This is a genomic window from Pseudomonas sp. EA_5y_Pfl2_R50 (assembly GCF_963970475.1).
In the GTDB taxonomy this organism is placed as follows: Bacteria; Pseudomonadota; Gammaproteobacteria; order Pseudomonadales; family Pseudomonadaceae; genus Aquipseudomonas.
The window spans coordinates 1-55,163 of the sequence record NZ_CAXAPT010000006.1; the positions used below are offsets into that span (position 1 = coordinate 1).

The following is a 55,163-nucleotide window of genomic DNA, read 5'->3' on the forward strand; positions in this document are numbered from 1 at the left end:
TTCTTTTCGGTCACTTGATTGACTGCTTGGATTTTGAATTCTTCGGGATAACGCGGGTTGCTCATGGCACCTCCTGATTGGCCTCATTTTAAGGCATGGAGGTGTCTACGAAACCCGGGGCGATTCACTTTGGTGAGGTTGCAGCGCAAAAATTCAGATCAATTGCAGAGCCTTTTTCCACCATGAGTTCACAACCGTGCGGTTTACCAGTTCTCGCTCCGTCACCATGTGTGGCACATCTTGTAACCTAATCCACAGCTGATTATTCCAGTGCAACAAACTCAACGTCATGTCCGGCCAACTGAGCAGGCTGAGGTGTGGGCGTTCGCTTGTGTTGGGGTGTTGGGCGTCGCGCAGGGTGGGGATGACTTGATGGGTGAGCCATTCGCGCAGGGCTCGGTATTCGGGGCAGTAGTGGTAGACGAGGAGGGCGTAGATGCCTGATTCGCTGATCAGCAGGGTGTTTTCGATCTGGTTGTGGATCAGGGTTTTGCGGGTTTGGTATTGGTCGGGGTCGAGTTTTCGCAGGATGCGTTCGTTTAGGTAGATGTGGAGCAATCGCCCGAGGTCGCGGGCGGAGAACCAGGGTTGGTTCTGGATGAGAAGGGCGTGGAGGGGGAGTTTGTGGCGGGTGAAGATGCTAGGTGTCAGGTAGTTTTCGTCCATGGTTCAGTTCTCGAATTCAAGTGAAGAAAACTGCTTCTGTTCGTCGCCAAACGAAAAGGGTGGCAGCTATGCGCGGGTTGGCGAACCGGTGAATTCGAAACCGGCAGACCCTGAGGTCTCCCACGCAAAGCCGCCATAACTCGTTGAGAGAAAAAACCTCTCTGTGAGTTTAGTTGCATTGCGTCAAATTCGATCCAGGTCGCCAAACCCGGTGCTGAACATTCAGCATCGGGTGAGCTTAGAAACCTGGGCTTTTCGGCGCAATCGGACGGCGGTGGTGCAGTGTGTAGGACGTTGCCGGGATTTTTGCAGGGCTGCGCATCAAAAGATTGAGCCCGCGCTAATTCCTACACATGAAGCTGAAGGTCGTGCCGACCTTCAATCGCTAGCAGGCTAGCTCCCACAGGGAATTGCGGTGTTATTCCGCAGGCGGCGTCAGCTTGGCTTCCATCTCGGCGACTTTGGCTTCGAGGCTTTCGAGGCGAGCGCGAGTGCGGGCCAGCACCACCATCTGACTATCAAACTCTTCACGGCTGACCAGATCGAGTTTGCTGAAGGCGCTCTGCAGCAGCATCTTGAACTGGCTTTCGATTTCGGCTTTCGGCAGCGGGGTGTCGCCGCTGAACAGGCGGGAGGCGGTGCCGCTCAGGGCGTCGAGGAAGTCTTTGGGCGCGAGCATGGTAGATGTCCTGGAAACAATGGCCGGCAGTGTATCACGCAGTGTCTATAGTCAATCCCGTGGTCAGGGATGCACGCTTTTCGCGCAGCCGGACGGACGGTGACGCACCGTTGTTGTGCGTATCCACCGAGCCTTTTGCGCGCGATGGCTTGCAGCAGCGGCCAAGGGATTGAAATCAGGGGATTTTGGCGAGATGGCAAGGTTTCTGCTTAGTCACCTTCGACCCATGCACTGATGCAGTCGCTGTGACGAATGCAGTGCGGCAGACGGAGCGGGGAGTTTCGTCAGCAGCGGTTAGCTGGCGTCAGTCGGGCAGGTAAGGCCGACGATGCGTTACAAAGCCAGGCACTGCGCTTAGACTTGAGTCGGGTTTGTTTTCCTGGGGCAAGTCCACCAATTCGGGAGAGAGTTTCATGAAGCTAGTCACTGCCATCATCAAGCCGTTCAAGTTGGACGACGTGCGCGAGTCGCTGTCCGAAATCGGCGTGCAGGGCATTACCGTTACTGAAGTCAAAGGCTTCGGCCGGCAGAAGGGTCACACCGAGCTGTATCGCGGCGCGGAATATGTGGTCGATTTTCTGCCCAAGGTGAAAATCGACGTGGCCATCGACGACAAGGATCTGGATCGGGTGATCGAGGCGATCACCAAGGCGGCCAACACCGGCAAGATCGGTGACGGCAAGATCTTCGTGGTCAATCTGGAACAGGCGATTCGCATCCGTACCGGCGAAACCGATACCGACGCGATCTAAGCGCCGCCACAAACCCCAACGCCCCAGGAGAAAACAATATGACTCTGCGTAAATTCGCAGGGCTAGGAGCCCTGTTGTCCATCGTAATGCCAAGCCTTGCAATGGCGGCAGACGAAGTGGCGGCCCCAGTCCTCAATTCCGGCGACACTGCCTGGATGCTCACCTCGACAGCCCTCGTGCTGTTCATGACCATCCCGGGCCTGGCGCTGTTCTACGGCGGCATGGTTCGCTCGAAAAACATTCTTTCCGTGATGATGCAGTGCTTCGCCATTACCGGTCTGATCAGCATCCTGTGGGTCATTTATGGCTACAGCATTGCGTTCGACACCACCGGCATGGAGCAGGGCGTCGTCAACTTCAACTCGTTCTTCGGCGGCATGGGCAAGGCGTTCCTCGCCGGTGTCACGCCTTCGAGCCTGACAGGTCCCGCGGCGCTGTTCCCTGAGGCGGTGTTCATCACCTTCCAGATGACCTTCGCGATCATCACTCCGGCGCTGATCGTCGGTGCGTTCGCCGAGCGGATGAAGTTCTCCGCGATGCTGATCTTCATGGCTATCTGGTTCACCCTGGTTTACGCGCCAATCGCGCACATGGTCTGGTCCGGCAACGGTGGCCTGATGTGGGACTGGGGCGTACTCGACTTTGCGGGCGGCACCGTGGTGCACATCAACGCCGGTGTGGCCGGTCTGATTGCCTGCCTGGTACTGGGCAAGCGCAAAGGCTTCCCGACCACCCCGATGGCTCCGCACAACCTCGGTTACACCCTGATGGGCGCGGCAATGCTGTGGGTTGGCTGGTTTGGCTTCAACGCCGGCTCCGCTGCAGCAGCCAACGGCACCGCCGGCATGGCGATGCTGGTGACTCAGATCGCTACCGCTGCTGCCGCGCTGGGCTGGATGTTTGCCGAGTGGGTCACCCACGGCAAGCCAAGCGCTCTGGGCATCGCCTCGGGTGTGGTGGCCGGTCTGGTCGCGATTACTCCGGCTGCCGGCACCGTGGGCCCGATGGGCGCCCTGGTGATTGGTCTGGCGGCGGGCGTAGTGTGCTTCTTCTGCGCCACCACCCTGAAACGCAAACTCGGTTATGACGATTCCCTGGATGCCTTCGGCGTGCACGGTATCGGCGGTATCCTCGGCGCGATCCTTACCGGTGTCTTTGCTGCGCCGGCTCTGGGTGGCTTCGGCACCGTCACCGACATCGGTGCGCAAGTCTGGATTCAGATCAAGGGCGTTGGCTTCACGGTGATCTACACCGCGATCGTCACCTTCATCATCCTCAAGGTACTGGACGCCGTAATGGGTCTGCGTGTAACCGAGGAAGAAGAGTCGGTCGGTCTCGATCTGGCGCAACACAACGAACGCGGCTACAACCTGTAAGTACGCGCACTCAAAAACTTGCCCGGCTCGCCGGGCATTTTTTTGTCTGGAATTTGTCATTGAAAGCACAGCTGAAAGGTTTTTTCCTACGGCTTTGGTCGTGTTTACGCCGAACGTTTTTCTGCGGCCAAAGGCTTACACCATTGCAGGAATATTAGGCCCTTTGTTTTTTCCCAGAGCGCGCTAGAATGCGCCCCGAACGTGCGGAGAACTGTATGTGGCAACAGACTCTGATAACCCTGCGGGCCAGGCCCCGGGGCTTTCATCTGGTAACGGACGAGTTACTCGCCGGGCTGCCTGAACTCAGGAAGTGCCGGGTCGGTCTGTTGCATCTGTGGCTGCAGCATACCTCGGCGTCGTTGACCATCAACGAGAACGCCGATCCGGCGGTACGTCGCGACTTCGAACGATTTTTCAATCGTCTGATCCCACAAGGAACAGACGGCTATGAGCATAACGACGAAGGCCTGGACGACCTCCCGGCGCACTTCAAGGCCAGCGTGCTTGGCTGCCAGATCAGTCTGCCGGTTTCGGCAGGTCGCCTGGCAGTGGGAACCTGGCAGGGCGTTTATCTGGGCGAGCACCGTGATCATGGCGGTGCCCGTAAAGTCCTCGCCACCTTGCACGGTGAAGGGGCATAAACCGTTGGTCACCAATGGTTACTGATTTTTTTCCGGCGACTTTCGACAGTCGCCAAAGCTGGTCTATAACTAATCTGCTTTTCGCAAGTCATGAGGTAGAACATGAGCGACGATGATCTGGAAAACGACGACCTCGAAGTAGGCGACGAAGACGAGGCCGAGGAAGGTCTGGAAGCAGCAGCGGAAGACGTTGCTGAAGACGATGGCGGTGACGATACGCCGGCGCCGGCTGCCAAAGGCAAAGCCAAGGCTGCGGTGTCGGTGGACGAATTGCCGAGCATCGAAGCCAAGAACAAGGAGCGCGACGCCCTGGCCAAGGCCATGGAAGAATTCCTTGCACGCGGCGGCAAGGTGCAGGAAGTGGAGGCCAATGTGGTCGCCGATCCGCCCAAGAAGCCGGACAACAAGTACGGCAGTCGCCCTATCTGAGGCGTGCCGCTCGCTTGCTGAAAAAGCCCGCCGTCGCTGCGGGCTTTTTCATGCCTGAAATAATCCCGTCGAAGTGGACGCAATTTCCCTGTGGGAGCGGGCTTGCTCGCGAATGCGGTGTGTCATTCAATTGATAGTTCGACTGGCACGACCTCTTCGCGAGCAAGCCCGCTCCCACAGGGGGTAATCGATCAGTTCGAGATTGAATTCCAGTGCGCAAGCACCGCCGGCAAATCAGTCAGGCTGCGGATTTCGGCATCGGGCAGACGATCCGCCTCCCAGACCTTGCCCGCCGGGTTGAACCAGATCGCGCGCATGCCCGCCTGCTGCGCCCCGGCGATGTCATCGCCCGGATGATCACCTATGTGCACGGCGGTTTGCGCAGTAGCGCCGCCACGCTGTAACGCTTCATGAAACAACCGGGCATCCGGTTTGGCGATGCCGATATCTTCCGCGCACAACGCAAACTTGAAGTAATCCGCCAGCCCCAGCCGACGCACATCGGCATTGCCATTGGTGACCACGCCAAGCGCGTAATGGTTGGCAAGAATCTCCAGCACTGGCTCGACTTCGGGGAACACCTCGATCTGATGCCGCGCATGCAAAAACACTTCAAAACCCTTGTCTGCCAGGTCGGTTGCTTCGCCATGGGCGTATCCCGCGTCTTCCATCGCATGAAACAACACTCGCCGACGCAGGGCGCTGATCCGATGCTTGAGCTGCGGCTCGTTGGCCAGCACTCGCTCGCGGATTGCCCACAAATGCTCCACCGGCACCGCGCCCAGGTTCGGCGCGTGCTCGCTCAGCCATTCGCGCAATACCGCTTCGGCGCTGACGATCACCGGGGCGGTGTCCCACAGCGTGTCGTCGAGGTCGAAGGTGATCAAATGGATGCTCATGAATCGTCGCCTTTCATGCGTTTGGCCCGTGGATGGGCGCTGTCGTAGACCGCCGCCAGGTGCTGGAAGTCCAGATGGGTGTAGATCTGCGTGGTCTTGATGTCCGAGTGGCCAAGCAGCTCCTGCACCGCGCGCAGGTCCTGCGAGGATTCCAGCAGGTGGCTGGCGAATGAGTGCCGCAGCATGTGCGGGTGCAGGTTCTGCCCCAGTTCACGCTCGCCGGCCAGTTTGACCCGCACCTGAATCGCTCGCGGGCCGAGGCGTCGGCCTTGCTGACTGACGAATACGGCGTCATCTGCAGGATGGGTCATGGTCCGCAGCGGCAGCCATTGTTCGAGGGCTTCGCGGGCCTTTTTACCCACCGGCAGCAGTCGTGTTTTGCTGCCCTTGCCGAGCACTTGAACCATGCCGTCCGCCAGATCGAGCTGATCGAGATTGAGCCCGGTCAGTTCGGAAAGGCGCAGGCCGGAGGAATAGAACAACTCCAGAATCGCCTGATCCCGACGTGCGAGAAAATCGTCCTCGACCGCACCTTCCAGCAGTTGCAATGCGCGGTCAGTGTCGAGGGTTTTCGGCAGGCGACGCTCACCTTTCGGCGGCGCAAGACCGGTTGCCGGATCATGGTCGCAAAGGCCTTCGCGATTCAGGTAGTGATAAAGCCCGCGTACCGCCGAGAGCAGTCGGGCGAGGCTGCGCGAGGACTGACCTTGCGCATGCAAGCGGGCGATCAGGCTGCGCAGACGCTGAATGTCCAGCGCCGTCCAGCTGTCGATGTTCTGCTTGATGCACCAGCCGAGGACTTTATCGAGGTCGCGGCGGTAGGCCGATAGCGTGTGCGGCGACACCTGTCGCTCACTGCGCAGGTGTTCGCAGTAAGCGTCCAGTTGTCGTTCCATGTTCAGCGTACCGAGCGCAGGGAGCTGTTGACCCGTGGCAGCACGCGGCCCATGACTTCGGCGATGTAGCTGAGGAACAGCGTGCCGACCGAACTCTTGTAGTGCTGCGGATCACGGCTGGCGATGGCCAGAATGCCGTGGATGCCCTGATGGCTGACCGCGACGACGGCGGTGGAGCCGATCTGCTTGCGCTGTTCTTCGCCGAACAGGAAGTCCAGTTCGTGTTCGCGCAGGCTGCCGCTGACGCTTTTGCCTTCGGTGAGCAAGCCACCGATGGCGACTTGGGCGTCGGCGTGGGTGACCCAGCGACCGACCGGTGCCGGGTTGTCGCCGAGCAGGATCAGGCTGACAAAAGGCACCTGAAAATCCTGGCGCAGGCTGTCTTCGACGCTGATCACCACGTCTTCGAGACTGCTGGCGTCCATCAGCGAAAGAATGAGGCGGCGGGTCTTGTCGAACAGGCGGTCATTGTCCCGGGCGACGTCCATCAACTGCGAGAGGCGGTGACGCATCTCGATGTTGCGGTCGCGCAGGATGGTCATCTGCCGCTCGACCAAGGACACCGTGTCACCGCGTCGGTGGGGGATGCGCATGGCGGGCAGCAGTTCTTCGTGCTCGACGAAGAAGTCCGGATGAGCCTCCAGGTATGCGGCAACCGCTGCCGCCTCCAGGCTCTCGGACGCTGATTCGTCGGACTGTCGGGCGGGTACCTGAGGCTTATCGGTCATGGTTTCTGCTCACTCAAAGACGTACTTGTCCTTCATATACACGCACTGCCGGGCCGGTCATCAACACCGGTTGGCCAGGGCCCGCCCATTCAATGGACAGACGCCCGCCGGGCAGGTCGATCAATAGTGGCGAATCCATCCACCCCTGGCTGATCGCAGCGACAGCCGCTGCACACGCGCCGGTGCCGCAGGCCTGGGTTTCCCCGGCGCCACGTTCCCACACGCGCAACTGCGCGCGATTGCGGTCAATGACCTGGAGAAACCCGACGTTCACACGCGCCGGGAAGCGCGGATGATGCTCGATTTTCGGCCCCAGCTCATGCACCGGTGCGCTGTTGATGTCCTGCACGCGCAATACGGCGTGCGGGTTGCCCATCGACACGGCGGCCAGTTCGACCGTGGTGCCGTCGACTTCCAGCTGATAGCTGGTGGCCTGCGCTGGCGCGTCGAACGGAATGTCCGCCGGCACCAGGCGCGGAGCGCCCATGTTCACGCCGATCTGGCCGTCGTTACGCACGTCCAGCTCGATGATGCCGCCCTTGGTCTCGACGCGAATCTGCCGTTTCGCGGTCAGGCGCTTGTCCAGTACGAAGCGGGCGAAGCAGCGCGCACCGTTGCCGCACTGCTCAACCTCCGAGCCGTCGGAGTTGAAGATCCGGTAACGGAAGTCCACGTCCGGATTACTCGGCGCTTCAACGATCAGCAACTGGTCGAAACCGATGCCGGTATGGCGGTCGCCCCATTGCTTGGCGTGCTTGGGCTGAATATGCGCGTGCTGGCTGACCAGGTCGAGGACCATGAAGTCATTGCCCAGTCCGTGCATTTTGGTAAAACGCAGCAGCATGGGTTACTCCGGCAGCAGGCTTTCGCCGGCAAACAGCTCGGCCACGGTTTCGCGGCGACGCACTTCAAAAACCTGGTCACCGTCTACCAGCACTTCAGCGGCGCGGCCACGGGTGTTGTAGTTGGAACTCATCACAAATCCGTAGGCCCCGGCCGAATGCACGGCCAGCAGATCGCCTTCTTCCAGCGCGAGCTCACGATCCTTGGCGAGGAAATCGCCGGTTTCGCAGATCGGGCCGACGATGTCGTATAGGCGCGCAGCGCTGTCACGCGGTTTGACCGCGGTGACGTCCATCCACGCCTGATACAGCGCCGGGCGGATCAGGTCGTTCATTGCCGCGTCGACGATGGCAAAATCTTTGTGCTCGGTGTGCTTGAGGTACTCGACCTGAGTCAGCAATACGCCCGCGTTGGCAACGATGAAACGGCCCGGCTCGAACACCAGTGCCAGATCACGACCATTGAGACGCTCGCGCACGGCTTTGATGTAGTCGGCAGCCAATGGTGGCTCTTCATCGCGATAACGCACGCCCAGGCCACCACCGAGATCGATGTGGCGCAGGTGAATGCCGCAATCGCCGAGACGATCAACCAGATCCAGCAGACGGTCGAGGGCATCCAGGAACGGCGGCAGGGTGGTCAGTTGCGAGCCGATGTGGCAGTCGACACCGACCACTTCCAGGTTCGGCAGATGCGCGGCGCGCACGTACACGTCTTCGGCGTCGGCGATGGCGATGCCGAACTTGTTCTCTTTGAGACCGGTGGAAATGTACGGATGGGTACCGGCATCGACGTCCGGGTTCACGCGCAGCGACACCGGCGCACGAACACCCAGCTCGGCGGCGACCACTTGCAGGCGCTCGAGCTCGTCGGTGGATTCGACGTTGAAGCAATGCACGCCGACTTCCAGCGCGCGACGCATGTCGTCACGGGTCTTGCCGACACCGGAGAAGACGATCTTGTCGGCGCTGCCGCCAGCGGCGAGCACGCGTTCCAGCTCGCCACGGGAGACGATGTCGAAACCGGCGCCGAGACGGGCCAGGACATTCAGTACGCCGAGGTTGGAATTGGCCTTGACCGCAAAGCAGACCAGATGTGGCATGCCGGCCAGCGCATCGGCGTAGGCCAGATACTGGGCTTCGATATGCGCGCGCGAGTAAACATAGGTGGGCGTGCCGAAGCGGTCGGCGATGGCGGACAGCGCCACACCTTCCGCGAACAGCTCCCCGCCACGGTAGTTAAAAGCGTCCATGGCGATCCCTTAGTAGACGTCGTGCTTGTGTGCTTTTGAGGCAGGCTGCTTCTGCGAAGACTGGGCTTGCTCGGCCGGGTCCTGATCGTCATCCGGCAGGTACAGCGGGCCTTTTTGACCACAGGCCGAAACGAGGCAGGCAACCGCGACGAGCGCAGCAAGGGAAGAGATCAGGCGCTTCATGGCGAAATCCTTGAAAATGCGTTAATTGCGCCGGAGTATACCGGCCACCCGGCAGCTTGCCTATGCGAGGGGGCTCCCGTCCGGCGGGGCTCACTGTATGCGCGAAAACCCTTGTGGGAGCGAGCTTGCTCGCGAAAGCGGTGTGTCAGGCAACAATAATGTTGAATGTGCCGGCCATTCGCGAGCAGGCTCGCTCCCACCGGGTTGGGTGTTCGATGCCCTCACCGGTGCTTGGTCGTTAATCTTTGCAATCGGTCGGAAGCGTCCGTATCTTTCGGCGCTTGAGCCTGATCAGAACAATTTTTGAGGTTGCCGCAATGAGTTTGTCCGAAGCCCGTTTCCACGATCTGGTCGATGAAACCCAGGAAAAACTGGAAGACATCTTTGACGAAAGCGATCTGGATATCGATATGGAGAATTCGGCCGGTGTCCTCACCGTCAAGTTCGAAAACGGCTCGCAGCTGATCTTCAGCCGTCAGGAACCATTGCGTCAGCTATGGCTGGCGGCGGTGTCCGGTGGTTTCCACTTCGATTATGACGAAGAAAGCGAGCGCTGGATGTGTGACAAGAGCGAAGAGCAGTTGGGCGAAATGCTCGAGCGCATCGTCAAGCAGCAGGCCGGCGCCGATTTCGATTTCGAAGGTCTGTGATTCCGTGACTGACACCGCTCCCGTTCGTCCACCGAAGCCGCTTTACAGCAACATCAGCCCGGCCGTGCCTTCGCCGTGCAGCGGCGTGTGCCGACTGGATGAGCAGAAGGTTTGCCTGGGCTGCTTTCGCCATGTCGAAGATATTCGCGAATGGCGCTCGGCAGATGACGAGCGGCGGCGAGTGATTTGCGCACAGGCATCGCAGCGCAAACAGTGCGGCGGGGCGTGACTTGTATATTTTTTGAGCTGTGATAGTGTCCGAACACGCCTCAACCCATCGAGGCCTGGTGAAAACCCCGTCTTTTTTGGCGGGGTTTTGCTTTTTTTGTGTGCAGAAGAAAGGAGTCTGCCCGGATCATGACCGCACCTTCCATCACCCTTACCCGTCTGGACGTGCAACGTCTGGAGCGCCTGATCGACAACCTGAACGACAAAGACCAGGCTGCGCCGGGCGTGATTGCGCTGCAAACCGAGCTGGACCGCGCCGACACCGTGGTCGGCCACGATGAAGTGCCCGCCGATGTCGTGACCATGAATTCCCGCGTGCATTGCCGCGAAGAAGGCAGTGGCAAGGATTACCACCTGACGCTGGTGTATCCGAAGGATGCCAATGCCGATGAAGGCAAGATCTCGATCCTCGCACCGGTCGGCAGTGCACTGCTGGGGCTGAAAGTCGGTCAGCACATCGACTGGCCGGCGCCGGGTGGCAAGACCCTCAAACTGACCTTGCTCGAAGTCGAATCACAGCCAGCCAATGGCGGTGATTTCCGCGAGTAACCCCGCCTCAGACCTGTTCGAGCGCCTCGTTCAGGGCGCGCTCCAGGTCCGCCTTGTAGCGCAGATACAGGTTGCTTGAACTCTGCCCGTCACCGAGCAGCCCCGAGAGGTCGAGGTCGGTGATGTAGCAGCGATAGCGTTCGCTGTCGCGGCGCTGCTCGACAATCTCCCGGGCGACCACGCTGAACAGCTGGTCGCCATGTTCCAGCTCGCTGAATTCCCGTTGATTGCAATACAAGGTGACCTGCACTTCGCCCGGTGCGGCTTTGCCGACGATTGCCTGCACGTCGTAGAACGGCTTGTTCACCGGCGTCTGCGGCGCTGGCCGCGCTTCGACCCGGCGTGCGCGCCCCGGTCCCGAAGGCAATACCTGGTAATACAAGGTTTCGAGGCGCACATCCGGGCTGGCCTCCATCGGCAGCACGGCTTCGCGGCGAAACAGGATTGACTGCAGAAAACGTTGCAACGGCACCAGCAAACTCTGCTCGTCGTGGTACGGCAAATGTTGCTGCCACAGCGCGTTGAACTCATCCAGCACGTACAGCTCGGCCTGCTGCTCGGTGATCCGGTAGAACGCTTGAATGCATTGCGGCTGGCCCATTGGCAGGATCAGCGCGAGGTCGTGATCTTCCAGCGCCATCGGGTCCAGGTGCAGCGGACTGTAGCGCGGCTGCTCCTCGCCAAGGTAATCGAGCAGGGCTGGCAGGGTGGCAAGTGCGACGTGGTTGACCTGTCCCGGCACCAGTTCCAGCACGTGATAGTGCTGTTGCACCTGAATCAGGTAGCGATGGTTCAGTTCGCTGAGCAACAGATTCTGCGCGGTGTCGACGATTTCCTCGACGCGGCGGGCAATGAATTGCGCGCGGTTGTGGCAGAAACAACGCACCTTCAACGACGGCTGCAATGGCCCGAGTGGCAAGGTGTTCAGGTAATCGCGCAGGCAGTCGAGCAAGGCGTGCGGCCCGTCGAAGCGATTGACCAGCACTTCGTTCCAGCTGTTGAGCGTGACCTGATCCAGGGTCAGCACGAGGTTTTCGCGCACGCCGGCATAGCTCAGCGAATCAGTGCGCTCGGTGGTCATCAGGATATTCAGGTCGCGGTGATGCTTGAGCGGATCAATGCCGACGTTGACCAGAATCAGCACTTCACTCGGCACGGCGGCGCGCAGCAACGGCTCTTCGGCCACGGTGGGCAGGGGCAGGGCGATGCACTGCTGCAGGCTGCCGAGCAGGTTGAACAGTTCGAATTCGCTCAGGTCGCTGGTGCCGGGATGCAGGGCCAGGCGCGTGCTGCTGTCGATCACGCCGTTGCGGTGGCACCAGGTCAGCAGTTCGAGCAACTCGCGGCTGCGCTTGATCGGCGCGAAGTGCTCCCACTCCAGCGCGGTCAGACTGCCGTTGTACAGGCCCCATTGGGTTTGCCCGGGTTCCTTCTTGTTGCGCGACTGCACCAGTGTCAGGGTGTCTTCGGCCAGATCCGGGGCGATGCCGGGATTGATGAACTCGACCTTGTCGGCCTTGCGCTCGAACGCAGCGTAGAGACGACGGCCGAGTACGTTGAGATCGCGCTTGTTGATCAGGCTGACGGTTTGCTCGGTACGGGCGAACTGGGTCAGGAAGCGGTAGCTGTAATTCAGCTCGCTGACCAGCGCGCGGCGTTCGGCGCTGACCTGGCGCACCTTCCACTGGCTACGGCTGTCGAGCAGGGCGAGTTGCCGCTGATCCCAATGCCATTCGCTGGCCAGTCGTTCCAGCAGCGAACGTTGCCAGCCTTGGGTGCGGCTGTTGCCGGTGAGCTTGCGGTTGACCTTCAGGTAGAGCGCACGGCGCACCAGTTCCAGGCGCTCCGGCTCATGGCGCGCAGTCAGATATTCCTCGATGCGCCGGTACACGACCATGTACGGGTCCAGCTCATCGAGATCAAGCTGATTGGCGAACACAGCTTTCTTGAAACGCAGGCTCAGACACTGCACCTGTGGGTGTTCGCTGGCATAGACCTCGGTCAGCAGCAGTTTGAGTACTGATTTGTACGGTGACTCGATGCCCTTGAACAGCTGCCACAAACCGGCGCCGATGAACTCTCCCGGCGGAATAGTCGCCAGGTGCCCGAGGTCGAGGGTTTCGTCGGCGCGGATGAAGCGCTTGGACAGCAGGGTATGGGTGTACTGGTCGTAGGCGGTTTCTTCATACACCGGCACCAGCCACCAGATCGGCGTGCGCCCGGCGAGCCAGATCGCAGTGCGGTAAAACTCGTCCAGCAGCAGGTAGTGCTGAGTGGTGCCGCAGTTTTCCGAACTCAGTTGGGTGTCGCGTTCGCCTTTGACGAAGCGCACCGGGTCGATCAGAAAGAAATGCGCTTCGGCGCCCTGGCTGGCCGCCCAGGTTTCGAGCAACTGACATTTTTTGCTCAGTTCGGCGAGTTCGCTTTCACTCAGGTCCGGTGCGTGGCAGACCCACACGTCCATGTCGCTCTGATCGGCCTGCGCCAGCGTGCCGAGACTGCCCATCAGGAACAGGCCGTGAATCGGTCGCGGCGGGTTGCTGCCGTGGCGCGGCTTGTAGGAAAACGAACGGGTCAGGCGCTGGGCTTCGGCAAGCGCATCGGCGTCCGGTTCGTAATTGGACACACCGGCCGGCGTGCTGCCCGAGACATATCCCGGCAGCAGCGGATGATTGACGTGAAAGAACAGCGGCAGCAGCGTCAGCACCCCCTGCTGACGCGGCGACAAACCTTCCAGCGCACGGCCCAGGCGTCCTTCGTTGAGTTTGAGAAAACGCGCGCGCAACTGGTTGAGCACCTTGCGGTCGATTCCCTCGTCCAGGTCGGGGCGGATTTCGTGGGTGCGCGTCATGTCAGCTCAAACCGGCTCGCAGGCTCGGACGTAGAGGGTCTCGGAATGTCAGGCAGTTTAGCCTTAGCGCGGCGGGACGTTTAAGCTGAATTTGTTTTTTGACGTCAGATTTCTATCGCGGATGAGCAAGCGGGCCCGCGGAAATCCCGTGGCAGGAGTTCCCGTGGGCGAAGTCAGGGGGGGATCAGGCGGTTTCCTGCTCTCTCAGAATGGTCAGCACGGTTTGCACATTTTGTGCGGCATCGCGACCCAGGCTGGTCAGATAACCGCCATCAGGCTGGTCGGTGAGTTCTTTTTCAAAGAGGCGTTTGGCGGCGGCAATGTGTTTCGGGGCAGCGGTCTGATGAATTTTCAGGCCTTCCTGGGAACTGTCCAGGTTGAAGAGTGCGAGGACTTCCAGTTCGGCAACCAACTCAGGGGTAAGCGACATAAGGACTCCAGACTTTCTAGGAATTGGACGACAGCGTCCCTAAGGTGAACCCGCTTTTGCGGCATGTCCAGTGCTCAGATCAGGGATTTTGTCTTGAGGCGGATTCCAGTGTAGTCGGGGCTCAGGCGCAGGCCGAATGGATGGGTGACAAATTGTGTGGGGGCGGGCTTGCTCGCGAAAGCGATGTGTCATTCACCAATAAGTTGACTGATAAAACGCCTTCGCGAGCAAGTCGAATCGTCGCACCGTCGCTCCCACAGGGCGGAATGCGGTTTACTGCTTTTCTGGCGGCAGCTCAGGCAATGCACGCAGCGCCGCTTCGTACCATTGAGTATTGAATGCGCGATCTTCATCGAGCATCGCGTCAATTTCGTAGGCCAGTACGTGGGCCATCAGGTTGAGGATCTCTTCGCGTTCGACACCTACCAGCGTCAGTTTGTTGAAGGTCGCTTTGGCCGCTGGCGGGTTGTCGCTTTCGATCTGGTTCTCGATGGCTTCGATCAACGTAGCCTCGGTGAATTCTTCTTCGTCGTTGTCGATGTCTGTCGGCTCGCTCATGGCAGGCTCCTCAAGTAAAGGCGCCAGTTTAACCGCATTCAGGTGCGTGATGCTGCTGGCGGGAACCGCCCGGGGGATCTATAAACAGGCACTGCCCACCCCGCACGGCCTGGAGGCTATGTGATGCTCAAGCTTTACGGATTCTCAGTCAGCAACTACTACAACATGGTCAAACTGGCCCTGCTGGAAAAAGGCCTGCCCTTCGAGGAGGTCACCTTTTATCCGGCGCAGACCCCGGAGTCGCTGGCCATCAGCCCGCGCGGCAAGGTCCCGGTGCTGGGCGTCGACGGCGGTTTCATCAACGAAACGGCGGTGATCCTCGAGTTCCTCGAACAGACTCAGAAGGGCACACCGCTGCTGCCGAGCGACCCGTTCGAGCGCGCCCAAGTGTTGGCGCTGGCCAAGGAAATCGAGCTGTATATCGAGCTGCCGGGCCGTGCCTGCTATGGCGAAGCATTTTTCGGCATGACTTTGCCGGAGGCAATCAAGGAAAAAACCAAAACTGAATTGCAGCTGGGTTTTGCGGCGCTGGGCCGGCATGGCAAATTCGCCCCTTACGTGGCGGGCGACAGTCTGAGCATTGCGGATTTGTACTTCCTCTACAGCGTGCCGCTGGCCTGTGCGGTCGGGCAGAAGCTGTTCGGGATCGATTTGCTGGCTGAGATGCCGCAGGCGAAGGTACTGCTGGAGCGGCTTGAGCAGAATCCGCATGTGCAGAAGATTGCAGCGGACAAGGAAGCGGCGATGCCGGCGTTTTTGGCGATGATTGCTGCCAAGAAGTGAGATTTGTCGTGTTGTGAAGGACGCCTTCGCGAGCAAGCCCGCTCCCACATCTGGATTTATGTTGTACACAGAATCTGTGACCGACATAAATCCCCTGTGGGAGCGGGCTTGCTCGCGAAGCTTTTGCTTTTAGCGGCTGGCGATCAGAGCCTGACCGCGCACCACCGCAGCCTTGACCTGCGCCGGCGCAGTCCCGCCGATATGGTCACGGGCATTCACCGAGCCTTCCAGGGTCAGCACGGCAAACACGTCCTGCTCGATCTGATCACTGAACTGACGCAGTTCTTCCAGGCTCATCTCGGCCAGATCCTTGCCAGTATCCACGCCATATTTCACCGCGTGGCCGACGATTTCGTGGCAGTCACGGAACGGCAGGCCGCGACGTACCAGGTAATCCGCCAGATCGGTCGCGGTGGAGAAGCCGCGCAGCGCCGCTTCACGCATGATCGCGTGCTTCGGTTTGATCGCAGGGATCATGTCGGCAAAGGCTCGCAGCGAATCGCGCAGGGTGTCGGCGGCGTCGAACAGCGGCTCTTTGTCTTCCTGGTTGTCCTTGTTGTAGGCCAGTGGCTGGCCTTTCATCAGGGTCAGCAGGCCCATCAGCGCGCCGAATACGCGGCCGGTCTTGCCACGCACCAGCTCTGGCACGTCGGGGTTTTTCTTTTGCGGCATTATCGAGCTGCCGGTGCAGAAGCGGTCCGGCAGATCAATGAACTGGAACTGCGCGCTGGTCCACAGCACCAGCTCTTCGGAGAAGCGCGACAAGTGCATCATCGCGATGCTCGCGGCGGAGCAGAATTCGATGGCGAAGTCGCGGTCGGAAACGTTGTCCAGCGAGTTGCCGCCGACGGCGTCGAAACCCAGCAGTTGCGCGGTGTATTCGCGGTCTATCGGGTAGGTGGTGCCAGCCAGTGCGGCGCTGCCCAGTGGCATGCGGTTGGTGCGCTTGCGGCAGTCGACCAGACGTTCGTAGTCGCGGCTGAGCATTTCGAACCAGGCCAGCATGTGGTGCCCGAAGGTCACTGGCTGCGCGGTCTGCAGGTGGGTGAAACCGGGCATGATGCTCGCGGCTTCGCGCTCGGCTTGCTCCAGCAGGCCTTTTTGCAGACGGGTGATCTCGGCGAGGATCAGGTCGATCTCGTCACGCAGCCACAGGCGGATGTCGGTGGCGACCTGGTCGTTGCGGCTGCGCCCGGTGTGCAGCTTCTTGCCGGTCACACCGATGCGATCGGTCAGGCGTGCTTCGATGTTCATGTGCACGTCTTCGAGGTCGACACGCCAGTCGAACTGGCCGGCCTCGATTTCGCCCTGAATGGTGTTCAGGCCATCGATGATGCTGTCGCGCTCGGCATCGGTCAGCACGCCGACCTTGGCCAGCATGGTGGCGTGGGCAATCGAGCCCATGATGTCGTGGCGATACAGGCGCTGGTCGAAAGTGACGGAGGCGGTGAAGCGGGCGACGAAGGCGTCGACGGGTTCACTGAAGCGGCCGCCCCAGGACTGATTGGTCTTGTCAGTGCTCATGAATTCGCTCGTATCGGCTTGAAGAAAAAAGGCGTGAAACGCTGGCGCGGATAATAACAGGGTTGCCAATCCTGTCGCTGACACCGGTCGATACGTTTTTTCTCATGTTCGTGTCCAGCGTCGACGCAGGCTCCGAAGGATTTGCGCAAGGATATTTTCCGATTGAGCAATATCGTTCCGACGAACGTCTACAGTTGGACATAAGGGTTGGCGCCACTGCGGATCGTGCAAAGGCAAGGGCGCCGACTATAAGAAGGGGGAGTGGGTGGATTGTCTTTCGGCAAACCCGGTGAGAAACGCAGGAAAAAGCGGGCTTTGAGCGGTACGACCCGAACGCTGGCAAATATTGCTGGCCGACGTGCGGCACTTTTTGGCGCTCGGGCTAGTCTTAGCGTGGATCGCGGTGACGGACGTCACTTCACCTGTCTACGCTATCCTTGTGCGAGACTCACGCAGGAATCCAGCGCAATATGAATGTCCTGATCGTTGATGACGAACCACTGGCTCGCGAGCGCCTCAGCCGAATGGTGAGCGAACTCGAGGGTTACACAGTCCTGGAGCCTAGCGCCACGAATGGCGAAGAGGCGTTGGCGCTGATCGACAGCCACAAGCCGGATATCGTGCTGCTCGATATCCGTATGCCTGGCCTGGATGGCCTGCAGGTCGCTGCCCGTCTGTGCGAACGTGAGACACCGCCAGCTGTGGTGTTTTGCACCAGTCCCGATGAATTTGCCGTGGAAGCCCTGCAGGCCAGCGCCGTGGGCTATGTGGTGAAACCCGTGCGAACCGAACATCTGCATGACGCCCTGAAACGGGCTGAACGTCCCAACCGGGCGCAACTCTCGGCCCTGACCCGTCCTGCTGCCGAAAGCGGTAATGGCCCGCGCAGCCACATCAGCGCCCGCACCCGCAAAGGCATCGAGCTGATCCCGCTGGATCAGGTGGTCTATTTTATTGCTGACCACAAATACGTGACCTTGCGCCACGAGGCCGGTGAAGTGTTGCTGGACGAACCGCTCAAAGCCCTTGAAGACGAGTTCGGCGAACGCTTTGTGCGTATCCACCGCAATGCCCTGGTCGCCCGCGACCGCATCGAACGTCTGCAACGCACGCCGCTGGGGCATTTCCAGTTATTCCTCAAGGGGCTCAATGGTGATGCGCTGATCGTCAGCCGTCGGCATGTGGCCGGCGTGCGCAAGATGATGCAGGGCCTGTAACCCGGTCTTTTCCGGCGATTCACAGTTCTTTTCACCGGGCATTGCAGGCCCGGGAGGCCGCGCCGACTCTGATTCAAGTCAAAGTGGATTTGGCTGAGCTGTTATTATCCGCCGTATCTATTCAGTACGGATTGATCCATGTCCTCTCGCGAAATCCGCATCGCCACCCGTAAAAGTGCGCTGGCCCTCTGGCAGGCCGAATACGTCAAAGCCCGTCTGGAGGCTGCCCATCCGGGTCTGCTGGTGACGCTGGTGCCCATGGTCAGTCGCGGCGACAAGCTGCTCGATTCGCCTCTGTCGAAGATCGGCGGCAAGGGCCTGTTCGTCAAAGAGCTGGAAACCGCATTGCTGGAAAACGAAGCCGACATCGCCGTGCACTCGATGAAAGACGTGCCGATGGACTTCCCTGAAGGCCTCGGTCTGTTCTGCATTTGTGAGCGCGAAGACCCGCGCGATGCCTTCGTCTCCAATACCTATGCGAGCCTCGATGCATTGCCCGCCGGCGCCATTGTCGGCACGTCGAGTCTGCGGCGTCAGGCGCAGTTGCTGACGCGCCGTCCTGATCTGCAAATCCGTTTCCTGCGCGGCAACGTCAACACCCGTCTGGCCAAACTCGATGCCGGCGAGTACGACGCGATCATCCTTGCGGCGGCCGGTTTGATCCGCCTCGGTTTCGAAGACCGCATCACCTCGGCGATCAGCGTCGACGACAGCCTGCCGGCGGGTGGCCAAGGCGCAGTCGGCATCGAATGCCGCAGCGCCGATACTGAAATTCATGCCTTGCTCGCACCGCTGCATCACGCCGATACCTCGTCTCGGGTGACTGCCGAACGTGCCCTCAACAAACATTTGAATGGCGGCTGCCAAGTGCCAATCGCCTGCTACGCCGTGCTCGAAGGCGAGCAGTTGTGGTTGCGCGGTCTGGTCGGTGAGCCGAGCGGTGGCAAGCTGCTCAGCGCTCAAGCCCGCGCACCGCGCGGCGATGCCGAAGCGCTGGGCGTGCAGGTCGCTGAAGACTTGCTCAGCCAGGGCGCCGACGACATTCTCAAGGCGGTGTATGGCGAGGCAGGTCACGAGTGACTGACTGGCGCCTGCTGCTGACACGCCCCGCGGATGACTGTGCGGCGCTGGCCGAAACGTTGGCCGCGCAGGGTGTTTTCAGCAGTTGCCTGCCGCTTTTGGAAATTGCTCCGCTGCCGGTTTCGGCGACAATCCGTCGCTCGCTTGCCGAGCTGGTGCAATGCAGCGCAGTGATTGTGGTCAGCAAGCCGGCAGCACGTATCGCGCTCGAGTGGCTGGATGTCTGCGGGATGGCGCTGCCGGCGACGCCATGGTTCAGCGTCGGCGCGGCGACCGCGCAGATTCTGCTCGAACGCGGCCTTGATGCGAGCTTCCCGGCGCAGGGTGATGATAGCGAAGCGTTGCTGCAACTGCCGCGCCTGCGGCAGGTGGTCAGCCAGCCCGGCGCGCGGGTGATGATCCTGCGCGGGGAGGGTGGGCGTGAGCTGCTTGCCGAGCGCCTGCGTGAGCGAGGTGCTAGTGTCGAGTATCTGGAGTTGTATCGACGCGACTTGCCAGCTTATGCGCCAGGTGAACTGCCGCGGCGCATCAAAGCGGAACGCTTGAACGGGCTGGTGGTCAGCAGTGGACAGGGTTTCGAGCACCTGCGCCAGATGGCCGGCGATGCCTGGCCGGCGGTAGCGCAGTTGCCGTTGTTTGTTCCAAGCCCAAGGGTCGCCGAGCTGGCACACGCCGCCGGGGCTCAAATAGTTGTGGATTGCCGTGGCGCGAGTGCTGCGGCTTTGCTGACGGCGCTGCGGGAGCATCCCCAGCCCGTTTACTAATGCAAAGGATGGATACGTGAGCGAAACAGCCTTGCCCAAAGATGACGTCCAGCCTGTGATTGATGCCCAGGTTGAAACTCCACCGCCGGCCCCTGCGCCGCGCCGAGGCAATGGATTGGCCATCGTCGCCCTGTTGCTCGGTGCTGCCGGTGTCGCCATGGGTGGTTGGGGTGTCTGGCAGGTGCGGCACCTGCAAGCCAACACCGCGCAGCAGTCGGGTCAGGTACAGGCGTTGAACGATCAGGCGCAGAGCCTGAAGCTCAACGAGCAACGCCTGACCGAGCGCCTCGCGCAGTTGCCGGGTGCTGACGAACTCGCTGATCGCCAGCGTCTGGTGGCGCAGCTTCAAGGCGATCAGCAGCGCCTCAATCAGCGTCTGGAAACCGTTCTTGGCGCCAGCCGCAAGGATTGGCGTCTGGCCGAGGCCGAACACCTGTTGCGCCTGGCCAGCCTGCGTCTTTCGGCCTTGCAGGACATCAGCAGTGCCCAGGCGCTGGTGCAGGGCGCTGACGAAATTCTCCGCGAACAGAACGATCCCGGTTCATTCGCCGCCCGCGAGCAAGTGGCTAAAACCCTGGTCGCCCTGCGCAGCACCGAGCAGCCGGATCGCACCGGATTGTTCCTGCGCATCGGCGCGCTGCGGGATCAGGTCATCGGCCTGACCGAGCTGGCGCCGGAATACAAGGACCGCGGTGAATCGCTGCTCGGCTTGACGGCTGATGGTGACGGCGCCGGTCGGTGGGCGCAGTGGTGGGATCAGGTTTCCCGCTATATCCGCATTGATTTCAACGCCGATGACAATGTCCGCCCATTGCTCGCCGGGCAGAGCCTGAGCCAGGTCCGCCTGGCCCTGAGTCTGGCGCTGGAGCAGGCGCAGTGGGCGGCATTGAATGGTCAGGCGGCGGTCTACACCCAGGCGCTGGCCGAGGCCCGTGATGTGCTCAAAGGCAACTTCAATCCCGATAACCCGCAGAGCAAAGTGATGCTTGAGCAGGTCGGCGAGCTGAGCAAGGAACCGGTCACGGTCAACATCCCGGACCTGGCCGGGACGCTCAGCGCGGTGCAGGCTTATCTCGAGCGGCGCAATGTCAACGCTGAGGAGTCGGTGAAACCCTTCGCCAAGCCGTCCACCAGCACCGCGCAGGAGGCCACGCCATGAAACGCCTGTATGTAATCGTGTTTCTGGTGATCGCCGCGACCGCCGCGCTGGGCCTGGCGATTGCCGAACATTCCGGTTACGTGCTGGTGGCTTACAAGAGCTTCCGCTACGAATCGAGCCTGTGGGCGACCCTGGCGGTGATCGCCGTGTTGTGGCTGTTGATCTGGGGCGTCAAGGCGCTGGTCGAGTTGGTCATGGCCTCCAGTGGCGTGGTCAATCCCTGGTCACGGCGCAACCGCAGCCGTCGTGTGCAGGTGGCCATCGAACACGGTCAGCTCGATCTGGCTGAAGGTCGCTGGGCCAGCGCTCAACGTCATCTCTCTCGCGCCGCCGAAGCGGAGCGTCAACCGCTGCTGTACTACCTCGGTGCGGCGCGCGCGGCCAACGAGCAAGGTCATTACGAAGAGTGTGATCGACTGCTTGAACGAGCACTCGAGCGTCAGCCTCAGGCGGAGCTGGCGATTGCCCTGAACCATGCGCAGTTGCAGACCGACCGTGGTGACACCGACGGCGCACTGGTCACGCTGCAGGCGATGCACGAACGCCATCCGCATAATGCGCAGACGCTGCGCCAGCTGCAGCGTCTTTTTCAGCAGCGCGGTGAGTGGTCGCAGGTGATTCGTCTGCTGCCCGAGCTGCGCAAGGACAAGGTCCTGCCGCCTGCCGAACTGACTGAACTGGAACGTCGGGCCTGGGGTGAAAACCTGTCGCTGGCGGCGCATCGCGAGGAAGACAGCGCGGTCGGCCTGCAGTCGCTCAAGCGCGCCTGGGAACAGCTCACTTCAGCGCAGCGTCAGGAACCTGCGCTGGTGCTTGCGTATGCTGAACAGCTGCGTCAACTGGGCGCTCAGGTTGAAGCGGAGGAAATCCTGCGCACCGCCCTCAAGCGCAAGTACGACAGCCATCTGGCCCGCCTGTACGGGCTGGTGCGCGGCAGTGACCCGGCGCGCCAACTGCAAACCGCCGAAGGCTGGCTCAAGGAGCACCCGGGCGATCCTGGCCTGCTGCTGACATTGGGCCGTTTGTGTCTGCAGACCAGTTTGTGGGGCAAGGCGCGGGATTATCTGGAAAGCAGCCTGCGTTTGCAGCGCAACCCGGAGGCCTGTGCAGAACTGGCACGACTGCTCGCTCAGCTCGGCGATACCGAACGCAGCAATCATTTGTTCCAGGAAGGTCTCGGCCTGCTGGACGAACGTTTGCTCGCCGCACCGTTGCCCGTGCCGGCGCGGGTCTGAAGTCTCGAGGGAGCGTGCTCCCTCGCTTCACCTGATGACGGAAAAATCCCCGTCTACAAGCCTCCTAGGCAAAATCCTACAACGTCCTACATCGTTTCCTCTCATACCTGTCGGGTTTTCCCTACACATCTGGTGAAGTGTCGGCAGTGCCTTGCCTTGAAAGGCCGGCGCGCTTTCCTCTACCGTAACAGCCTGTCTCCACTGTTACGGATTAGCCATGTCGTTGGCCTGCTCACGCTCCTTGTTTTTCATGGCTTTCACCGCGGGGGCCATCGCCCTGGGAGCTTCCTATTACCTTGAATATGCGGTGGGTCTGGTGCCGTGCAGCCTGTGCCTGGTGCAGCGGTTCTTCATGACCCTGCTGACGATCTGCTGCGGCCTCGCGGCGGTGCATGGGCCCAAGCGCGGCGGTCTTTCGTTCTACTGGGTGCTCGCCTTTTGCGCGAGCCTCGGCGGCACGGTCGCGGCGTGGCGGCAGGTGCTGATGCAAAGCGACCAGATGCTGCAACTGGTCAATTGTTCGCCCGATCCGGAGAAGCTGTTCGGCAGTATGCCGTGGGTATGTGCCACGGTGCGGATGCTCAGCGGCGGTGCCGATTGCGCGGAAATCTCCTGGACGCTGTTTGATTTGAGCGTCCCGGAGTGGAGCCTGCTGTTCTTCATGGCAGTGTCGATGCTGGCGTTTTTTCAACTGACGCGGATGGTCTGGAACGCTCTGCAGCGACCGCTCAGCGGCGAAGCGTCGCACCGCAGGCTGGTGAGGGATTAAACACTTGTATGAACTTTGTCTCCTGCGTACCTTGAAGCCATAGGCGTGCGGGCATAATCTGGCCCGCACGTGTCATTGGATTTATGTTGCTCGATGACGCTCTGCCCGGCCGCCCTCCCAGTTCAGACCAGAAGAGGGGCGCGGGTGTAGAGCAGCATGACCCACAAGGGAAGAGAGATCGCCATGCTCGAAAGTTGTCAGAATGCTCAGGAACGTTGGGGTGGGGTTCATCTGTTGATCGACCGCTGGTTGCAGGAGCGTGAAGATCTGATCGGTGCCTACGACAATCTCGGTGCGCAGCCTGAGTCGCTGTCCGAGAGTCGCAAGCCCTTGCAGGAATTCTGCGGCGTGCTGGTCGATTACGTCTCGGCCGGGCACTTCGAAATCTACGAACAGCTGACGGGCGAAGCCAAGGCGTTCAACGACAAGCGTGGTCTTGAGCTTGCCGAAACGATCTACCCGCGCATCGACGTGATCACCGAGAAGCTGCTCGCGTTCAATGACCTTTGCGACGAAGGCAAGTGCGTTGCCGAGAAGTTCAAGGAACTCGGTGGCCTGCTGCACGAGCGCTTTGAGCTCGAAGACTGCCTTATCGAAGTGCTGCATACAGCACACAAGGAAGAAGATCCGGTTCAGGCCTGAATCTTTCCTTCAATAAAAAACGGTGCGCCCAGGGCGCGCCGTTTTTTATGCCTGATCAACTCGTCGCGCCACGCAATTCGACCTCGAACACCAGCGGTGTGAACGGTGCGATCAAGTCACCCGCACCGTCCGCGCCGTAAGCCTGATCCGATGGAATCACCAGTCGCCATTTCGCACCCACCGGCATGTTTTGCAACGCGGTGCGCCAGCCGGCAATGACGCTGTCGAGGTTGAACCATTGCGGCTGAGTGTTCTGATCGAACACGGTGCCGTCCGGCAAGCGACCGATGTACAAAACCTGCACTTTGCCGTCAGGTCCGGCCTTGGCTCCGGTGCCGGGTGTCAACTCGGTAAGCAGGATGCCATCGGCCAGTTCCTTCACACCGGGTTTGGCTTTTTCGGCGGTGAGAAAACGTTGCTCGATGTCCATCGCGGCATCGCTTGAGGGCTGTGCAGAGTGCTCGGCATTTTGTGCTTCATGATCGGCCAGAATCTGTTCGATCCGCGCCTCACTCAGTGCCAGTGGCTTGCCTTGATACGCCTGCTGCAGTCCTTCAATCAATGCCTGAATCTGCAATTGCGGGACTTCCTGACGCAGCCTTTCACCCAGGCTGGCACCGAGGCTGTAGGCCAGATCGTGAGCATCATTTGCCGTGGTTTTTTCGTCAGCGTTGGCCGCAGAAAAAATCATGCAGAGGGATAAAAAAAGGTAGCGCGACATGGGCACTCTCCGTCCTGAGATGCGGTGGATTATGCCAGCGCGAGCCCCTGCAACGGTGAACTGCTTTCACAGTGTTGAAGAACATTTTCACCTCCTTGCAACGCAACGGTTTCGATACTGTCAAGATGACCTAGCGGCGGTAGCAGCAGAGGTCTAGTATGAGCCGCACTCACGTCAGTCAGGAGGTAAACCATGTCGGCCACCAAGAAGCCTGTAAACACTCCGTTGCACTTACTCCAACAACTCTCGGGCAGCTTGCTCGAACATCTGGAAAACGCTTGCTCCCAAGCCTTGGCTGATGCTGAAAAACTGCTCGCCAAACTGGAAAAGCAACGCGGCAAGGCGCAAGAAAAACTGCACAAATCCCGCACCAAATTGCAGGACGCAGCGAGCGCCGGTAAAGCCAAGGCGCAGTCCAAAGCCAAGAACGCAGTGAAAGAACTGGAAGACCTGCTCGATGCGCTGAAAGAGCGTCAGTCCGACACTCGCAGCTACATTCTGCAACTCAAGCGCGATGCTCAGGAAAGCCTGAAACTGGCTCAGGGCGTGGGTCGTGTTCAAGAAGCCGTGGGCAAAGTGTTGTCCACCCGCGCGGCCAAACCGGCAGCGGCCCCGGCGAAGAAAACTGCGGCCAAACCTGCTGCGGCGAAGGCTCCAGCGAAGACTGCTGCGGCTAAGCCTGCTGCTAAAACCGCTGCCAAACCGGCTGCAAAAGCACCGGTAAAAGCGGCGGCCAAACCGGCTGCAAAAACCGCAGCAAAACCTGCTGCCGCCAAGCCAGCCGCTAAATCTTCTGCTGCCAAAGCTGCGCCAGCGAAAACCGCCGCCGCCAAACCCGCTGTAAAAGCTGCAGCAAAACCTGCTGCCAAAACCGCCGCTGCCAAACCAGCCGCAAAACCGGCTGCAGCCAAACCTGCTGCGAAAGCGGCGGCGAAACCGGCCGCCAGGCCTGCTGCCAAACCTGCCGTGAAAGCCGTCGCCAAGCCGGCAGCCAAGCCTGCCGCGAAACCGGCTGCCGCTGCTAAACCAGCGACCACTGCTGCCAAGCCTGCTGCGGCAAAACCGGCTGCTAAACCCGCAGCAAAACCTGCCGCGAAAAAGCCAGCCGCTGCCAAACCAGCCGCCAAACCGGCAACCCCTGCAGCTGCCAAGCCTGCCGCTTCGGCAACCCCGGCCGCACCTGCGCCAGCCGCCACTGCCTCGACCCCTTCGACTGCGCCATCGCCAGCCGCCGCGTCGAGTGTCAGCAACAACCCAACCAGCGCTTCCTAAGTGCCGGTAGCCGCGACGCGCAGCACTTGCAGCGCGTCGCGGTTCGGGCTGGCCGCAGCGCCGGCCAATCCCTCAAGCCAGGTCATTGAGCCTGTTTCGTTTCGCGTCCACGCCTGCGCTACCCCTTCCAGTCTTGACAGCAATGCTCGCTCAGCCTCCAGCTCGAGTGACTTGATCTGCTCGCGCATGCCTTTCAACACCGCATCATCCATCGCCCGCGCTTTCCATTGCATGCGCAGGGTTCGCAACGGCTGCACCACCTCGCGATCCCAAGGCCCGGTCAGTGCCTGAAGCACCTCCAGGCGCTGTTCATCGCAAGGTACTGCGCGTTGTTCCAGCCATAAACCGCACAACAGCAGGCACACATTGGCGCCCGCCGTCTGCAGTTGCAGGCAGGCGTCTTCCACGCCCGGACGGGCGTAGGTGGCAAGGGAAAAACTCCACAGGTCAGAGGACATCGTGCTACTCGCGCCAGTTGTGAGCGAAGCTGGTAGACTCCGCCGCCATTATGATCCGACTTCAGAACCTGACTTTACAGCGTGGCCCGCAACGTCTGCTAGAAGACGCCGAGCTGACCCTGCACGCCGGCCACAAAGCCGGCCTCATCGGTGCCAACGGCGCCGGCAAATCCAGCCTGTTCGCCTTGCTGCGCGGCGAGTTGCACCCGGACTCGGGCGATTGCCTGCTGCCGGCCGACTGGCGCATCGCGCACATGCGCCAGGAGGTCGACACCCTCGAGCGTCTGGCGGTCGACTATGTGCTCGACGGTGACCTGCGCCTGCGTGAGGTTCAGCGTGACCTCGCCGTGGCCGAAGAGGCCCACGACGGCGTTGCGCTGGCCCGGCTGCACGCTGAGCTCGATAGTGCCGACGGTTACACCGCCGACGCGCGTGCACGCAAACTGCTGGCCGGTCTCGGCTTCACCAATGAGCAGATGGACCGTCAGGTAGGCGATTTCTCCGGTGGTTGGCGGATGCGTCTGAACCTGGCGCAGGCATTGATGTGCCCATCGGATCTGCTGCTGCTCGACGAACCCACCAACCACTTGGACCTCGACGCCATCATCTGGCTCGAAGAGTGGCTGAAAAGCTATCCGGGCACTTTGCTGCTGATTTCCCACGACCGCGATTTCCTCGATGAAGTCGTCGATCACGTGGCTCACGTCGATCAGCGCAAACTGACCCTCTACCGTGGCGGCTACACCGCGTTCGAACGCGCCCGTGCCGAACGTCTGGCCCAGCAGCAACAGGCCTACGAAAAGCAGCAGGCGCAGCGTGCGCACATGGAAAGCTACATCGCCCGCTTCAAGGCGCAAGCGACCAAGGCCCGTCAGGCGCAGAGCCGGATCAAGGCGCTGGAACGCATGGAAGAGCTGTCGGCGGCTCACGTCGACTCGCCATTCGATTTCGTCTTCCGTGAGTCGACGAAGATTTCCAGCCCGCTGATCGACCTGTCCGATGCGCGTCTGGGTTACGGCGACAAAACCATCCTGGAGAAGGTCAAGCTGCAACTGACCCCAGGCGCGCGGATCGGCTTGCTGGGGCCGAACGGTGCGGGTAAATCGACGCTGATCAAGAACCTCGCCGGCGAGCTGTCACCGATTGCCGGGCGCCTGACCCGTGGCGAGAACACCGTGGTCGGCTACTTCGCCCAGCATCAGCTCGACTCGCTGGATTCCAAGGCCAGCCCGTTGCTGCATCTGCAGCGTCTGGCGCCGACCGAGCGCGAGCAGACCCTGCGCGACTTCCTCGGTGGTTTCGACTTCCGTGGCGCGCGCATCGACGAACCGGTGCTGAATTTCTCCGGCGGCGAAAAGGCGCGTCTGGCGCTGGCCCTGATCGCCTGGGAACGCCCGAACCTGCTGCTGCTCGACGAACCGACCAACCACCTCGACCTGGAAATGCGCCTGGCGCTGACCATGGCGCTGCAGGAGTTCAGCGGCGCGGTACTGGTGGTTTCTCACGACCGGCACTTGCTCAAGAGCACTACCGACAACTTCTATCTGGTCGCTGATGGCAAGGTCGAAGAGTTCGATGGCGACCTCGAAGACTACGCACGCTGGCTGGTGGAATACCGCCAGCGCAACGCGCCGGTCAGCAACACTCCGGTGAATCCGGACAAGACCGACAAGAAGGCCCAGCGTCAGGCTGCAGCTGCCTTGCGTCAGCAACTGGCACCGCACAAGCGTGAAGCCGACAAGCTCGAAGCCGAACTGGGCAAGCTGCACGAGAAACTCGCCAAGGTCGATGCCAGCCTCGGTGACAGTGACATCTATGAGCCGGCGCGCAAGAACGAACTGCGTGACCTGCTCGCCGAGCAGGCCAGGCTGAAGGTTCGGGAAGCCGAGCTGGAAGAGGCGTGGATGGAAGCTCTGGAGACGCTGGAAAGCATGCAGGCGGAGCTGGAGGCGCTGTCCTGATGGAAGCCTTCAAGCTGCCGCTGCCCGCCGTCTGGGTCGAGCCGGTGTGGTTTGCCGTGCAGATTCTGCTGATCCTCCTGGCCGGCTATGTTGCTCAGCGTTTCGTTGCCAAAGGCCTGACGCGTCTGGGCGAGCGCTATCCCTTTCCGCCGCAGCTACTGATGCCGCTGCGTGGCGTGTTGCGCTGGTTGATCATGGGCAGCGCGCTGATCTTTGTGCTGGAGCGCCTTGGCGTCTCGGCCACGGTGCTGTGGACGGCGCTGTCGGGGTTCGTCGCGGTGGCGGCGGTGGCGTTCTTTGCGATGTGGAGTGTGCTGTCGAACCTGCTTTGCGCGATTCTGATTTTCACCGTTGGACCGTTCCGTCTGGGTGACGTGGTCGAGTTGGTCGACACCACCGACAAGCCAGGCGTCAAAGGTCGGGTGGTGGCGATCAATCTGCTCTATACGACGTTGATCGAGGCGGAGGAGTTGGGCACCGGCAGCGCGATGGTGCAGGTGCCGAACAGTCTGTTCTTCCAGCGCTCGGTGCGACGTTGGCGTGGGACGGATGTGTTTCCGTCGAGTGGTTTCGAAAAGTAATGTCTGCGGCGTCTGTTCTGACGCCTTCGCGAGCAAGCCCGCTCCCACATTTTGGAATGCATTTCCCTGTGGGAGCGGGCTTGCTCGCGAAGAGGCTCTCAGCAGCGCCTGCAGCTTCCGGCAAAAAATCGGTAGTCATCCATTCAAACCCGCATTAGCTTATGCATTTGTCACGAGCATGAGTCGAGGTGTGCGATGGAGCTTCAAACATGGCTGGCGTTTTTTGCCGCCTGCTGGGTGATCAGTCTTTCACCGGGCGCCGGCGCCATTGCGTCGATGTCCAGTGGTCTGCAATACGGTTTCTGGCGCGGTTACTGGAACGCCCTCGGTCTGCAGATCGGCCTGGCGGTGCAGATTGCGATTGTCGGCGCCGGTGTCGGCGCGATCCTGACCGCCTCGGCCACCGCGTTCCATGCGATCAAGTGGTTTGGTGTGGCGTATCTCGTATATCTGGCTATCAAGCAATGGCGCGCGCAACCCATGGACATGAGCGATGACGCGGCAGTGCGGCCGATCGGCAAGCCGCTGGCGCTGGTGTTCCGTGGTTTTCTGGTGAATATCAGCAACCCAAAGGCTCTGGTGTTCATGCTGGCGGTACTGCCGCAGTTCATCAATCCCCATGCCCCGCTGCTGATTCAATACGTGGTGATTGGTGCGACCATGATCTGCGTTGATCTGATCGTGATGGCGGGCTATACCGGTCTGGCGTCGAAGGTGTTGCGCCTGCTGCGCACACCGCAGCAACAGAAGCGCATGAATCGCGCGTTTGCCGGGCTGTTCATTGGTGCGGCGGCGTTTATGGCGACGTTGCGTAAAGCTGCGGCGTAAAGCGCGCAGGCACAAAAAAGGCGACCCTGTGAGGTCGCCTTTTTTATTTCTCCCGACTCAGCGCAAGATCACTGGCGCCGTATCAGGCGGCAGGTTGTTGCGCTGCGGTGCCTGGCGCGGCTGATCGTAGCCGCCACCGCCGAGTTGCATGCTCAGTTGCCCGGCCACGTCCTCACCCAGCGCCTTCGAGACGTCACGCACCACCCGTGGGCGGTTCAGCGAGATCTTGATGTCGCGGTGGTTCACCAGTTTGGTGTCCTGCGCTTCGCCCATCGCCGTGAAGGCCGAGGTGATTTCGTAGGTCTTGGTGTTGATCAGGCTGAAATCCGCCACCAGCGTCAGGCCCAGCACCGCCGAATAGCTGTCGGTGTTGGCCAGTTCGTTGATGTCCTGGGTGAAATCGATGTCCGACACCGTTCCGAACAGTACATAGTCGGCGCCCTTGAAGTTGCCGGCCTTGATGCGTTTGATCACATCGTAAATGTCACCCTTGGACGCCGCCGTGTACGGCGTGCCCTGCACCAGCTGGAACATGCCGGTGCGCAGCATTTCACCTTTGATATCACCGGTGAATTTACGCAACTCGGCCTGCTCGATGTAGCTGGTGTTCGCTTCGTACTCGTTGTAATTCGACGAGCCGCTGGAGCTGTAGTAACCCTCGCGATAATTGTTCTGCGCCGAAACGATATGGATGTATTGCTCCACACGCTCCTGATACGCCAGATCCGTCACCGCGACTTTCGGGGCCGCTTGCACGCTGAACGCGCAAGCCAGGGCCATCATGCCAATCCATGCGCGCATCGATTAACGCTCCGTGGTTTTGCGAATCTCTTTTTCGTCCATCCACTCGGCCAGACCGCTTTCAACGTCGATCAGTTGCAGGCTGAATTTGTAGAAGACATCCTTGTAATCGCTGCTGCGCTTGACGATCGAGCTGATCGAACCTTCAAGGCGGTATTTGGCAGCGATCATGTTGCCAGTCTTGGCCACAGTGCTCTTCTTGTACAGACCACTCTGGTTTTGCAGCTTCAACTGGTCAACCTGGCTCTGCATTGCCGTGTTGTCGCTGGCGAAGCGGGCCACACCGGTCTTCATCAGCTGGGTCTTGATGCTGGTGGTGATTTCGCGGGTATCGATGTACTCGCTGGTCTTGTTCTTCACATCGTAAACCTGAACCACCGGGCGACCTTGCAGGATGCCGGACTGGGCCATCGAGCGGGTCATCGACTCGGCGATCATTTGCAGGTCGGTGGAACCGAACTCGTTGGTCACTGTTTCAACGGCCTTGGTGTCGCCGTAGCTGATGTTCTTGCTGCCCAGGGTCGGCGAAGTGTTGGCGCAACCGGAGGCCAGCAGGGCGAGGACGGCGATGCAGGAAAAGCGTACAAACATGGGAGTGCTCTCTAGAACTGAAATAGGGTGTCGGGCTTAAGGCGTCTTGATTTCCAGACGGAAATCCACGGCTTTGGCGGTCGGGGCGATGGCCTGGATGAAGCTGGTCTGCTCGCCGTACATCATTTGGCTTTTCCAGACTTCTTCTTCAGCGACCGGGAAACCTTCAGGGCCGAGCCAGGCGAAACGGTAGTAGAACGTCTTGTTGTTGTAGCTGGTGTTGCTCAGCTGCGCATTGACGGTCAGGAAGCCGTTTTCCCGGGCGACGCGCATGGCGCCGACCACGATGTTCTTCAGTTTGCCCATGGCCACGACCTTGCTCGCGGCGCTGCCCGGCTCCGGTGGTGGCGGGGTGGCGCAGCCGCTCGCCAGCAAGGCGAGGGCGGCGACGGCGATGAGTTTGAAGCGCATGCAAAGACTCCGTTCTTAAGGTTGTTTGAGGCTGGCGACATTGGTCGCGCCGGCACTCGGGACGACATGGGCGGCGAGACCGCCGGCAAACACCTGGTTGCCCACCGCGCGCAGGCTGATCACCTGATACCGCTGGTCGACAGTGATCTTGACCACCGAACCGCCCACGGCGCTCGGCAGAGTGACTTGGTGTTCGCCTTTCTTCAAGCGCAGACGCACCACTTGGGTGTTGTCCGGCAGGGTCCGCCATGTACGGGTATCGGCACCTTCAAGCACAGCTGAAGAAATACCCACGGCCAGACCGGCAAGCGGGTTGGTTTCGTTGATCTGCTTTTGCGCTACGCCTTTGGTGATCGCGCGCACGGTGGTGCGCAGGATGATCCCCGGCATATCGTCACGCAGGGCGCGGCGGGACATGGCGGTGATGCTGTTGAGGGCAGTCAGGTCGACCTGCTGGCCATCGACACCGATCTGCGCGAATGGCGCGGTGGTGGTGTCCGGTTTGATGATCGGGAACGACAACGGGGTAATGACCACATTGTTGGAAATCGGCAATGGCAGCGGCACGCGAATCGAGTCACGGGCGGGCGCCAGGCCGCTTTGCACGACGATCAGGATGTCGCTGTCGTCGCTCTTGACCGGTTTGTCGAGGTTGACCAGCGCCTGCTCGAGCAGTGGCGTGTTCGGGCGCAGTTCGGCGGCCTTGCGGTAGCCCGGTGCAGCGAGGTCTTTCTCACCCAGGGCTTCATAAACGAAACCGGCCAGGTAATGGCTGAACGCACTCTGGTAGCTGTTTTTCAGTCCGACCACTTCCGGCGCGTCGAGACTGGCGACCGGGTAGCCTTGCAGATCCTTGTACTGAGTCTTGATGCCTTCTTTCTCGGCCTCTTCCTCGCTCTTGAGGTACTCCTTGTCACGCAGGTCGGCGATCACCGCTTCACGCTCGTGGGTGCGCTTGATCGCGGTGCGGGCGCCGTCGAAGTCATTGACCGCCAGCAGGTTCAGGGCCATCTGCGTGGTCAGCATGACTTTTTCGTAGTCGTAGCCTTCGTATCGACGCACCTTGTCGTTGACGATGAAGCTGCCGAACTGGGCCAGGTACTTGCCGGTGTCGAGCTTGACCGAATCTTCCCACTGACCGACCACCTGATCAGCGCTGGTCCAGGCGTTCTGGCTGCCGGACAGATCGCCCTTGGCACGCAGCAACTCACCTTTCTCGAAATAATAGAGCAGGTCTTTGTCGGTGCCGGTGTTGTTCTTTTCCAGCAAGGTCAGCGCGGCGTCGACATTACCGGTGGCCAGTTGCTGGTTGGTCTGGGCCAGCTCGGAGTCGTAATTGCGAAATGCCGAACAGCCGGACAGCAGAGTGACGGCGCTGAGCGCGATCAGAGTGGGAGCGCGGAATGCCATGGGGGTACTTCTTCCCTGAGAGCTTATTAGTGCAGCCGCGTGTGCTGGTCGGGCTGATGGGACCCATCGACAGTGGCACTGGCCTCCTGCCAATTCCTCGTTACCCGAGGAGCTTTGTTGCCGCTTCGCAACCGCGAGGGCGGCGCATTATAAGCGCGGGATGATGGCCATGTAATAGCTTTTTAATTGCACTGATTTTTGAGGTGCCAGTACTTATTTCAGGTTCGATACCACGCCGTGGGCCGGCGCGCCGGAGGGCTGGAAGGCACTGCCATTGGCGAAAATCCGGTTACCCAGCGCCCGCAGGTTGATGACCTGGCGGTTTTTTTCGATGCGCACTTTCAGCGGTGTTCCGCCCGTCGGGTTGGACAGGCTGATCAGGTGCTCGCCCTTTTTCAGGCGCAGGCGCACCACCTGGGTCAGATCGGGCAGCGTGCGCCAGATGCGCGTGTCGGCTTGCTCGAAGGTGTCCCACTGGGTCACGTAGGATGCCTTGTCCGGATTACGCCGGTTGTCCGTGCCTTGCACATCGGCCGCGAGAAACGCCCGGTAGGTGGTGCGCTGGATAATGCCGGGCATGTCATCACGCAAGGTGCGCAGGGACATGTTGGTGATGCTGTTGACCTCGATGAGTTTCTTCTGCCGGCCATCGACGCTGATGTAGTCGAAGGAGGGCATGGAGACGTCCGGCACCATCACCGGAAACGAGATATTGGCAACGATCACCTGCCCGTCCTTCAGTCGGACCGGGTAGGGTACGCGGACTGAGCTGCGGCCCGGCGCGAGGCCACTTTGCACGATGATCAGTACATCGCTTTCATCGGCCTTGAGCCCGGGATTGTCGAGGTCGTGCAGGGCCTGCTGAAAAATCGCCATGTCCGGGCGCAATTCGATGGCATGACGATAACCCGGCGCGGCGAGATCCTTCTCTCCCAGGGCTTCATAGGTGAAGCCGGCGAGATAGTGGCTGAACGCACTTTGATAACCGTTTTTCAGAGCCATCACGGCGGGGGATTCGAGCATGACCACCGGGTAGCCTTGCAGATCCTTGTAATGCACCTGCGCGCCCTGAGCCTTGGCCGCTTCCTCGATGCGCTCGTATTCCAGTTCTCGTTGCCGAGCGATCAAGTCTTCCCGTTCGTGGGTTTTCCTGATGTCGGCACGGGCACCGTCGAAGTCATTGAGCGCCAACTGGTTCAGGGCCATCTGCGTGGTCAGCATGACTTTTTCGTAATCGTAGCCATCGTAGCGCCGCAGTTTGTCGTTGATGATGCTGCCCAGTTGATTGCCCACCGTGGCCAGCCATTTATCGGTGGCCGTCTGGATCGTGTCCTGGCGCGCAATGATCATCTGTTCGGCGCTGCGCCACGCGACCTGGCTCTGCGGCAGGTCACCGCCAGCGCTCAGCACCGAGCCCTTCTCGAAGTAATAGAGCAAATCCTTGTCTTCGCCGGGGTTATGCGCCTCGATCAGGGCGAGCGAACCGTCGATATTGCCCGCCTTGAATTGCTGCGTGGTCTGTTCCAGTTCCAGATCGTAATTGCGATAGGCCCCGCAGCCGCTGAGTTGCACAACAGCGGCGATCAGCAAGAGCGGCAGCAAACAGTGACGCATGAGCGGTTCTTCCTTGAACGGAGAGGGCGAAATAGTGGCGCATTATAGGGACGATGTGCGGATGCTGGTACGCCATGCGCGCCGGCGCCTGCTCGAACGCGAGCGAAACATGGATGCTTCTTTACGCTGAATAGCAACAACACTTGAGGGATTCATCGCCGGAGTGAACAATATGTAACTTCGCATTTCCATTTGAGACTCATTCATGACTGCCTCGTCCCGTTTTCTGGCTTGGCTGGTGTTCCCGTTGTTTGCCCTGAGCAGCTTCAATCTGCTGGCCGATACTGTGGAAGGCGCGCCGCAAGCGCTGCACCTGCTCGATTACATCAGCGCGGACTACCCGCCGACGGTCGAGGCGGGAACAGTCGTCGATGACGCCGAATACCGCGAGCAACTGGAGTTCACCCGGGCGCTGCAAGGCTTGATTGCCGGCATGCCGGCCAAGCCCGAAAAGGCCGCACTGGAGCAGGGTGTCGAGGCCATGCGCGTGGCGATTGCGGCGAAGCAGGATGGAGCCGAAGTGGCCCGTCAGGCGCGGCAACTGGGCGCGCAATTGGCGGTGGCCTATGAAGTCAGCCAAGCGCCGATCATCACCCCCGATCCGGTTCGCGGCGCACCGCTCTACGCGCAGAACTGCTCGGTGTGCCACGGCGAGACCGGTGCCGGTGACGGTCCGGCGGGTCTCGGCATGACGCCGCCGCCAGCCAACCTGCGCGATGCCGCGCGGCTGGATCACCTGAGTTTGTATGCGATCTACAACACCCTCGGCCAAGGCGTCGAAGGCACCGACATGCCGGCGTTTGCCGACCAGCTCGATGATCGTCAGCGTTGGGACCTGGCCACCTACATCGCCGGTTTCAGCGCCGATGCGGCGGCTCAATCCGACAAGCGCTACAACATCGCCGATCTGGCGCGCCAGACCCCGGCAGAAGTACTCGCCGCCGAAGGCGCGCAAGCCGCCGCAACTTTCCGCGCGCAACGTGCGCAGCCGCCACAGGTCAAGCGCGGCCCGGCGCAGTTGCTCGACTATACCGCTGCGACGCTGGACAAGAGCCTCGCCGCCTACCGCGCTGGTGAACACGATCAGGCCTATGACCTGTCGGTGGCGGCGTATCTGGAAGGCTTCGAACTGGTCGAGAGTTCGCTGGATAACGTCGATGCCAACGTGCGCAAGGACACTGAGAAATCGCTGATGGCGTATCGGCAATCGTTGCAGGACGGTTTGCCGGTCGAGCAGGCCGAGCAGCGCCTGGACGCCGCCAAGGCCAAGCTCAAGGAATCTGCCGGGTTGTTGGGCAGCGACGGCTTGAGCTGGTCACTGAGCTATATCTCCGGTCTGTTGATTCTGCTGCGCGAAGGTCTGGAAGCGATTCTGGTGCTGGCGGCGATCCTTGCTTTCCTGCGTAACACCGGCCAGCAATCGGCGGTGCGCAGTGTCAACGTCGGTTGGGGGCTGGCGCTGTTGGCTGGCCTCGGCACCTGGGCGTTGGCCGCGTATGTCATCGATGTCAGCGGCTCGCAACGTGAATTGCTTGAAGGCGCGACCGCACTGTTCGCCAGCGTCATGGTGCTGTGGCTCGGCGTGTGGATGCACGACCGCCGTCATGCGGCAGCCTGGCAGGATTACATCAAGAGCAGTCTGGTCGGCGGCGGCGGGCGTTTCGGTTTTGCGATCCTCGCGTTCTTCTCGGTGTACCGCGAGTTGTTCGAAGTGATCCTGTTCTACGAAACCCTGTGGCTGCAGGCCGGCCCGGCCGGGCATAACGCAGTCCTCGCCGGTGGTGCGACGGCACTGGTGTTGCTGGTCGGTCTGGCGTGGGTGATCCTGCGCGGTTCGGCGAAACTGCCGCTGACGCTGTTCTTCAGCATCAACGCGGCGCTGCTGTGCGCGTTGTCGGTGGTGTTCGCCGGGCATGGCGTGAAGGCGTTGCAGGAAGCCGGGATCTTCGGCACACGGCCGGTGGCATTCTTTGAGTTCGACTGGCTGGGGATTCATGCCGATGCGTTTTCGTTGACGGCGCAGGCCGTGGCGATTCTGGCGATTGTTGTGTTGTATGGACGTAGCTGGATGGCTGAGAGGAAGCGGGTCGCCGCTTAACGGCATTCGCTGCGCTCACATTCGCGGGCAAGCCAAGCTCCCACAGGTTTAGCGTTAACCTTGTGGGAGCGGGCTTGCCCGCGATGCTTTTTGAATTGAGGAAAACAACATGCGTGTCTGGATCGATGCCGACGCCTGCCCACGGGCGGCGAAGGATCTGGTGGTGAAGTTCGCCCTCAAGCGCCAGTTCGAAGTGGTGCTGGTGGCCGGGCAGCCGCAGATCAAGCCGGGGCTGGCCATCGTCAAACTGATCGTGGTGCCGAGCGGCCCGGATGCGGCGGATGATTATCTGGTCGAGCACGCCGTGCCCGGCGAACTGGTGATCTGCAGCGATATCCCGCTGGCGGACCGTCTGGTGAAGAAGGGCGTGGCTGCGCTCGATCCGCGCGGCAAGGAGTTCGATGCGCAGAACATGGGGGAGCGGCTGGCGGTGCGCAACCTGTTCACTGACTTGCGCGAGCAAGGCCAGATGAGCGGTGGTCCCGCACCGTTTGGTGAGCGCGAAAAACAGGCGTTTGCCAATGCGCTGGATCGCCTCCTCACGCGCCTGACCCGCCATTCTTGAGCCTTACACAAAACCTGTGGGAGCGAGCCTGGGGGTTTGTGTGCAGTCTGAAATCAGGCGTCGTTTTCGTGGGTCAGTTCGAGCACGCGATCCACGAGTTTGTTGATCCCGGAAGCCGCTTCACTGATGTTTTGCGCCAGCATGTAAGCCGGGGTGGTTACCAGTTTGCGTGCCTTGTCTTCGATGATGTCAGTCACCGCGCAATCTTCGTGGGTGGCGCCCATCTTGTTCATCGCCGTGGCGGTGTCGGCGTCGTTACCGATGGTGCAGGTCACGCCCGGGCCGTAGATCTTTGCCGCCAATGCCGGCGAAATGCACATCAGACCGACAGGCTTGCCCGCTTCGGCAAATGCCTCGGCCAGCGCCAGCACTTCTGGTTGCACGCTGCAGCCGGCGCCTTCGATGGCGAAGTTCGACAGGTTCTTCGCTGCCCCAAATCCGCCGGGCACGATCAGCGCGTCGAAGTCGTCGACGTCGGCGTCGCGGATGTCCTTGATGTTGCCCCGGGCAATGCGCGCCGATTCCACCAGCACGTTGCGCGACTCGGGCATTTCTTCGCCGGTCAGGTGGTTGATCACATGCAATTGCGCGATGTTCGGGGCGAAGCACTGCACCTGGGCGCCGCGCTGGTCGAGGCGTAGCAGGGTGATCACGCTCTCGTGGATCTCGGCGCCGTCGTACACGCCACTGCCGGACAGGATCACTGCAACTTTTTTGCTCATGGTTTTCTCTCCAGATTCATGGCGCTAAATGTCCACTAAATTGTCGCGCGTTGCCATAGGGTTAATGGCTGGCTGCGCCTAGGATCTATTGCATACGTTTGCGAGCGGGGCGCGTCATGGATTTGATTCTGTATGCGGTGCCGTTTTTCCTGGTGTTGATTGCCGTGGAACTGATTGCCGACCGCTGGCGCGGGGTCAGCAACTATCGCTTGGCCGATGCGGTGAACAGCATCAGCACCGGTGTGCTGTCGACCACCACCGGCCTGTTGACCAAAGGCGTCGGCCTGGTGACCTATGCCTTTGCCCTCGAACATCTGGCGTTGATCAGTCTGCCGGCGCAAAGCGTCTGGACCTGGTTGTTCGCCTTCGTCCTCTACGACTTCTGCTACTACTGGCTGCACCGCCTGGGCCATGAGCGCAACATCCTCTGGGCGGCGCACTCGGTGCATCACCAGAGCGAGGAATACAACCTCTCCACTGCGCTGCGCCAGACCAGCACCGGGTTTCTGCTCGGCTGGATGTTCTATCTGCCGATGGCCGTGCTCGGCGTGCCGCTGCTGGTGTTCGTCAGCGTCGCGGCGCTCAACCTGCTCTATCAATTCTGGGTACACACCAAACACATTCCCAAGCTCGGCTGGTTCGAATGGTTTTTCGTCACGCCGTCCAATCATCGGGCCCACCATGCGCAGAACGCTCTCTACATGGATCGCAACTACGGCGGGGTGTTCATTCTTTGGGATCGGCTCTTCGGCACATATCAGGAAGAAGACGATAACGAGCCGGTGATTTTTGGCGTGACCACGCCGCTGGCAAGCTGGAATCCGCTGTGGGCCAATCTACAGTTCTATGCACAGTTGTGGGATGACGCACGTCGCGCCGAGCGCCCATGGGACAAGTTGCGGATCTGGTTCATGCGCACCGGGTGGCGGCCGGCGGACGTCGCGGCAAAGTACCCGATGAACAAACCGGATCTGGCCCGCTTCCGGAAGTTCGAGGTGCCGCTCGGGCGTCGCCAGCAGGGGTATGTAGCGCTGCAATTTTGCGTTTATATCGCGCTGGGCAGTTATCTGATGAATCTGGAGCGCAGTTTGCCGATGGCCGCGCTATTGCTCGGTTGGGGGACGGTGGCGTTCGGCGTGTTTGCGTTGGGCGTGGCCCTGGAGAATCGCCCGTGGGCGTTGAAGGTCGAGGTGTTGCGGCTGGGCTTGAACCTGCCGTTGGCAGTGCTCGCGCCGCTGGTCGGGCTATGGCCGGCCAACCCGCTGATCTGGGCGGGTCTGCTCGGGTACAGCCTGATCAGCGGCATCGGGCTGTACGTTTGCCGGCAGCGGCTTATTCGGCTGGCGTCTTGGGATCGGCGGACCTGGCCTGCTCGGCAAGATGGATCTGCTCAGCCTTCGCGGCTTGTTCGTCCTCGTAGATCTTCTTCGCCAGACGGGCATTCTTGAAGCGCCGGCGCAGCCACAGGCCGACACCCAGTACCAGCAATGCGCCGAGCACCCACAGCTCGTACTTCTTGATGCTGCCGAGCATGCCTTCGAGCACTGCACCGAAGTGGTAAGCCGCGGCAGCAAGGGCGGTGGCCCAGATCGCCGCGCCAATGCCGTTCAGCAGCAGATAGCGTCCCGGCGGGTAGCCGGACAGACCTATCGCCACCGGCATCACCGTGCGCAAGCCGTAAACGAAACGGAAGCTCAGCACCCAGATGTCCGGATGCTTGCGAATGTGCTCCAGCGCGCGGTCGCCCATCAGCTGCCAGCGCGGTTTGCGCGCGAGTAATTTGCGCCCGTGCTTGCGGCCCAGGAAGTACCACAGCTGATCGCCGGCATAGCTGCCGAAGAACGCCACGACCACCACAATATTGATGTCCATGTATCCACGGAACGCGAGGAAGCCCGCGAGCACCAGAATGGTTTCGCCTTCGAAGAACGTGCCGAGAAACAAGGCAAAGTAGCCAAAGTCATGCAGAAATTGTTGGAGCATTGTCTGGGTGCTGGCGAAATGAACGCGCAGCCTAACCCTTCGGACACATTCATGAAAGTGTCCAAATGTGTCTCGACGTGAACAATTCCTACACTGAGAATGGAATGCGGCTACATGTCGCGGACCTCACACAACTGTCATCTGTTCGTCATAATGGCCGTCTATAACTGTCACGCTCGCCCGTTTGCGCGGGCTCAGGAGTCTGCCGTGAGCTTTACCCCTGCCAACCGTCTGTTCCCTGCAACGCGCCTGCGCCGCAATCGCCGTGATGATTTTTCGCGTCGGCTGGTACGGGAAAATGTGCTGACGGTCGATGACCTGATCCTGCCGGTATTCGTGCTCGACGGTGAAAACCGCCGCGAAGCCGTGGCCTCGATGCCGGGTGTCGAGCGCTTGACCATCGACCTGCTGCTTGAAGAAGCGGCGAAATGGGTCGAACTGGGGATTCCGGCGCTGGCGCTGTTCCCGGTCACTCCGCCCGAATTGAAATCCCTCGACGCCGCCCAAGCCTGGAATCCCGAAGGTATTGCCCAGCGCGCCACTCGCGCCCTGCGTGAGCGCTTCCCGGAACTGGGCGTGATTACTGACGTGGCGCTCGATCCGTTCACCACCCATGGCCAGGACGGCATCCTCGACGAAGAAGGTTACGTACAGAACGACATCACCGTCGACGCCCTGGTCCGCCAGGCCTTGTCCCACGCCGAGGCTGGCGCGCAGGTGGTTGCGCCGTCGGACATGATGGATGGGCGCATTCAGGCGATCCGTGAAGCGCTGGAGATTGCCGGCCACGTCAACGTGCGGATCATGGCCTATTCGGCCAAGTACGCCAGCGCCTATTACGGCCCGTTCCGCGATGCCGTCGGTTCGGCGTCAAATCTGGGCAAGGCCAACAAGGCCTCCTATCAGATGGACCCGGCCAACAGCGACGAAGCGCTGCACGAAGTCGGTGCGGACTTGTCTGAAGGCGCGGACATGGTCATGGTCAAACCCGGCATGCCGTATCTGGATATTCTTTTCCGGGTAAAAGATGCCTTCAAAGTGCCGACCTTCGTCTATCAGGTCAGTGGCGAATACGCCATGCACATGGCAGCGATCCAGAATGGCTGGTTGAGCGAAGCGGTGATTCTTGAATCACTGACCGCCTTTAAACGTGCCGGTGCAGATGGCATCCTGACTTACTTTGCCGTTCGTGCCGCTCAATTGTTACGAGAGCAGAAATAGCCCTCCCAGGAACATTCGATGAATACCGAAGGACTCACTGAAGTTGCCGTAAAAGAAGCTCAACCGGTGGTCGAGCAAATCGCTGAAACCCCGCCGGAACTGGAGCCAGCGCCACCCGCGCCGGCGGCCGAAACCGCTGTGGCGGTGCCGGCGATTGCCATTCCCGGTCTGGATGACAGCAGCCTGTACATCCATCGCGAGCTTTCGCAATTGCAGTTCAACATCCGCGTGCTGGAACAGGCGCTGGACGAGTCCTATCCGTTGCTGGAGCGACTGAAGTTTCTGCTGATCTTCTCCAGCAACCTCGACGAATTCTTCGAAATTCGTGTGGCCGGCCTGAAGAAACAGATCACCTTCGCCCGTGAACAGGCCGGTGCCGATGGTTTGCAACCGCATCAGGCATTGGCCCGCATCAGCGAGCTGGTGCACGGTCACGTTGACCGCCAGTACGCGATCCTCAACGACATCCTGCTGCCGGAGCTGGAAAAGCATCAGGTGCGCTTCATCCGTCGCCGCAACTGGACGGTCAAGCTCAAAACCTGGGTGCGCCGCTATTTCCGCGACGAGATCGCCCCGATCATTACCCCGATCGGCCTCGATCCGACGCACCCGTTCCCGTTGCTGGTGAACAAGAGCCTGAACTTCATCGTCGAGCTGGAAGGCATCGACGCCTTCGGTCGCGATTCCGGTCTGGCGATCATCCCGGCACCGCGTCTGTTGCCACGGATCATCAAGGTGCCGGAAGAAGTCGGCGGCCCGGGCGACAACTATGTGTTCCTGTCGTCGATGATCCATGCGCACGCCGATGACCTGTTCCAAGGCATGAAGGTCAAGGGCTGCTACCAGTTCCGCCTGACCCGAAACGCCGACCTGGCGCTCGATTCCGAAGACGTCGAAGACCTGGCCCGCGCCCTGCGTGGCGAGCTGTTCTCGCGCCGTTACGGCGATGCAGTGCGTCTGGAAGTCGCCGACACCTGCCCGAAACACCTGTCGGACTACCTGCTCAAGCAGTTCAACCTGAGCGAGAGCGAGCTGTATCAGGTCAACGGCCCGGTCAACCTGACGCGGCTGTTCAGCATCACCGGTCTGGACAGTCATCCGGAGCTGCAATACACGCCGTTCACCCCGCAGATCCCGAAACTGCTGCAGAACAGCGAAAACATCTTCAGCGTGGTCAGCAAGCAGGACATCCTCTTGCTGCACCCGTTCGAGTCGTTCACCCCGGTGGTCGACCTGCTGCGCCAAGCCGCAAAAGACCCGCACGTGCTCGCGGTACGCCAGACGCTGTACCGTTCCGGCGCCAATTCCGAGATCGTCGATGCGCTGGTGGATGCCGCGCGTAACGGCAAGGAAGTGACGGCGGTTATCGAGTTGCGCGCGCGTTTCGACGAAGAATCCAACCTGCAACTGGCCAGCCGTCTGCAAGCGGCCGGTGCGGTAGTGATCTACGGCGTGGTCGGCTTCAAGACCCACGCCAAGATGATGCTGATCCTGCGTCGCGAGGCGGGCGAAATCGTGCGTTACGCGCACCTCGGCACCGGTAACTACCACGCCGGTAACGCCCGTCTCTATACCGACTACAGCCTGCTGACCTCCGACGATGCCTTGTGCGAAGACGTCGGCAAACTGTTCAGTCAGTTGATCGGCATGGGTAAAACCCTGCGCATGAAGAAACTGCTGCATGCGCCGTTTACTCTGAAGAAGGGCATGCTCGACATGATTGCCCGGGAAACCCAGTTCGCTGTCGAAGGCAAACCGGCGCACATCATCGCCAAGTTCAACTCGCTGACCGATCCGAAGATCATCCGCGCGCTGTACAAGGCCAGCCAGTCCGGCGTGCGCATCGATCTGGTGGTGCGCGGCATGTGCTGTCTGCGTCCAGGCATCGCGGGTGTTTCGCACAACATCCATGTGCGCTCGATCATCGGCCGCTTCCTGGAGCACACGCGGGTGTTCTATTTCCTCAATGGCGGCGATGAGCAGATGTTCCTCTCCAGCGCTGACTGGATGGAGCGCAACCTCGACAAGCGCGTCGAGACGTGCTTCCCGGTGGAAGGTAAAAAGCTGCTGACCCGGGTGAAGAAAGAGCTGGAGCTGTATTTGACTGACAATACCCACAGCTGGAGTTTGCAGTCGGATGGTCGGTACATCCGCAATACGCCGACGGGTAATCAGAACCCGAGGAGTGCGCAGGCAACGTTGCTGGAACGGTTGGGTAGCCCGATTTTGCCGGTGAGCAGCTAAATCAAAAGCAAAAGCCCCTCTCCCTCGGGAGAGAGCTGGGCGGGCGGCGTTCCGATGAGGGGAAGGTTCACCTCTGTTCTCAAGCCGAACCCAATAAAAAGGCGATCCCTGCGGATCGCCTTTTTTATGCCTGCTGTCCCGACTCAGTGAACAGTGAGCACAATCCCCACCCGCGTCAGCCACTCGGCCTCTAACCCGAAATCCGCCTGAGTCAGCTGATTCTCATCCAGCCAGTTCTCCGGAAACTCCACATCGAGGGTGTTGCCCTTCGCATGCAGCACCACTTGCGGCATCGCCTGGGTGCCACGAATGTGGTGGAAGAGGATCGCAAAGCGCAGCAGCACGCACAGGCGAATCAGCTTGTCGCCATCGTCGCCGAAGTCGGCGAATTTGTCCTTGGGGATGTTGCGGCGATGGCCGCGCACCAGCAGGGCGAGCATCTGTTGATCTTCGCGGGAGAAGCCGGCGAGGTCCGAGTGCTCGATCAGGTAGGCGCCGTGCTTGTGGTAGTGATAGTGAGCGATGTCGAGGCCGACTTCGTGCACTTTTGCCGCCCAGCCGAGGAGTTCGCGCCAGATGCCGTCATCCAGCTCCCAGTCCTCAGCGACCTGATCGAATGCGTGCAAGGCTTTGCGCTCAACCCGCGCTGCTTGTTCGAGGTCGACGTGATAACGCTCCATCAGCGAGGTCAGGGTGCGCTCGCGCACGTCTTCATGATGATGGCGGCCGAGCAGGTCGTAGAGCACGCCTTCACGCAGCGCGCCGTCGCAGTGGTCCATGCGTTGCAGTTCGAGGGCGTCGAAAATCGCTTCGAGAATGGCCAGCCCTGCCGGGAAAATGGTCCGGCGATCAGGCTTGATACCTTCGAAATCGATCTTGTCGACATCGCCGAGTTTGAACAGCCGACGCTTGAGCCACGCCAGACCTTCGGCATTCACTTCGCCGGTGCCGTGACCGCCAGCCTTCAATGCCAGGCCGATGGCGCGAATGGTGCCCGAGGAGCCGATGGCTTCATCCCAGGTCAGACGGTGCAGTGCGTGCTCGATGCTCATGATCTCCAGCCGCGCCGCCGTGTACGCCTGAGCGTAGCGGGCCGGGGTGATCTTGCCGTCCTTGAAGTAGCGCTGAGTGAAGCTGACGCAGCCCATTTGCAGGCTCTCGCGCAGCAGTGGCTCGAAGCGCTGGCCAATGATGAATTCGGTGCTGCCGCCGCCGATGTCGGCGACCAGACGTTTGCCCGGGGTGTCGGCGAGGGTGTGCGAGACGCCGAGGTAGATCAGGCGCGCTTCTTCACGACCGGAGATCACTTCCACCGGGTGACCGAGGATTTCTTCGGCGCGGTGAATGAATTCGAGGCGGTTGCGGGCTTCACGCAGGGCGTTGGTGCCAACGATCCGCACAGCGCCCAGGGGCATACCGTTGATCAGTTGGGCAAAACGCTTGAGACAGTCGAGGCCGCGCTGCATCGATTCTTCGTTGAGCTGACGCTCATCGTCGATGCCGGCCGCCAGTTGGACCTTCTCCCCGAGGCGCTCGAGAATGCGGATTTCGCCGTTCTGGGCCTTGGCCACGACCATGTGAAAGCTGTTGGAGCCCAGGTCGATTGCGGCGATCAGGGACAGATTCTTGGCTTGGGATTGCGGCATGGTCAGGGGGTCTCGGTCGATAACCTCGACATCGTGCCACGATCAAACGCTGGCGCCAACGCGCACGGCTCAAACCCTTGATTCAGCGCATAAAGTCTTGTGACCGTTGCCCCGCCATTCGTGAGCAAGCCCGCTACCACATTGGAACGCATATCCCCTGTGGGAGCGGGCTTGCTCGCGAAGGCGTCGGCAGGGATACCGCAGGGCTTTCAGGCTGTCGCTTCCACCGTGCCGATAAAGTTCGCCAGCTCCGCCGTCTGCGGATTGGCAAACAACACCTTCGGGTCACCCACCTCATGCACCTTGCCATGGTGCATGAACACCAGTTTGTCCCCGACCTCCCGGGCAAAGCGCATTTCGTGGGTGACCATGATCAGCGTCATGCCTTCCTTGGCCAACTGCCGCACCACGCTCAGCACTTCATTGACCAGTTCCGGGTCGAGCGCCGAGGTGATCTCGTCGCACAGCAAAACCTTCGGCGACATCGCCAATGCCCGGGCAATCGCCACGCGTTGCTGCTGGCCGCCGGACAAACGATCCGGGAAAGCATCGAATTTTTCCCCGAGGCCCACGCGTTCGAGCATCTCGCGCGCCAGTTCCGTCGCCTTGGCTTTCGACACCTTCTGCACCACTTGCGGCGCGAGCATCACGTTTTCGCCAACGGTCAGGTGCGGGAACAGGTTGAACTGCTGAAAGACCATGCCGACCTTCTGCCGCAAGCTGCGCAGGTCAGCGCGGGCGGCGTCGAGGTATTCGCCGTCGACTTCGATCACGCCGTCGTTGATCGACTCCAGACCATTCAGCGTGCGCAGCAGGGTGGATTTGCCCGAGCCGCTGCGGCCAATGATCGCCACCACCTGGCCTTCCTCGACGCTGAGGTCGATGCCTTTGAGCACGTGGTGATCGCCGTAGTATTTATGCAGGGCGGAAATTCTAAGCAGAGGCATGCAGTCTCCTTTCCAGGTAGCGCGCACTGAGGGACAAGGGGTAACACAGCAGGAAGTAGCCGAGGGCGACGAGGCCGTAGACCATGAACGGTTCAAACGTGGCGTTGGCGAGCATGCCGCCGGTCTTGGTCAGTTCGGTGAAGCCGATGATCGAAGTCACGGCGGTGCCCTTGACCACTTGCACCGAGAAGCCCACGGTCGGTGCCACAGCGATGCGCAGCGCTTGCGGCAGGATCACGTAGCGCAGTTGCTCCAGAGGGTTGAGCGCCAGACTCGCCGAGGCTTCCCACTGGCCGTTGGGGATCGACTCGACGCAGCCGCGCCAGATCTCCGCCAGATAGGCACTGGTGAACAAGGTCAGGGCAATCGCTGCAGCCATCCACGGCGAGATTTCGATCCCGGCCAGTGCAACGCCGAAGAACACCAGAAACAGCTGCATCAACAGCGGCGTGCCCTGGAACAGCTCGATCCAGGTACGGGCGATGCTGCTCGGCACAGGGTTTTTCGAGATGCGCATGATCAGGATCAGCAGCCCGACGAGGCCGCCGCCGATAAATGCGACCAGCGACAATGCCAGCGTCCACTGCAGCCCGACGAGCAGGTTGCGCAGGATGTCCCAGAAGGTGAAGTCGCTCATGCACGGCTCCTGCTGATGTAGCGCCGGCCGATCCAGTTGAGCAACTGGCGGATCAGCAGCGCCATGCACAGGTAGATCAGCGTGGTCAGCGCGTAGGTTTCAAAGGCGCGGAAGTTTCGCGACTGAATGAAGTTGGCAGCGAAGCTCAACTCTTCAGTCGCGATCTGCGAACACACCGCCGAGCCAAGCATGACGATGATGATCTGACTGCTCAGGGCCGGCCAGACCTTGCCCAGCGCCGGCAGCAGAACCACGTGGCGGAATGCCTCGAAGCGCGTCATCGCCAGTGCCGCTGCGGCTTCCAGTTGCCCGCGCGGGATCGCCTGAATGCCGGCGCGGATGATCTCCGTCGAATACGCACCGAGGTTGATCACCATCGCCAGCACTGCCGCCTGCCACTCGGAAATCTGCAGGCCGAGGGACGGCAGGCCGAAGAAGATGAAGAACAGCTGCACCAGGAACGGCGTGTTGCGGATCAACTCGACGTAGACACCGAAAATCGTCGAGAACGGACGAATCTCCCACGCCCGCACCAGCGCCCCGATAATGCCCACGCCAACTCCGAGCAGCGCGCCAATGGCCGTCAGCTCAAGGGTGAACAGAGCCCCGCGTAGCAGCAGGTCGGTGTTTTCCACCACCGGCATGAAATCGAACTGATAAGCCATGAAGGTCTCCCGCGCAGTCGATCAGAGATCGGCCGGCAGCGGCTCTTTCAGCCACGTCTGCGAATTCTTTTCCAGTGCGCCGTCAGCCTTGGCGCTGGTCAGGATGTCGTTGACCTTGGCCAGCAGTGCTGCTTCGTTCTTGTTCACACCGACGTAGACCGGCGAATCCTTGAGCTTCACTTTCAGCGCCGGCACGCGTTTCGGGTTCTTTTCGCTGATCGCGACCATCACCACGTTGCCGCTGGCGATCAGGTCGACTTGCCCGGCGAGGTAAGCGGCGATGGTCGAGTTGTTGTCTTCGAAGCGCTTGATGGTCGCGCCTTGCGGGGCGACTTTGGTCAGCTCGATGTCTTCGATGGCGCCACGGGTGACGCTGATGGTCTTGCCCTTGAGGTCGTCGAGGCTGGTGATCGCCGCGTCTGGCGGGCCAAACACGGCGAGGTAGAAGGGCGCATAGGCGCGGGAGAAGTCGATGACTTTTTCCCGTTCGGCGTTTTTGCCGAGGCTGGAAATCACCAGGTCGACCTTGCCGGTGGTCAGGAACGGAATGCGGTTGGTGCTGTTGACCGGGGTCAGTTCGAGTTTGACCTTGAGCTGGTCGGCCAGCAGTTTCGCCGTGTCGATGTCCAGACCGCGAGGCTTCATGTCCGGGCCTACCGAACCGAATGGAGGAAAGTCTTGTGGCACGGCGACTTTCAGCGTGCCGCGTTTGACCACGTCATCGAGACCGTCGGCGTGGGCCGGGGCCTGGCTGAGCAACAGACTGGAAAACAGAGCGGCGAGGAGGGCGCTGTAACGCTTGGTCATGGACAATCTCCGGATCGGCGGGAAGTGATTTCTGTGATCGGACAGAGCATGGGCCGTGCCAAGACGTGACGTTCGTCTCGGCAGGCCTTGGTTTCAGCGGGTTTGTTCGGTCTTACTGGTCTGAACAGTCAGGTGGGGTTTCGCACTGCGATAGCGCACCGGCATGCCGCACCGAACCCTGCTGGGGCACGACTTGCCGGACTCGACGAATAGCTTTACAACTAGCCGCACATTGGCCTGGTGCGTCTGAAAAACCATGAACTCGATTTCCCGTGCGGTACCCGAAGTGGCGCTGCAAGCGATCCGCAAACTGATCACCGAGCAGGGCTTCGGCGCGGGCGATGCGCTGCCGTCACAACGGGATCTGGCGCTGCAACTGGGCGTCAGCAGGGCGTCACTGCGCGAGGCGTTGTCGTCGCTCAGTGCGCTGGGTGTGGTCAGTATTCAGCCGGGTAAAGGCGTGTTTGTGCAGGCACCGGTGGAGTTGTCGCCCGGCGCGAGTACGTTGGGCTGGCCTTTTGCAGCGCAGGCGTCGCCACTGGATATCTTCCAGTTGCGCTATGCGCTGGAGGGGTTTGCGGCGGGATTGGCGGCGGTCATGCTCAGCACCTTTGATCTGGAAGCGCTGGAAGCCAATGTCGCGGCGATGCGCGAGCAACTGAAGGCTGGCGACTTCGACGCCGCTGCGAAACTCGACTTTGAATTCCACCGACGCATCCTGCTGGGCAGCGGCAATCAGGCGATGCTGAGCATCCTTACCGCCAGCGCCGAAATCTTCCTTGAGAGCCAGAAACTACCGTTTATCTGCGTCGAGCGCGCCATGGAAACCTGGGAGGAGCACCGCAAAATCCTCCGTGCCCTTGCCCGCCGAGCCTCCGGTGCTGCACAAAAAGCCATGCAGGAACACGTGCGCAACGCGGCGCTGCGCACCGGAATCGCCTTCATTGCCCCCGCCACGGCGTGAGTTGAGCTATACCCAAACTCATCGATCACCATAGCAACACTCAATCAACTGCAGCTTCCTGAACAGGGGAAGGGCGGCTATGATGGGCCACGTTTTTTTGCTTACAACCTGGAGAATTCCATGAGCAGCGATCTTATCAAACACGTTAGCGACGCTAGCTTCGAAGCTGACGTACTCAAGGCCACCGGTCCGATCCTGGTCGACTACTGGGCTGAATGGTGTGGTCCGTGCAAAATGATCGCTCCGGTTCTGGACGAAATCGCATCGACCTACGAAGGCAAGCTGACCGTTGCCAAGCTGAACATCGACGAGAACCAGGAAACTCCGGCCAAGCTCGGCGTGCGTGGTATCCCGACCCTGATGCTGTTCAAGGACGGCGAAGTTGCAGCGACCAAAGTCGGCGCGCTGTCGAAATCGCAACTGGCTGCTTTCATCGACGCCAACATCTAAGCGTCGCTGCAACCTGCCTGAGAAAAGCCCCGCAAATAGCGGGGCTTTTTGCGTATTCAGGGCTAGACGCTCCGAAACTCAGGTGGTACATTCGGCCCCGCACTGGTTTCTCCACTGCCCCCTGCTAGCCGTCGCCGACGCACTCCTTTTCGAATAAGTACGCGATCCTGTCGCCTTCTCCGCGGCGCGGCCTCATTAAGCCAAAAGCTTAATTTCCCCCCCTCCATAAATGATTACGTCATTCCTATATGAATCTGACTGAACTCAAGCAAAAGCCGATTACCGAACTGCTCGAATTGGCCGAACAGATGGGCATAGAAAATATGGCCCGTTCGCGCAAGCAGGACGTGATTTTCTCCCTGCTGAAAAAGCACGCGAAAAGCGGCGAGGAAATCTCCGGTGATGGCGTGCTGGAGATTCTCCAGGACGGCTTCGGCTTCCTGCGCTCCGCAGACGCTTCCTACCTGGCCGGCCCAGACGATATCTACGTCTCGCCAAGCCAGATCCGCCGCTTCAACTTGCGCACCGGTGACACTATCGTTGGCAAGATCCGCCCTCCAAAGGAGGGCGAGCGGTATTTCGCCCTGCTCAAGGTCGACACGATCAACTTCGATCGTCCCGAGAACGCGAAAAACAAGATTCTCTTCGAGAACCTGACCCCGCTGTTCCCGACCGTGCGCATGAAGATGGAAGCCGGTAACGGTTCCACCGAAGACCTGACCGGTCGAGTGATCGACCTGTGCGCGCCGATCGGCAAAGGCCAGCGTGGTCTGATCGTTGCACCGCCCAAAGCCGGTAAAACGATCATGCTGCAGAACATCGCAGCGAACATCGCCCGTAACAACCCTGAAGTTCACCTGATCGTTCTGCTGATCGACGAGCGTCCGGAAGAAGTGACCGAAATGCAGCGCACCGTGCGTGGCGAAGTGGTTGCCTCGACCTTCGACGAGCCGCCGACCCGCCACGTTCAGGTTGCCGAAATGGTGATCGAGAAGGCCAAGCGCCTGGTCGAACACAAGAAAGACGTGGTGATCCTGCTCGACTCCATCACCCGTCTGGCCCGTGCTTACAACACCGTGATCCCGAGCTCCGGCAAGGTACTGACCGGTGGTGTCGATGCTCACGCTCTCGAGAAGCCAAAGCGTTTCTTCGGTGCGGCGCGGAACATCGAAGAAGGCGGCTCGCTGACCATTATCGCCACCGCGCTGGTTGAAACCGGCTCGAAGATGGACGAAGTGATCTACGAAGAGTTCAAGGGTACCGGCAACATGGAGCTGCCTCTGGATCGCAAGATCGCCGAGAAGCGCGTGTTCCCGGCGATCAACATCAACCGCTCCGGCACCCGCCGCGAAGAGTTGCTGACTGCCGACGACGAACTGCAGCGCATGTGGATTCTGCGCAAGCTGCTGCACCCGATGGACGAAGTCGCAGCCATCGAGTTCCTGGTCGACAAGCTGAAAACGACCAAGACCAACGACGAGTTCTTCCTGTCGATGAAGCGCAAGTAAGCATCGCGGATTAAACCGATAAAAATGGCGTCCCCATGGGGCGCCATTTTTTTGCCCGCATTTTGTACGGGCGATGGGACGTTGCTGATCTGGTAAGGTCTGTGACTGGGCAAAACGACAAGCAGTGTGCGTGATTGCCTCGTCGAGGGCGGCGCGGCTGTACAAAAAACAACCTATGATTGGCATTCAAGATTTATGAGCACACTCGCGTATCGAAGGGATATCGACGGCTTGCGGGCAGTCGCGGTCATTGCCGTGGTCCTGTTCCATTTTGGCGTCCCGGGCTTTACCGGCGGTTTTGTCGGCGTAGACGTGTTCTTCGTGATCTCCGGCTACCTCATCACCTCGATCATCTGGAACCAGCGTCAGGCCGGACGTTTCAGCTTTGTCGAATTCTGGGCACGGCGTGCGCGGCGGATTTTGCCGGCGCTGTTCGCGATGATCATTGCGGTGCTGGCGGTGGGCTGGTTCCTGCTTGCTCCCAAGGATTACGAGGAGCTGGGGCGCTCGGTGCGCTATCAGGTGCTATTCGTCTCGAACATCCTGTTCATGCGTCAGGACGGCTATTTCGACGTTGCGTCTGACCTCAAACCGATGTTGCACACCTGGTCGCTGGCGGTTGAAGAGCAGTTCTACATCGTCTTCCCGCTGCTGCTGACGTTGCTGTCGAGCCGCCTCAAGCACTGGCGGTTGGCCCTGTTCGGTGTGCTGCTGGTGTCGTTCGGGCTGAGCGTATGGGCGGTGAGTAACCATCCGGAAAAGGCCTTTTTCCTCCTGCCGATGCGCGCCTGGGAGTTGTTGGCCGGAGCGATGCTGGCCGTGGCGCCGAAACAGGCTTGGCGCTTGAAGCCGATGGCTGCGCAGGCGCTGAGCCTGCTCGGCATGGGTCTGATCCTGCTGGCCGTGTTCGGCTATGAAAAGTCCACGCCATTCCCAGGTGCTGCGGCGTTGCTGCCGGTGGTCGGCGTCGTGCTGCTGATTCTGGCCAACGGTCATCGCCAGACGCTGGTGGGGCAGTTTCTAAGCAGCCGGGCCATGGTCGGTTTCGGCCTGATTTCCTATTCCTGGTACCTGTGGCACTGGCCGGTATTCGTGTTTTCCAGCTACGCCAGTGTTGAAGAGCCGAGTGCGCTCGACAGCGCCGGGCTGATCCTGTTGACGCTGGTCTTGGGTTATCTGTCGTGGAAGTTCGTCGAAACGCCGTTCCGCGAGCGTCGCTTGCTGGCCGGGCGCCGGCAGATTTTGCTGGCGGGTGCCTGCGGTGTGCTGGTGCTCGCACTGGCCGGGCAGACCCTGCGCTGGACCGACGGTTTGCCGTGGCGCCTGTCGGATCAGGCGTTGCAGTACGCCAAGGGCCGTGAGTGGCGTCCGGAATTGATGGCCTGCCTGGCAGATGACAAGACCCCGGACAGCAAGCTGTTCTGCCATTACGGCGTGGACAACCGGCCGACCCAGGCGATGGTCTGGGGTGACAGCCACGCGACCGCATTGATTCCGGTATTCGATGATGGCGCCAAGGCGCACGGTGTCAGTGTGATGCTTGCCAGCTCTCCCGGCTGCATTCCCGTCGAAGGGCTGGAGCATGACGCCGTGTGCGCGCGGTTCAATCGCCGGGTCGAGCAAGGTTTGAGCAGTCAGTCGGTCAGCGATGTGGTGCTGGTCGCGCGCTGGAGCCTGTATCTGTATGGCGATGTCAAAGGCGATCTCGGGCATGTACTGAGAATGTCCGACGGTCGCTACGAGCGCGCCGCCGCCGAGCAACGCCTGGCTGATGGCTTGCGCGCACGGGTGGCGCAGTTGCGCGCCAGCGGGCATCGGGTCTGGCTGGTGAAAGAGGCGCCGTTGCAGATGTTCAGTCCGCCGTATCGCCTCACGCGGCTGGCGATGCTTGATCGTCCGGTCGACGACGTCGGGCTGGCCGTGACCGAGCATCACAAGCGGCAGGCGTTCATCAGCCAGTTGTTCGCGCAACTGGCGAAAGACCCGGCGGTGCGCGTCGTCGATCCGGCGCCACGGTTGTGCGATGACAGCGGTCTGTGCCGCGCCGAACTGGACGGCTACTCGCTGTACACCGACGACAATCACCTCTCGGAAGTCGGCGCGCGCTTCGTGGCGCCGATCCTTGAGCCGCTGTTCATCGGCCTGCAAGGCAAGGTCAGCCTCGACAAAGAGCAGACGAATGCAGCCAAGTGAGCAGCGACAGGCTGCCACAGGGCTGCAGAGCAGGTAGGATGTACGCCTATTTTGAGGGTGCCATCGTCAATGAAATTCAAGGATCTTCGGGATTTCGTGCAGCAGCTTGAGCAGCGCGGAGAGTTGAAACGCATCCAGATTCCCGTCTCGCCGGTGCTGGAAATGACCGAGGTGTGCGACCGCACGCTGCGGGCCAAGGGCCCAGCGCTGCTGTTCGAGAAGCCGACCGGCCATGACATTCCGGTGCTCGGCAACCTGTTCGGCACCCCTGAGCGGGTAGCGATGGGCATGGGCGCCGAGTCGGTCAGCGAGCTGCGCGAAATCGGCAAGCTGCTGGCGTTCCTTAAGGAGCCCGAGCCGCCGAAGGGCTTGAAAGACGCGTGGTCGAAGCTGCCGATCTTCCGCAAGATCATCTCGATGGCGCCGAAAGTCGTCAAAGACGCGGTGTGCCAGGAAGTGGTCATCGAAGGCGACGACGTCGACCTGGCGATGCTGCCGGTGCAGACTTGCTGGCCTGGCGACGTCGGCCCGCTGATTACCTGGGGCCTGACCGTCACCAAAGGCCCGAACAAGGAGCGTCAGAACCTCGGTATCTACCGTCAGCAAGTGATTGGCCGCAACAAGGTGATCATGCGCTGGCTGAGCCACCGGGGTGGCGCCCTCGATTTCCGTGAGTGGTGCGAGAAGCATCCGGGCCAGCCGTTCCCGGTGTCCGTGGCCCTCGGCGCCGATCCGGCGACCATCCTCGGCGCCGTGACGCCGGTGCCGGACAGCCTCTCCGAATACGCTTTCGCCGGTCTCCTGCGTGGCAACCGCACCGAACTGGTGAAGTGCCGTGGCAACGACCTGCAAGTGCCGGCCACCGCCGAAATCATCCTTGAAGGCGTGATTCATCCGGGTGAAATGGCCGACGAAGGTCCTTATGGCGACCACACCGGCTACTACAACGAAGTCGACAGCTTCCCGGTGTTCACCGTCGAGCGCATCACCCACCGGATCAAACCGATCTACCACAGCACCTACACGGGCCGTCCGCCGGATGAGCCGGCGATCCTCGGCGTGGCGCTGAACGAAGTGTTCGTGCCGATCCTGCAGAAGCAGTTCCCGGAAATCACCGACTTCTACCTGCCGCCGGAAGGTTGCTCGTACCGCATGGCCGTGGTGACGATGAAGAAGTCGTATCCAGGGCATGCCAAGCGCGTGATGCTCGGTGTCTGGTCGTTTTTGCGACAGTTCATGTACACCAAGTTCGTTATCGTCACCGACGACGATATCAACGCCCGCGACTGGAACGACGTGATCTGGGCCATCACCACGCGCATGGACCCCAAGCGCGACACGGTGATGATCGATAACACGCCGATCGACTACCTCGACTTCGCCTCGCCGATTTCCGGCCTGGGTTCGAAAATGGGCCTCGATGCCACCCACAAGTGGCCGGGCGAAACCACCCGCGAGTGGGGCCGCGTGATCGTCAAGGACGACGCCGTCACCCAACGGATCGATGCCATCTGGAATCAGTTAGGAATAGATTGATGCGTGTAACCCTGCAGCCCTCCGGAGCAGTGCTTGAGATACAGCCCGGTGAGCGGATTCTCGATGGTGCGCGGCGCCTTGGCTACGATTGCCCGCAAAGCTGCCGCAACGGCAACTGTCACGTGTGTGCGGCGCTGCTGGTTGAGGGCAGCGTCGCGCAGGACGGCAAGGTGCACGACCACGGCGAGTTCTACACTTGCATAGCCGAGCCGCTGGAAGACTGCATCCTGCTGTGGGATGGCGTGCTTGCGCTGGGAGAACTGCCGGTGCGCAGCCTGTCGTGTCAGGTCATTGAATGCCGGGACGTCGGCGGCGATACCTGGCGCGTGCGTCTGCGTGCGCCAGCGGGCAAGCCGCCGCGCTATCACGCCGGGCAGTATCTGATGATCGAGCGCGAGAACGGCGAGAAATCGGCGTTCTCCATGGCCTCTGCCCCCCATGGCGGGCGTGATCTGGAAATCCACGTGTTGGCGCGCGAAGCCAGTGCACTGAGCCTGATCGAGCAGCTGCAACGCAACGCAATGGTGCGTGTCGAGCTGCCGTTCG

At 60.8% G+C, this 55,163-nt stretch carries 56 protein-coding genes (1 of these 56 running past the window's edge); 30 read left to right on the top strand and 26 right to left on the bottom strand.

Annotated elements, in window-relative coordinates; genetic code table 11:
- Positions 1-153: 153 nt before the first annotated feature.
- Both AACY19_RS11720 and AACY19_RS11725 read right to left on the bottom strand, forming a co-directional pair.
- Entirely contained in the window at positions 154-666 is a 513-nt protein-coding gene (locus AACY19_RS11720) for a BRO-N domain-containing protein (RefSeq protein ID WP_339450396.1), read from the bottom strand.
- A gap of 418 nt (positions 667-1,084) precedes the next feature.
- Positions 1,085-1,345 carry an accessory factor UbiK family protein gene (locus AACY19_RS11725; RefSeq protein ID WP_007920416.1) on the bottom strand — a complete coding sequence of 87 codons (261 nt, stop codon included), beginning with the start codon at positions 1,343-1,345 and terminating at the stop codon, positions 1,085-1,087.
- A gap of 413 nt (positions 1,346-1,758) precedes the next feature.
- Here AACY19_RS11725 and glnK point away from each other — a divergent pair, with 413 nt between their 5' ends.
- The 4 genes from glnK (at position 1,759) to sutA (ending at position 4,543) form a co-directional block, all read left to right on the top strand.
- Positions 1,759-2,097, top strand: a complete 339-nt coding sequence (glnK, locus tag AACY19_RS11730) for a P-II family nitrogen regulator (RefSeq protein WP_002555808.1) — start codon at positions 1,759-1,761, stop codon at positions 2,095-2,097.
- 38 nt (positions 2,098-2,135) lie between these two features.
- The gene (locus tag AACY19_RS11735) at positions 2,136-3,473 is read left to right on the top strand and encodes an ammonium transporter (RefSeq protein WP_339450397.1); all 1,338 of its coding nucleotides are present in this window, start codon (positions 2,136-2,138) and stop codon (positions 3,471-3,473) included.
- Positions 3,474-3,688: 215 nt separating this feature from the next.
- Positions 3,689-4,114, top strand: coding sequence for a secondary thiamine-phosphate synthase enzyme YjbQ (locus tag AACY19_RS11740; protein WP_339450398.1), 426 nt, complete (start codon positions 3,689-3,691; stop codon positions 4,112-4,114).
- Positions 4,115-4,216: 102 nt separating this feature from the next.
- Positions 4,217-4,543, top strand: coding sequence for a transcriptional regulator SutA (sutA, locus tag AACY19_RS11745; RefSeq protein ID WP_016772583.1), 327 nt, complete (start codon positions 4,217-4,219; stop codon positions 4,541-4,543).
- Positions 4,544-4,734: 191 nt separating this feature from the next.
- Here sutA and AACY19_RS11750 read toward each other — a convergent pair whose 3' ends face one another.
- Genes AACY19_RS11750 through lptM form a run of 6 tightly spaced genes read right to left on the bottom strand, consistent with a single transcriptional unit; the run spans position 4,735 to position 9,344 of the window.
- Positions 4,735-5,442 (bottom strand): HAD family hydrolase, encoded by a 708-nt coding sequence (locus AACY19_RS11750; RefSeq protein ID WP_339450399.1) that lies wholly within the window; start codon positions 5,440-5,442, stop codon positions 4,735-4,737.
- On the bottom strand, positions 5,439-6,338 hold the full coding sequence (gene xerC / locus AACY19_RS11755; RefSeq protein WP_339450400.1) for a tyrosine recombinase XerC: 900 nt from the start codon (positions 6,336-6,338) through the stop codon (positions 5,439-5,441). Before xerC ends, AACY19_RS11750 begins: the two co-directional genes overlap by 4 nt.
- Before the next feature lie 2 nt (positions 6,339-6,340).
- Positions 6,341-7,066 carry a DUF484 family protein gene (locus tag AACY19_RS11760; RefSeq protein WP_339450401.1) on the bottom strand — a complete coding sequence of 242 codons (726 nt, stop codon included), beginning with the start codon at positions 7,064-7,066 and terminating at the stop codon, positions 6,341-6,343.
- 13 nt (positions 7,067-7,079) lie between these two features.
- Positions 7,080-7,910, bottom strand: coding sequence for a diaminopimelate epimerase (gene dapF, locus AACY19_RS11765; RefSeq protein WP_095113236.1), 831 nt, complete (start codon positions 7,908-7,910; stop codon positions 7,080-7,082).
- Between the two features lie 3 nt (positions 7,911-7,913).
- Positions 7,914-9,161, bottom strand: a complete 1,248-nt coding sequence (gene lysA, locus AACY19_RS11770; RefSeq protein ID WP_339450402.1) for a diaminopimelate decarboxylase — start codon at positions 9,159-9,161, stop codon at positions 7,914-7,916.
- A gap of 9 nt (positions 9,162-9,170) precedes the next feature.
- Positions 9,171-9,344 carry an LPS translocon maturation chaperone LptM gene (lptM, locus tag AACY19_RS11775; protein ID WP_042561715.1) on the bottom strand — a complete coding sequence of 58 codons (174 nt, stop codon included), beginning with the start codon at positions 9,342-9,344 and terminating at the stop codon, positions 9,171-9,173.
- Positions 9,345-9,661: 317 nt separating this feature from the next.
- Between lptM and cyaY the strand changes: the two genes are divergently transcribed.
- The 3 genes from cyaY (at position 9,662) to rnk (ending at position 10,771) form a co-directional block, all read left to right on the top strand.
- Positions 9,662-9,994: an iron donor protein CyaY gene (gene cyaY, locus AACY19_RS11780; RefSeq protein WP_008084571.1), complete on the top strand. Its 333-nt coding sequence runs from the start codon at positions 9,662-9,664 to the stop codon at positions 9,992-9,994.
- 4 nt (positions 9,995-9,998) lie between these two features.
- Entirely contained in the window at positions 9,999-10,223 is a 225-nt protein-coding gene (locus tag AACY19_RS11785) for a DUF1289 domain-containing protein (RefSeq protein WP_080750722.1), read from the top strand.
- 128 nt (positions 10,224-10,351) lie between these two features.
- Entirely contained in the window at positions 10,352-10,771 is a 420-nt protein-coding gene (rnk, locus tag AACY19_RS11790; RefSeq protein ID WP_339450403.1) for a nucleoside diphosphate kinase regulator, read from the top strand.
- A 7-nt stretch (positions 10,772-10,778) separates the two neighbouring features.
- Here rnk and AACY19_RS11795 read toward each other — a convergent pair whose 3' ends face one another.
- From AACY19_RS11795 to AACY19_RS11805, 3 genes are all read right to left on the bottom strand, one after another.
- Complete coding sequence (locus tag AACY19_RS11795) at positions 10,779-13,622, bottom strand: class I adenylate cyclase (protein ID WP_339450404.1); 2,844 nt, start codon at positions 13,620-13,622, stop codon at positions 10,779-10,781.
- 184 nt (positions 13,623-13,806) lie between these two features.
- On the bottom strand, positions 13,807-14,052 hold the full coding sequence (locus AACY19_RS11800; protein WP_003229392.1) for a TIGR02647 family protein: 246 nt from the start codon (positions 14,050-14,052) through the stop codon (positions 13,807-13,809).
- A 273-nt stretch (positions 14,053-14,325) separates the two neighbouring features.
- A complete protein-coding gene (locus AACY19_RS11805; protein ID WP_339450405.1) occupies positions 14,326-14,610 on the bottom strand; it encodes a hypothetical protein in 285 nt (94 codons plus the stop codon).
- A gap of 123 nt (positions 14,611-14,733) precedes the next feature.
- Here AACY19_RS11805 and AACY19_RS11810 point away from each other — a divergent pair, with 123 nt between their 5' ends.
- Positions 14,734-15,393 (top strand): glutathione S-transferase family protein, encoded by a 660-nt coding sequence (locus AACY19_RS11810; RefSeq protein WP_339450406.1) that lies wholly within the window; start codon positions 14,734-14,736, stop codon positions 15,391-15,393.
- A gap of 129 nt (positions 15,394-15,522) precedes the next feature.
- Here the strand turns inward: AACY19_RS11810 and argH are convergent, their stop codons facing one another.
- Positions 15,523-16,917 carry an argininosuccinate lyase gene (gene argH, locus AACY19_RS11815; RefSeq protein ID WP_339450407.1) on the bottom strand — a complete coding sequence of 465 codons (1,395 nt, stop codon included), beginning with the start codon at positions 16,915-16,917 and terminating at the stop codon, positions 15,523-15,525.
- 470 nt (positions 16,918-17,387) lie between these two features.
- On the opposite strand from argH, the gene AACY19_RS11820 reads away from it, so the two are divergent.
- The 7 genes from AACY19_RS11820 to AACY19_RS11850 all read left to right on the top strand — a co-directional run bounded on the left by AACY19_RS11820 (position 17,388) and on the right by AACY19_RS11850 (position 23,783).
- Positions 17,388-18,134 (top strand): LytR/AlgR family response regulator transcription factor, encoded by a 747-nt coding sequence (locus AACY19_RS11820; RefSeq protein ID WP_038359143.1) that lies wholly within the window; start codon positions 17,388-17,390, stop codon positions 18,132-18,134.
- A gap of 138 nt (positions 18,135-18,272) precedes the next feature.
- A complete protein-coding gene (gene hemC / locus AACY19_RS11825) occupies positions 18,273-19,214 on the top strand; it encodes a hydroxymethylbilane synthase (RefSeq protein WP_339450408.1) in 942 nt (313 codons plus the stop codon).
- Positions 19,211-19,978, top strand: coding sequence for a uroporphyrinogen-III synthase (locus AACY19_RS11830; RefSeq protein WP_339450409.1), 768 nt, complete (start codon positions 19,211-19,213; stop codon positions 19,976-19,978). The genes hemC and AACY19_RS11830 overlap by 4 nt, the downstream gene beginning before the upstream one ends.
- Positions 19,979-19,994: 16 nt before the next feature.
- Entirely contained in the window at positions 19,995-21,137 is a 1,143-nt protein-coding gene (locus AACY19_RS11835; RefSeq protein ID WP_339450410.1) for a uroporphyrinogen-III C-methyltransferase, read from the top strand.
- Positions 21,134-22,372 (top strand): heme biosynthesis protein HemY, encoded by a 1,239-nt coding sequence (locus tag AACY19_RS11840; protein ID WP_339450411.1) that lies wholly within the window; start codon positions 21,134-21,136, stop codon positions 22,370-22,372. The genes AACY19_RS11835 and AACY19_RS11840 overlap by 4 nt, the downstream gene beginning before the upstream one ends.
- Positions 22,373-22,589: 217 nt before the next feature.
- Positions 22,590-23,141 (top strand): disulfide bond formation protein B, encoded by a 552-nt coding sequence (locus AACY19_RS11845; protein ID WP_339450412.1) that lies wholly within the window; start codon positions 22,590-22,592, stop codon positions 23,139-23,141.
- Positions 23,142-23,324: 183 nt separating this feature from the next.
- Positions 23,325-23,783 (top strand): Rsd/AlgQ family anti-sigma factor, encoded by a 459-nt coding sequence (locus AACY19_RS11850; protein WP_053124949.1) that lies wholly within the window; start codon positions 23,325-23,327, stop codon positions 23,781-23,783.
- A gap of 55 nt (positions 23,784-23,838) precedes the next feature.
- Here AACY19_RS11850 and AACY19_RS11855 read toward each other — a convergent pair whose 3' ends face one another.
- Entirely contained in the window at positions 23,839-24,504 is a 666-nt protein-coding gene (locus tag AACY19_RS11855) for an FKBP-type peptidyl-prolyl cis-trans isomerase (RefSeq protein ID WP_339450413.1), read from the bottom strand.
- 192 nt (positions 24,505-24,696) lie between these two features.
- On the opposite strand from AACY19_RS11855, the gene AACY19_RS11860 reads away from it, so the two are divergent.
- Positions 24,697-25,776, top strand: a complete 1,080-nt coding sequence (locus AACY19_RS11860) for an AlgP family protein (protein WP_339450414.1) — start codon at positions 24,697-24,699, stop codon at positions 25,774-25,776.
- Here the strand turns inward: AACY19_RS11860 and AACY19_RS11865 are convergent.
- Positions 25,773-26,234 (bottom strand): TIGR02444 family protein, encoded by a 462-nt coding sequence (locus AACY19_RS11865; RefSeq protein ID WP_339450415.1) that lies wholly within the window; start codon positions 26,232-26,234, stop codon positions 25,773-25,775. The two genes, AACY19_RS11860 and AACY19_RS11865, sit on opposite strands and share 4 nt — an antisense overlap.
- A 50-nt stretch (positions 26,235-26,284) precedes the next feature.
- Between AACY19_RS11865 and AACY19_RS11870 the strand changes: the two genes are divergently transcribed.
- The 3 genes from AACY19_RS11870 (at position 26,285) to AACY19_RS11880 (ending at position 29,604) form a co-directional block, all read left to right on the top strand.
- Positions 26,285-28,195 carry an ATP-binding cassette domain-containing protein gene (locus AACY19_RS11870; RefSeq protein WP_339450416.1) on the top strand — a complete coding sequence of 637 codons (1,911 nt, stop codon included), beginning with the start codon at positions 26,285-26,287 and terminating at the stop codon, positions 28,193-28,195.
- Positions 28,195-28,776 carry a mechanosensitive ion channel family protein gene (locus tag AACY19_RS11875; RefSeq protein WP_339450417.1) on the top strand — a complete coding sequence of 194 codons (582 nt, stop codon included), beginning with the start codon at positions 28,195-28,197 and terminating at the stop codon, positions 28,774-28,776. Before AACY19_RS11870 ends, AACY19_RS11875 begins: the two co-directional genes overlap by 1 nt.
- 195 nt (positions 28,777-28,971) lie before the next feature.
- Positions 28,972-29,604 (top strand): LysE family transporter, encoded by a 633-nt coding sequence (locus AACY19_RS11880; RefSeq protein WP_158832113.1) that lies wholly within the window; start codon positions 28,972-28,974, stop codon positions 29,602-29,604.
- Positions 29,605-29,661: 57 nt separating this feature from the next.
- On the opposite strand, the gene AACY19_RS11885 is transcribed toward AACY19_RS11880, so the two are convergent.
- The 5 genes from AACY19_RS11885 to AACY19_RS11905 all read right to left on the bottom strand — a co-directional run bounded on the left by AACY19_RS11885 (position 29,662) and on the right by AACY19_RS11905 (position 34,431).
- Complete coding sequence (locus AACY19_RS11885; protein ID WP_339450418.1) at positions 29,662-30,405, bottom strand: penicillin-binding protein activator LpoB; 744 nt, start codon at positions 30,403-30,405, stop codon at positions 29,662-29,664.
- A 3-nt stretch (positions 30,406-30,408) separates the two neighbouring features.
- Entirely contained in the window at positions 30,409-30,996 is a 588-nt protein-coding gene (gene lpoB / locus AACY19_RS11890) for a penicillin-binding protein activator LpoB (RefSeq protein ID WP_339450419.1), read from the bottom strand.
- Positions 30,997-31,032: 36 nt separating this feature from the next.
- Positions 31,033-31,407, bottom strand: a complete 375-nt coding sequence (locus AACY19_RS11895) for a YcfL family protein (protein ID WP_339450420.1) — start codon at positions 31,405-31,407, stop codon at positions 31,033-31,035.
- Between the two features lie 15 nt (positions 31,408-31,422).
- Positions 31,423-32,817 (bottom strand): COG3014 family protein, encoded by a 1,395-nt coding sequence (locus AACY19_RS11900; RefSeq protein ID WP_339450421.1) that lies wholly within the window; start codon positions 32,815-32,817, stop codon positions 31,423-31,425.
- Positions 32,818-33,030: 213 nt separating this feature from the next.
- On the bottom strand, positions 33,031-34,431 hold the full coding sequence (locus tag AACY19_RS11905) for a COG3014 family protein (RefSeq protein WP_339450422.1): 1,401 nt from the start codon (positions 34,429-34,431) through the stop codon (positions 33,031-33,033).
- Positions 34,432-34,636: 205 nt separating this feature from the next.
- Between AACY19_RS11905 and AACY19_RS11910 the strand changes: the two genes are divergently transcribed.
- Together AACY19_RS11910 and AACY19_RS11915 are read left to right on the top strand one after the other, a co-directional pair.
- A complete protein-coding gene (locus tag AACY19_RS11910; protein ID WP_339450423.1) occupies positions 34,637-36,529 on the top strand; it encodes an FTR1 family protein in 1,893 nt (630 codons plus the stop codon).
- A gap of 109 nt (positions 36,530-36,638) precedes the next feature.
- Complete coding sequence (locus AACY19_RS11915) at positions 36,639-37,094, top strand: YaiI/YqxD family protein (protein ID WP_339450424.1); 456 nt, start codon at positions 36,639-36,641, stop codon at positions 37,092-37,094.
- Positions 37,095-37,147: 53 nt separating this feature from the next.
- On the opposite strand, the gene elbB is transcribed toward AACY19_RS11915, so the two are convergent.
- Positions 37,148-37,816 carry an isoprenoid biosynthesis glyoxalase ElbB gene (elbB, locus tag AACY19_RS11920; protein WP_339450425.1) on the bottom strand — a complete coding sequence of 223 codons (669 nt, stop codon included), beginning with the start codon at positions 37,814-37,816 and terminating at the stop codon, positions 37,148-37,150.
- Between the two features lie 116 nt (positions 37,817-37,932).
- On the opposite strand from elbB, the gene AACY19_RS11925 reads away from it, so the two are divergent.
- Positions 37,933-39,264, top strand: coding sequence for a sterol desaturase family protein (locus tag AACY19_RS11925; protein WP_339450426.1), 1,332 nt, complete (start codon positions 37,933-37,935; stop codon positions 39,262-39,264).
- On the opposite strand, the gene AACY19_RS11930 is transcribed toward AACY19_RS11925, so the two are convergent.
- A complete protein-coding gene (locus AACY19_RS11930) occupies positions 39,149-39,799 on the bottom strand; it encodes a DedA family protein (protein ID WP_339450427.1) in 651 nt (216 codons plus the stop codon). The two genes, AACY19_RS11925 and AACY19_RS11930, sit on opposite strands and share 116 nt — an antisense overlap.
- A gap of 207 nt (positions 39,800-40,006) precedes the next feature.
- Between AACY19_RS11930 and hemB the strand changes: the two genes are divergently transcribed.
- Positions 40,007-41,020 carry a porphobilinogen synthase gene (gene hemB, locus AACY19_RS11935; RefSeq protein WP_339450428.1) on the top strand — a complete coding sequence of 338 codons (1,014 nt, stop codon included), beginning with the start codon at positions 40,007-40,009 and terminating at the stop codon, positions 41,018-41,020.
- An 18-nt stretch (positions 41,021-41,038) separates the two neighbouring features.
- On the top strand, positions 41,039-43,264 hold the full coding sequence (gene ppk1 / locus AACY19_RS11940; protein ID WP_339450429.1) for a polyphosphate kinase 1: 2,226 nt from the start codon (positions 41,039-41,041) through the stop codon (positions 43,262-43,264).
- Between the two features lie 143 nt (positions 43,265-43,407).
- Here ppk1 and ppx read toward each other — a convergent pair whose 3' ends face one another.
- The 5 genes from ppx to AACY19_RS11965 all read right to left on the bottom strand — a co-directional run bounded on the left by ppx (position 43,408) and on the right by AACY19_RS11965 (position 47,966).
- Complete coding sequence (gene ppx, locus AACY19_RS11945) at positions 43,408-44,910, bottom strand: exopolyphosphatase (protein ID WP_339450430.1); 1,503 nt, start codon at positions 44,908-44,910, stop codon at positions 43,408-43,410.
- Between the two features lie 209 nt (positions 44,911-45,119).
- Positions 45,120-45,857 (bottom strand): amino acid ABC transporter ATP-binding protein, encoded by a 738-nt coding sequence (locus AACY19_RS11950; RefSeq protein ID WP_339450431.1) that lies wholly within the window; start codon positions 45,855-45,857, stop codon positions 45,120-45,122.
- Complete coding sequence (locus tag AACY19_RS11955; RefSeq protein ID WP_339450432.1) at positions 45,844-46,494, bottom strand: amino acid ABC transporter permease; 651 nt, start codon at positions 46,492-46,494, stop codon at positions 45,844-45,846. Before AACY19_RS11955 ends, AACY19_RS11950 begins: the two co-directional genes overlap by 14 nt.
- The gene (locus tag AACY19_RS11960) at positions 46,491-47,159 is read right to left on the bottom strand and encodes an amino acid ABC transporter permease (RefSeq protein ID WP_339450433.1); all 669 of its coding nucleotides are present in this window, start codon (positions 47,157-47,159) and stop codon (positions 46,491-46,493) included. Before AACY19_RS11960 ends, AACY19_RS11955 begins: the two co-directional genes overlap by 4 nt.
- A gap of 21 nt (positions 47,160-47,180) precedes the next feature.
- Positions 47,181-47,966 (bottom strand): transporter substrate-binding domain-containing protein, encoded by a 786-nt coding sequence (locus AACY19_RS11965; protein WP_339450434.1) that lies wholly within the window; start codon positions 47,964-47,966, stop codon positions 47,181-47,183.
- Positions 47,967-48,222: 256 nt separating this feature from the next.
- On the opposite strand from AACY19_RS11965, the gene AACY19_RS11970 reads away from it, so the two are divergent.
- From AACY19_RS11970 to AACY19_RS11995, 6 genes are all read left to right on the top strand, one after another.
- A complete protein-coding gene (locus tag AACY19_RS11970; protein WP_339450435.1) occupies positions 48,223-48,930 on the top strand; it encodes a FadR/GntR family transcriptional regulator in 708 nt (235 codons plus the stop codon).
- A 120-nt stretch (positions 48,931-49,050) separates the two neighbouring features.
- Complete coding sequence (gene trxA, locus AACY19_RS11975) at positions 49,051-49,380, top strand: thioredoxin TrxA (RefSeq protein ID WP_339450436.1); 330 nt, start codon at positions 49,051-49,053, stop codon at positions 49,378-49,380.
- Positions 49,381-49,628: 248 nt separating this feature from the next.
- Entirely contained in the window at positions 49,629-50,888 is a 1,260-nt protein-coding gene (rho, locus tag AACY19_RS11980; protein ID WP_003229334.1) for a transcription termination factor Rho, read from the top strand.
- A 195-nt stretch (positions 50,889-51,083) separates the two neighbouring features.
- Positions 51,084-53,081, top strand: a complete 1,998-nt coding sequence (locus tag AACY19_RS11985; protein ID WP_339450437.1) for an acyltransferase family protein — start codon at positions 51,084-51,086, stop codon at positions 53,079-53,081.
- Between the two features lie 69 nt (positions 53,082-53,150).
- A complete protein-coding gene (gene ubiD, locus AACY19_RS11990; RefSeq protein WP_339450438.1) occupies positions 53,151-54,617 on the top strand; it encodes a 4-hydroxy-3-polyprenylbenzoate decarboxylase in 1,467 nt (488 codons plus the stop codon).
- Positions 54,617-55,163, top strand: the 5' portion of a protein-coding gene (locus tag AACY19_RS11995; protein WP_339450439.1) for a CDP-6-deoxy-delta-3,4-glucoseen reductase. 422 nt of this gene lie beyond the right edge of the window; the window shows 547 of its 969 coding nt (coding positions 1-547); the start codon lies at positions 54,617-54,619; its stop codon lies off the right edge, out of view. The genes ubiD and AACY19_RS11995 overlap by 1 nt, the downstream gene beginning before the upstream one ends.

What these genes read in the sequence shown, in the direction of transcription:
- AACY19_RS11930 (WP_339450427.1), bottom strand. Translation starts at nt 39,799, where the DNA reads ATGCTCCAACAATTTCTGCATGACTTTGGCTACTTTGCCTTGTTTCTC.
- AACY19_RS11970 (WP_339450435.1), top strand. Translation starts at nt 48,223, where the DNA reads ATGAACTCGATTTCCCGTGCGGTACCCGAAGTGGCGCTGCAAGCGATC.
- hemC (WP_339450408.1), top strand. Translation starts at nt 18,273, where the DNA reads ATGTCCTCTCGCGAAATCCGCATCGCCACCCGTAAAAGTGCGCTGGCC.
- AACY19_RS11820 (WP_038359143.1), top strand. Translation starts at nt 17,388, where the DNA reads ATGAATGTCCTGATCGTTGATGACGAACCACTGGCTCGCGAGCGCCTC.
- AACY19_RS11855 (WP_339450413.1), bottom strand. Translation starts at nt 24,504, where the DNA reads ATGTCGCGCTACCTTTTTTTATCCCTCTGCATGATTTTTTCTGCGGCC.
- AACY19_RS11915 (WP_339450424.1), top strand. Translation starts at nt 36,639, where the DNA reads ATGCGTGTCTGGATCGATGCCGACGCCTGCCCACGGGCGGCGAAGGAT.
- AACY19_RS11800 (WP_003229392.1), bottom strand. Translation starts at nt 14,052, where the DNA reads ATGTCGCTTACCCCTGAGTTGGTTGCCGAACTGGAAGTCCTCGCACTC.
- AACY19_RS11840 (WP_339450411.1), top strand. Translation starts at nt 21,134, where the DNA reads ATGAAACGCCTGTATGTAATCGTGTTTCTGGTGATCGCCGCGACCGCC.
- argH (WP_339450407.1), bottom strand. Translation starts at nt 16,917, where the DNA reads ATGAGCACTGACAAGACCAATCAGTCCTGGGGCGGCCGCTTCAGTGAA.
- AACY19_RS11965 (WP_339450434.1), bottom strand. Translation starts at nt 47,966, where the DNA reads ATGACCAAGCGTTACAGCGCCCTCCTCGCCGCTCTGTTTTCCAGTCTG.
- AACY19_RS11845 (WP_339450412.1), top strand. Translation starts at nt 22,590, where the DNA reads ATGTCGTTGGCCTGCTCACGCTCCTTGTTTTTCATGGCTTTCACCGCG.
- AACY19_RS11925 (WP_339450426.1), top strand. Translation starts at nt 37,933, where the DNA reads ATGGATTTGATTCTGTATGCGGTGCCGTTTTTCCTGGTGTTGATTGCC.
- AACY19_RS11905 (WP_339450422.1), bottom strand. Translation starts at nt 34,431, where the DNA reads ATGCGTCACTGTTTGCTGCCGCTCTTGCTGATCGCCGCTGTTGTGCAA.
- AACY19_RS11725 (WP_007920416.1), bottom strand. Translation starts at nt 1,345, where the DNA reads ATGCTCGCGCCCAAAGACTTCCTCGACGCCCTGAGCGGCACCGCCTCC.
- ppx (WP_339450430.1), bottom strand. Translation starts at nt 44,910, where the DNA reads ATGCCGCAATCCCAAGCCAAGAATCTGTCCCTGATCGCCGCAATCGAC.
- ppk1 (WP_339450429.1), top strand. Translation starts at nt 41,039, where the DNA reads ATGAATACCGAAGGACTCACTGAAGTTGCCGTAAAAGAAGCTCAACCG.
- AACY19_RS11760 (WP_339450401.1), bottom strand. Translation starts at nt 7,066, where the DNA reads ATGACCGATAAGCCTCAGGTACCCGCCCGACAGTCCGACGAATCAGCG.
- AACY19_RS11865 (WP_339450415.1), bottom strand. Translation starts at nt 26,234, where the DNA reads ATGTCCTCTGACCTGTGGAGTTTTTCCCTTGCCACCTACGCCCGTCCG.
- AACY19_RS11985 (WP_339450437.1), top strand. Translation starts at nt 51,084, where the DNA reads ATGAGCACACTCGCGTATCGAAGGGATATCGACGGCTTGCGGGCAGTC.
- AACY19_RS11910 (WP_339450423.1), top strand. Translation starts at nt 34,637, where the DNA reads ATGACTGCCTCGTCCCGTTTTCTGGCTTGGCTGGTGTTCCCGTTGTTT.
- rnk (WP_339450403.1), top strand. Translation starts at nt 10,352, where the DNA reads ATGACCGCACCTTCCATCACCCTTACCCGTCTGGACGTGCAACGTCTG.
- AACY19_RS11870 (WP_339450416.1), top strand. Translation starts at nt 26,285, where the DNA reads ATGATCCGACTTCAGAACCTGACTTTACAGCGTGGCCCGCAACGTCTG.
- sutA (WP_016772583.1), top strand. Translation starts at nt 4,217, where the DNA reads ATGAGCGACGATGATCTGGAAAACGACGACCTCGAAGTAGGCGACGAA.
- AACY19_RS11795 (WP_339450404.1), bottom strand. Translation starts at nt 13,622, where the DNA reads ATGACGCGCACCCACGAAATCCGCCCCGACCTGGACGAGGGAATCGAC.
- AACY19_RS11885 (WP_339450418.1), bottom strand. Translation starts at nt 30,405, where the DNA reads ATGCGCGCATGGATTGGCATGATGGCCCTGGCTTGCGCGTTCAGCGTG.
- AACY19_RS11960 (WP_339450433.1), bottom strand. Translation starts at nt 47,159, where the DNA reads ATGGCTTATCAGTTCGATTTCATGCCGGTGGTGGAAAACACCGACCTG.
- AACY19_RS11850 (WP_053124949.1), top strand. Translation starts at nt 23,325, where the DNA reads ATGCTCGAAAGTTGTCAGAATGCTCAGGAACGTTGGGGTGGGGTTCAT.
- lptM (WP_042561715.1), bottom strand. Translation starts at nt 9,344, where the DNA reads ATGAAGCGCCTGATCTCTTCCCTTGCTGCGCTCGTCGCGGTTGCCTGC.
- AACY19_RS11720 (WP_339450396.1), bottom strand. Translation starts at nt 666, where the DNA reads ATGGACGAAAACTACCTGACACCTAGCATCTTCACCCGCCACAAACTC.
- dapF (WP_095113236.1), bottom strand. Translation starts at nt 7,910, where the DNA reads ATGCTGCTGCGTTTTACCAAAATGCACGGACTGGGCAATGACTTCATG.
- AACY19_RS11750 (WP_339450399.1), bottom strand. Translation starts at nt 5,442, where the DNA reads ATGAGCATCCATTTGATCACCTTCGACCTCGACGACACGCTGTGGGAC.
- AACY19_RS11740 (WP_339450398.1), top strand. Translation starts at nt 3,689, where the DNA reads ATGTGGCAACAGACTCTGATAACCCTGCGGGCCAGGCCCCGGGGCTTT.
- cyaY (WP_008084571.1), top strand. Translation starts at nt 9,662, where the DNA reads ATGAGTTTGTCCGAAGCCCGTTTCCACGATCTGGTCGATGAAACCCAG.
- trxA (WP_339450436.1), top strand. Translation starts at nt 49,051, where the DNA reads ATGAGCAGCGATCTTATCAAACACGTTAGCGACGCTAGCTTCGAAGCT.
- AACY19_RS11805 (WP_339450405.1), bottom strand. Translation starts at nt 14,610, where the DNA reads ATGAGCGAGCCGACAGACATCGACAACGACGAAGAAGAATTCACCGAG.
- AACY19_RS11880 (WP_158832113.1), top strand. Translation starts at nt 28,972, where the DNA reads ATGGAGCTTCAAACATGGCTGGCGTTTTTTGCCGCCTGCTGGGTGATC.
- AACY19_RS11735 (WP_339450397.1), top strand. Translation starts at nt 2,136, where the DNA reads ATGACTCTGCGTAAATTCGCAGGGCTAGGAGCCCTGTTGTCCATCGTA.
- AACY19_RS11875 (WP_339450417.1), top strand. Translation starts at nt 28,195, where the DNA reads ATGGAAGCCTTCAAGCTGCCGCTGCCCGCCGTCTGGGTCGAGCCGGTG.
- elbB (WP_339450425.1), bottom strand. Translation starts at nt 37,816, where the DNA reads ATGAGCAAAAAAGTTGCAGTGATCCTGTCCGGCAGTGGCGTGTACGAC.
- ubiD (WP_339450438.1), top strand. Translation starts at nt 53,151, where the DNA reads ATGAAATTCAAGGATCTTCGGGATTTCGTGCAGCAGCTTGAGCAGCGC.
- lpoB (WP_339450419.1), bottom strand. Translation starts at nt 30,996, where the DNA reads ATGTTTGTACGCTTTTCCTGCATCGCCGTCCTCGCCCTGCTGGCCTCC.
- xerC (WP_339450400.1), bottom strand. Translation starts at nt 6,338, where the DNA reads ATGGAACGACAACTGGACGCTTACTGCGAACACCTGCGCAGTGAGCGA.
- AACY19_RS11900 (WP_339450421.1), bottom strand. Translation starts at nt 32,817, where the DNA reads ATGGCATTCCGCGCTCCCACTCTGATCGCGCTCAGCGCCGTCACTCTG.
- glnK (WP_002555808.1), top strand. Translation starts at nt 1,759, where the DNA reads ATGAAGCTAGTCACTGCCATCATCAAGCCGTTCAAGTTGGACGACGTG.
- AACY19_RS11860 (WP_339450414.1), top strand. Translation starts at nt 24,697, where the DNA reads ATGTCGGCCACCAAGAAGCCTGTAAACACTCCGTTGCACTTACTCCAA.
- AACY19_RS11950 (WP_339450431.1), bottom strand. Translation starts at nt 45,857, where the DNA reads ATGCCTCTGCTTAGAATTTCCGCCCTGCATAAATACTACGGCGATCAC.
- rho (WP_003229334.1), top strand. Translation starts at nt 49,629, where the DNA reads ATGAATCTGACTGAACTCAAGCAAAAGCCGATTACCGAACTGCTCGAA.
- AACY19_RS11955 (WP_339450432.1), bottom strand. Translation starts at nt 46,494, where the DNA reads ATGAGCGACTTCACCTTCTGGGACATCCTGCGCAACCTGCTCGTCGGG.
- AACY19_RS11810 (WP_339450406.1), top strand. Translation starts at nt 14,734, where the DNA reads ATGCTCAAGCTTTACGGATTCTCAGTCAGCAACTACTACAACATGGTC.
- AACY19_RS11895 (WP_339450420.1), bottom strand. Translation starts at nt 31,407, where the DNA reads ATGCGCTTCAAACTCATCGCCGTCGCCGCCCTCGCCTTGCTGGCGAGC.
- lysA (WP_339450402.1), bottom strand. Translation starts at nt 9,161, where the DNA reads ATGGACGCTTTTAACTACCGTGGCGGGGAGCTGTTCGCGGAAGGTGTG.